This is a genomic window from Kumtagia ephedrae, from assembly GCF_003012745.1.
In the GTDB taxonomy this organism is placed as follows: Bacteria; Pseudomonadota; Alphaproteobacteria; order Rhizobiales; family Rhizobiaceae; genus Kumtagia; species Kumtagia ephedrae.
This window is the reverse complement of record NZ_PXYK01000010.1, coordinates 55,243-111,589: the sequence shown is the minus strand read 5'-3', so window position 1 is coordinate 111,589 and position 56,347 is coordinate 55,243. Positions and strand designations below refer to the sequence as shown.

General features: G+C 65.1%; 53 protein-coding genes and 1 tRNA gene (1 of these 54 cut by a window edge). 35 read left to right on the top strand and 19 right to left on the bottom strand.

Features of this window, described 5'->3' with window-relative positions; all coding sequences use genetic code 11:
• Positions 1–61: 61 nt before the first annotated feature.
• From C7I84_RS12305 to C7I84_RS12250, 12 genes are all read left to right on the top strand, one after another.
• On the top strand, positions 62–451 hold the full coding sequence (locus C7I84_RS12305; protein ID WP_245428415.1) for a hypothetical protein: 390 nt from the start codon (positions 62–64) through the stop codon (positions 449–451).
• Positions 452–512: 61 nt separating this feature from the next.
• The gene (locus C7I84_RS12300; RefSeq protein WP_106772485.1) at positions 513–818 is read left to right on the top strand and encodes a hypothetical protein; all 306 of its coding nucleotides are present in this window, start codon (positions 513–515) and stop codon (positions 816–818) included.
• A 232-nt stretch (positions 819–1,050) separates the two neighbouring features.
• Positions 1,051–1,884, top strand: a complete 834-nt coding sequence (kdsA, locus tag C7I84_RS12295) for a 3-deoxy-8-phosphooctulonate synthase (protein ID WP_106772484.1) — start codon at positions 1,051–1,053, stop codon at positions 1,882–1,884.
• Between the two features lie 109 nt (positions 1,885–1,993).
• Positions 1,994–2,359 (top strand): PRC-barrel domain-containing protein, encoded by a 366-nt coding sequence (locus C7I84_RS12290; RefSeq protein WP_106772483.1) that lies wholly within the window; start codon positions 1,994–1,996, stop codon positions 2,357–2,359.
• 273 nt (positions 2,360–2,632) lie between these two features.
• Complete coding sequence (locus tag C7I84_RS12285) at positions 2,633–3,862, top strand: septal ring lytic transglycosylase RlpA family protein (protein WP_106772482.1); 1,230 nt, start codon at positions 2,633–2,635, stop codon at positions 3,860–3,862.
• Positions 3,863–3,989: 127 nt separating this feature from the next.
• The gene (locus C7I84_RS12280) at positions 3,990–5,147 is read left to right on the top strand and encodes a D-alanyl-D-alanine carboxypeptidase family protein (protein ID WP_106772481.1); all 1,158 of its coding nucleotides are present in this window, start codon (positions 3,990–3,992) and stop codon (positions 5,145–5,147) included.
• Positions 5,148–5,224: 77 nt separating this feature from the next.
• Entirely contained in the window at positions 5,225–5,896 is a 672-nt protein-coding gene (gene tmk, locus C7I84_RS12275; protein ID WP_165816055.1) for a dTMP kinase, read from the top strand.
• Positions 5,893–6,948, top strand: a complete 1,056-nt coding sequence (locus tag C7I84_RS12270; protein ID WP_106772479.1) for a DNA polymerase III subunit delta' — start codon at positions 5,893–5,895, stop codon at positions 6,946–6,948. Before tmk ends, C7I84_RS12270 begins: the two co-directional genes overlap by 4 nt.
• Positions 6,949–7,034: 86 nt before the next feature.
• Positions 7,035–8,582, top strand: a complete 1,548-nt coding sequence (metG, locus tag C7I84_RS12265) for a methionine--tRNA ligase (RefSeq protein WP_106772478.1) — start codon at positions 7,035–7,037, stop codon at positions 8,580–8,582.
• Between the two features lie 4 nt (positions 8,583–8,586).
• Positions 8,587–9,381: a TatD family hydrolase gene (locus C7I84_RS12260; RefSeq protein ID WP_106772477.1), complete on the top strand. Its 795-nt coding sequence runs from the start codon at positions 8,587–8,589 to the stop codon at positions 9,379–9,381.
• Between the two features lie 3 nt (positions 9,382–9,384).
• On the top strand, positions 9,385–10,203 hold the full coding sequence (locus tag C7I84_RS12255; RefSeq protein ID WP_106772476.1) for an MBL fold metallo-hydrolase: 819 nt from the start codon (positions 9,385–9,387) through the stop codon (positions 10,201–10,203).
• A gap of 276 nt (positions 10,204–10,479) precedes the next feature.
• Entirely contained in the window at positions 10,480–10,917 is a 438-nt protein-coding gene (locus tag C7I84_RS12250; protein WP_106772475.1) for a VOC family protein, read from the top strand.
• Positions 10,918–10,997: 80 nt separating this feature from the next.
• Here the strand turns inward: C7I84_RS12250 and C7I84_RS12245 are convergent, their stop codons facing one another.
• Complete coding sequence (locus C7I84_RS12245) at positions 10,998–11,486, bottom strand: RidA family protein (RefSeq protein ID WP_106772474.1); 489 nt, start codon at positions 11,484–11,486, stop codon at positions 10,998–11,000.
• A 203-nt stretch (positions 11,487–11,689) separates the two neighbouring features.
• On the opposite strand from C7I84_RS12245, the gene C7I84_RS12240 reads away from it, so the two are divergent.
• Complete coding sequence (locus C7I84_RS12240) at positions 11,690–12,391, top strand: TetR/AcrR family transcriptional regulator (protein ID WP_106772473.1); 702 nt, start codon at positions 11,690–11,692, stop codon at positions 12,389–12,391.
• Positions 12,392–12,452: 61 nt separating this feature from the next.
• Here C7I84_RS12240 and C7I84_RS12235 read toward each other — a convergent pair whose 3' ends face one another.
• The 3 genes from C7I84_RS12235 to C7I84_RS12225 are packed head-to-tail and all read right to left on the bottom strand — an operon-like array spanning position 12,453 to position 15,384.
• Positions 12,453–13,961, bottom strand: coding sequence for a winged helix-turn-helix domain-containing tetratricopeptide repeat protein (locus tag C7I84_RS12235; RefSeq protein ID WP_106772472.1), 1,509 nt, complete (start codon positions 13,959–13,961; stop codon positions 12,453–12,455).
• Between the two features lie 25 nt (positions 13,962–13,986).
• Positions 13,987–14,472: an L-2-amino-thiazoline-4-carboxylic acid hydrolase gene (locus C7I84_RS12230; protein WP_106772471.1), complete on the bottom strand. Its 486-nt coding sequence runs from the start codon at positions 14,470–14,472 to the stop codon at positions 13,987–13,989.
• Positions 14,473–15,384, bottom strand: coding sequence for an agmatinase (locus tag C7I84_RS12225; protein WP_106772470.1), 912 nt, complete (start codon positions 15,382–15,384; stop codon positions 14,473–14,475).
• A 168-nt stretch (positions 15,385–15,552) separates the two neighbouring features.
• On the opposite strand from C7I84_RS12225, the gene C7I84_RS12220 reads away from it, so the two are divergent.
• From C7I84_RS12220 to C7I84_RS12205, 4 genes are all read left to right on the top strand, one after another.
• Positions 15,553–15,798 carry a DUF1127 domain-containing protein gene (locus tag C7I84_RS12220; RefSeq protein ID WP_106772469.1) on the top strand — a complete coding sequence of 82 codons (246 nt, stop codon included), beginning with the start codon at positions 15,553–15,555 and terminating at the stop codon, positions 15,796–15,798.
• An 11-nt stretch (positions 15,799–15,809) separates the two neighbouring features.
• A complete protein-coding gene (locus C7I84_RS12215) occupies positions 15,810–16,976 on the top strand; it encodes an MFS transporter (protein WP_106772468.1) in 1,167 nt (388 codons plus the stop codon).
• Positions 16,977–17,084: 108 nt separating this feature from the next.
• Positions 17,085–18,560, top strand: a complete 1,476-nt coding sequence (locus tag C7I84_RS12210) for an FAD-dependent oxidoreductase (RefSeq protein ID WP_106772467.1) — start codon at positions 17,085–17,087, stop codon at positions 18,558–18,560.
• Between the two features lie 249 nt (positions 18,561–18,809).
• Complete coding sequence (locus tag C7I84_RS12205) at positions 18,810–18,995, top strand: DUF1127 domain-containing protein (RefSeq protein ID WP_106772466.1); 186 nt, start codon at positions 18,810–18,812, stop codon at positions 18,993–18,995.
• 27 nt (positions 18,996–19,022) lie between these two features.
• Here C7I84_RS12205 and C7I84_RS12200 read toward each other — a convergent pair whose 3' ends face one another.
• Positions 19,023–19,922 carry a LysR substrate-binding domain-containing protein gene (locus C7I84_RS12200; protein WP_106772465.1) on the bottom strand — a complete coding sequence of 300 codons (900 nt, stop codon included), beginning with the start codon at positions 19,920–19,922 and terminating at the stop codon, positions 19,023–19,025.
• Between the two features lie 86 nt (positions 19,923–20,008).
• On the opposite strand from C7I84_RS12200, the gene C7I84_RS31030 reads away from it, so the two are divergent.
• The 4 genes from C7I84_RS31030 (at position 20,009) to C7I84_RS12185 (ending at position 23,326) form a co-directional block, all read left to right on the top strand.
• Positions 20,009–20,335, top strand: coding sequence for a hypothetical protein (locus C7I84_RS31030; protein WP_425351331.1), 327 nt, complete (start codon positions 20,009–20,011; stop codon positions 20,333–20,335).
• Between the two features lie 326 nt (positions 20,336–20,661).
• Complete coding sequence (locus C7I84_RS30015; protein ID WP_165816054.1) at positions 20,662–20,802, top strand: hypothetical protein; 141 nt, start codon at positions 20,662–20,664, stop codon at positions 20,800–20,802.
• A 331-nt stretch (positions 20,803–21,133) separates the two neighbouring features.
• Positions 21,134–22,072: a GlxA family transcriptional regulator gene (locus C7I84_RS12190; RefSeq protein WP_425351335.1), complete on the top strand. Its 939-nt coding sequence runs from the start codon at positions 21,134–21,136 to the stop codon at positions 22,070–22,072.
• A gap of 69 nt (positions 22,073–22,141) precedes the next feature.
• Entirely contained in the window at positions 22,142–23,326 is a 1,185-nt protein-coding gene (locus C7I84_RS12185) for a Gfo/Idh/MocA family protein (RefSeq protein WP_106772463.1), read from the top strand.
• On the opposite strand, the gene C7I84_RS12180 is transcribed toward C7I84_RS12185, so the two are convergent.
• From C7I84_RS12180 to C7I84_RS12170, 3 genes are all read right to left on the bottom strand, one after another.
• Positions 23,286–24,380, bottom strand: coding sequence for a Gfo/Idh/MocA family protein (locus C7I84_RS12180; RefSeq protein WP_245428414.1), 1,095 nt, complete (start codon positions 24,378–24,380; stop codon positions 23,286–23,288). The two genes, C7I84_RS12185 and C7I84_RS12180, sit on opposite strands and share 41 nt — an antisense overlap.
• Before the next feature lie 75 nt (positions 24,381–24,455).
• The gene (locus C7I84_RS12175) at positions 24,456–25,289 is read right to left on the bottom strand and encodes a DUF1194 domain-containing protein (protein WP_106772462.1); all 834 of its coding nucleotides are present in this window, start codon (positions 25,287–25,289) and stop codon (positions 24,456–24,458) included.
• Positions 25,290–25,393: 104 nt separating this feature from the next.
• The gene (locus tag C7I84_RS12170) at positions 25,394–27,955 is read right to left on the bottom strand and encodes a GcvT family protein (RefSeq protein WP_106772461.1); all 2,562 of its coding nucleotides are present in this window, start codon (positions 27,953–27,955) and stop codon (positions 25,394–25,396) included.
• Between the two features lie 246 nt (positions 27,956–28,201).
• Here C7I84_RS12170 and C7I84_RS12165 point away from each other — a divergent pair, with 246 nt between their 5' ends.
• Positions 28,202–28,465 (top strand): type II toxin-antitoxin system TacA family antitoxin, encoded by a 264-nt coding sequence (locus tag C7I84_RS12165; RefSeq protein WP_245428413.1) that lies wholly within the window; start codon positions 28,202–28,204, stop codon positions 28,463–28,465.
• Positions 28,440–28,964 carry a GNAT family N-acetyltransferase gene (locus C7I84_RS12160; RefSeq protein ID WP_106772460.1) on the top strand — a complete coding sequence of 175 codons (525 nt, stop codon included), beginning with the start codon at positions 28,440–28,442 and terminating at the stop codon, positions 28,962–28,964. Before C7I84_RS12165 ends, C7I84_RS12160 begins: the two co-directional genes overlap by 26 nt.
• 22 nt (positions 28,965–28,986) lie before the next feature.
• Here C7I84_RS12160 and C7I84_RS12155 read toward each other — a convergent pair whose 3' ends face one another.
• From C7I84_RS12155 to C7I84_RS12125, 7 genes are all read right to left on the bottom strand, one after another.
• On the bottom strand, positions 28,987–29,715 hold the full coding sequence (locus tag C7I84_RS12155) for an FkbM family methyltransferase (protein WP_106772551.1): 729 nt from the start codon (positions 29,713–29,715) through the stop codon (positions 28,987–28,989).
• Between the two features lie 44 nt (positions 29,716–29,759).
• The gene (locus C7I84_RS12150; RefSeq protein ID WP_106772459.1) at positions 29,760–30,950 is read right to left on the bottom strand and encodes a hypothetical protein; all 1,191 of its coding nucleotides are present in this window, start codon (positions 30,948–30,950) and stop codon (positions 29,760–29,762) included.
• A gap of 39 nt (positions 30,951–30,989) precedes the next feature.
• Entirely contained in the window at positions 30,990–32,450 is a 1,461-nt protein-coding gene (locus tag C7I84_RS12145) for an aspartate aminotransferase family protein (RefSeq protein WP_425351334.1), read from the bottom strand.
• Between the two features lie 20 nt (positions 32,451–32,470).
• Positions 32,471–33,478 carry an NAD-dependent epimerase/dehydratase family protein gene (locus C7I84_RS12140; RefSeq protein WP_106772457.1) on the bottom strand — a complete coding sequence of 336 codons (1,008 nt, stop codon included), beginning with the start codon at positions 33,476–33,478 and terminating at the stop codon, positions 32,471–32,473.
• Positions 33,475–33,909 carry an EamA family transporter gene (locus C7I84_RS12135; protein WP_106772456.1) on the bottom strand — a complete coding sequence of 145 codons (435 nt, stop codon included), beginning with the start codon at positions 33,907–33,909 and terminating at the stop codon, positions 33,475–33,477. Before C7I84_RS12135 ends, C7I84_RS12140 begins: the two co-directional genes overlap by 4 nt.
• Before the next feature lie 102 nt (positions 33,910–34,011).
• The gene (locus tag C7I84_RS12130) at positions 34,012–35,364 is read right to left on the bottom strand and encodes an FAD-binding oxidoreductase (protein WP_106772455.1); all 1,353 of its coding nucleotides are present in this window, start codon (positions 35,362–35,364) and stop codon (positions 34,012–34,014) included.
• Positions 35,361–36,800 carry a UbiA family prenyltransferase gene (locus tag C7I84_RS12125; protein WP_106772454.1) on the bottom strand — a complete coding sequence of 480 codons (1,440 nt, stop codon included), beginning with the start codon at positions 36,798–36,800 and terminating at the stop codon, positions 35,361–35,363. Before C7I84_RS12125 ends, C7I84_RS12130 begins: the two co-directional genes overlap by 4 nt.
• A 335-nt stretch (positions 36,801–37,135) precedes the next feature.
• On the opposite strand from C7I84_RS12125, the gene C7I84_RS12120 reads away from it, so the two are divergent.
• The 8 genes from C7I84_RS12120 (at position 37,136) to C7I84_RS12080 (ending at position 45,810) form a co-directional block, all read left to right on the top strand.
• Positions 37,136–38,155 carry an integrase core domain-containing protein gene (locus tag C7I84_RS12120; protein ID WP_106772453.1) on the top strand — a complete coding sequence of 340 codons (1,020 nt, stop codon included), beginning with the start codon at positions 37,136–37,138 and terminating at the stop codon, positions 38,153–38,155.
• Between the two features lie 57 nt (positions 38,156–38,212).
• Positions 38,213–38,288: transfer RNA gene (locus C7I84_RS12115), tRNA-Val, on the top strand.
• Positions 38,289–38,372: 84 nt separating this feature from the next.
• Complete coding sequence (locus C7I84_RS12110; RefSeq protein ID WP_106772452.1) at positions 38,373–40,538, top strand: beta strand repeat-containing protein; 2,166 nt, start codon at positions 38,373–38,375, stop codon at positions 40,536–40,538.
• 254 nt (positions 40,539–40,792) lie between these two features.
• Positions 40,793–41,083, top strand: coding sequence for an acyl carrier protein (locus tag C7I84_RS12105; protein ID WP_207770998.1), 291 nt, complete (start codon positions 40,793–40,795; stop codon positions 41,081–41,083).
• A gap of 19 nt (positions 41,084–41,102) precedes the next feature.
• The gene (locus tag C7I84_RS12100) at positions 41,103–42,284 is read left to right on the top strand and encodes a beta-ketoacyl-ACP synthase (RefSeq protein ID WP_106772450.1); all 1,182 of its coding nucleotides are present in this window, start codon (positions 41,103–41,105) and stop codon (positions 42,282–42,284) included.
• 5 nt (positions 42,285–42,289) lie between these two features.
• Positions 42,290–43,555, top strand: a complete 1,266-nt coding sequence (locus tag C7I84_RS12095; protein WP_106772449.1) for a beta-ketoacyl-ACP synthase — start codon at positions 42,290–42,292, stop codon at positions 43,553–43,555.
• Positions 43,556–43,819: 264 nt separating this feature from the next.
• The gene (locus tag C7I84_RS12085; protein WP_106772447.1) at positions 43,820–44,848 is read left to right on the top strand and encodes a zinc-binding dehydrogenase; all 1,029 of its coding nucleotides are present in this window, start codon (positions 43,820–43,822) and stop codon (positions 44,846–44,848) included.
• A complete protein-coding gene (locus C7I84_RS12080; RefSeq protein ID WP_106772446.1) occupies positions 44,845–45,810 on the top strand; it encodes a lipid A biosynthesis lauroyl acyltransferase in 966 nt (321 codons plus the stop codon). The genes C7I84_RS12085 and C7I84_RS12080 overlap by 4 nt, the downstream gene beginning before the upstream one ends.
• 274 nt (positions 45,811–46,084) lie before the next feature.
• Here the strand turns inward: C7I84_RS12080 and C7I84_RS12075 are convergent, their stop codons facing one another.
• From C7I84_RS12075 to C7I84_RS12055, 4 genes are all read right to left on the bottom strand, one after another.
• Positions 46,085–47,011 (bottom strand): dimethyl sulfoxide reductase anchor subunit family protein, encoded by a 927-nt coding sequence (locus C7I84_RS12075; RefSeq protein WP_106772445.1) that lies wholly within the window; start codon positions 47,009–47,011, stop codon positions 46,085–46,087.
• 257 nt (positions 47,012–47,268) lie between these two features.
• Positions 47,269–48,033, bottom strand: a complete 765-nt coding sequence (locus C7I84_RS12065) for a 4Fe-4S dicluster domain-containing protein (RefSeq protein WP_106772444.1) — start codon at positions 48,031–48,033, stop codon at positions 47,269–47,271.
• Positions 48,034–48,163: 130 nt separating this feature from the next.
• Positions 48,164–51,013 (bottom strand): molybdopterin oxidoreductase family protein, encoded by a 2,850-nt coding sequence (locus C7I84_RS12060; RefSeq protein WP_106772550.1) that lies wholly within the window; start codon positions 51,011–51,013, stop codon positions 48,164–48,166.
• A 186-nt stretch (positions 51,014–51,199) separates the two neighbouring features.
• Entirely contained in the window at positions 51,200–51,631 is a 432-nt protein-coding gene (locus C7I84_RS12055; protein WP_106772443.1) for a L,D-transpeptidase, read from the bottom strand.
• Between the two features lie 198 nt (positions 51,632–51,829).
• Between C7I84_RS12055 and C7I84_RS12050 the strand changes: the two genes are divergently transcribed.
• From C7I84_RS12050 to C7I84_RS12035, 4 genes are all read left to right on the top strand, one after another.
• Entirely contained in the window at positions 51,830–53,104 is a 1,275-nt protein-coding gene (locus C7I84_RS12050; RefSeq protein WP_106772442.1) for an acetylornithine deacetylase/succinyl-diaminopimelate desuccinylase family protein, read from the top strand.
• 158 nt (positions 53,105–53,262) lie between these two features.
• On the top strand, positions 53,263–54,744 hold the full coding sequence (locus tag C7I84_RS12045; RefSeq protein ID WP_106772549.1) for an ABC transporter substrate-binding protein: 1,482 nt from the start codon (positions 53,263–53,265) through the stop codon (positions 54,742–54,744).
• A 172-nt stretch (positions 54,745–54,916) separates the two neighbouring features.
• Positions 54,917–55,861 carry an ABC transporter permease gene (locus C7I84_RS12040; protein ID WP_106772441.1) on the top strand — a complete coding sequence of 315 codons (945 nt, stop codon included), beginning with the start codon at positions 54,917–54,919 and terminating at the stop codon, positions 55,859–55,861.
• 64 nt (positions 55,862–55,925) lie between these two features.
• On the top strand, positions 55,926–56,347 hold the 5' portion of the coding sequence (locus C7I84_RS12035) for an ABC transporter permease (RefSeq protein WP_106772440.1). 454 nt of this gene lie beyond the right edge of the window; only the first 422 of its 876 coding nucleotides appear in the window; its start codon is at positions 55,926–55,928; its stop codon lies off the right edge, out of view.

Genomic DNA, 56,347 nt, shown 5'->3' with positions numbered 1-56,347 from the left:
AGACACGTTCCGGGAAGGGGCAAGCCATGCGCTTGATGACCTCATTTCGAAGGAATGCGTCATGCCCAAGACAGCCAAAGTCAACCAGAAATCGGCCCATGCACGGTCGCCCCGCGCTTCGTCCGCCCTCGTTGCTTTCTGGGTCATTGTCGGTTCCGGAGTTTTTGGTGCCGCGCCCGCCGGGGCGCACGATGCGTTGCCGACGGCCGCCCAGCCCAATGGCTGGAGCTATCCTTTCTCCTGTTGCTCGGGCTATGACTGCCGCGCGGTCCCGCAAACGGCGATTAGCGAACGCCCCGAAGGTTATGTGATTCAGGGAACAGGCGAGGTACTGCCTTACCGGGACGCCCGGCTGAAGGATTCTCCCGACGGGGAGTTTCATTGGTGTTCGGTTGCCGGAGCGAATGATTCCCGTACGATCTGCCTGTTCGTCCCGCCGCGCTCCTACTGAGTGCTACGTCTCGATCTCCAGGGGAACGTCACGGCGGCAGGTTCGTTAGGCGTTTCCTTCGATGGAGATCGACATGGTCAGGCTCGTGCTTATCGCCGCATTGCTGGGGGCGACACAGGTTCATGCGGCTTCGAGGTTTTCCGCGGCGGACATGAACTGCCGAAGCCTCCAGCAAGGCATAGCCGCGGCGGGCGTGGCGATCGTCCATTATTTGTCGTCCCGCGGCAACCTGCTCTACGGACGCTATGTCCGCAGCCAGCAGTTCTGCGGCAACGCGGAGGTCACGAGCACCAGCTACATCCGAACCGCGGACAGCCGGTCCTGCCCGGTCAAGACCTGCGTTCAATACGACTTCAAGCCGGACTGATCCCGCGCTATCGCAGCCATGCGGAGGCCTTCCCCGGCTGCCGCTCCGGATCGGCCGCGCTCGGCGTCGACCTCGGAACTGTGCCTGCAGAGCAGAGGCAGGCTGAAGGCGGAAAAAACGCGACCCTTGCAGTGCGCGGCGCAATCGGGCACACCGCGCCATCGAGAAGGCAGCCGATAGTCTCGCCCTTTGCCGTGCGACCTGTGCCTGCCTTCGCGCCCGAGGAGTTACCATGACCAGCCCCAACCCGATCGTCGCCGTTGGCAACGTCTCCTTCGACAACGCGGCGCCGCTGGCGCTGATTGCCGGACCCTGCCAGCTCGAAACCCGCCAGCACGCGATCGACATTGCCGGCCGTTTGAAGGAGATCTGCGCCGGGCTCGGGATCGGACTGGTCTACAAGACGAGCTTCGACAAGGCCAACCGTACGTCGCTCGGCGGCCGCCGCGGCGCCGGTCTTGAGGCTGCCCTGCCTGTATTTGACGAAATCCGCGAAAAGCTCGGTCTGCCGGTGCTGACCGACGTCCATACCGAGGAGCAGTGCGGCATCCTCGCCGCGCATGTCGACGTGCTGCAGATCCCGGCCTTCCTGTCGCGCCAGACCGATCTCCTGATCGCCGCGGCAAGGACGGGCAAGGTCGTGAACGTCAAGAAGGGCCAATTCCTCGCCCCCTGGGACATGAAGAACGTGGTGGCCAAGGTCACGGCTTCCGGCAATCCCAATGTGCTGGTTACCGAGCGGGGCGCCTCCTTCGGCTACAACACGCTGGTGTCGGACATGCGCGCCCTGCCGATCATGGCCGAGATCGGCGCGCCCGTCATCTTCGACGCCACCCATTCGGTGCAGCAGCCGGGCGGGCAGGGCGGTTCATCCGGCGGCGACCGCCGCTTCGTCGAAACCCTGGCCAGGGCGGCGGTCGCCGTCGGCGTCGCCGGTGTCTTCATCGAGACGCACGAGGATCCGGACAACGCGCCATCGGACGGGCCGAACATGGTGCCGCTGGACAAGCTGCCGGGGCTTCTGGAGCGGCTCGTCGCCTTCGACCGCGTCGCCAAGGGCCTGTAGCGACACGCAGGCGGGCGCTCTCCGTCGCAGGACCGCAAGACGTTCGTTTCGACGGAACCTCGACGGCGTCCGGTCATTCTCCTCCCATCACCAGATGAGGAGTTTTGCCATGACAACAGCTACCGGCCACACGGATGCCATCGCCGCCTCGCGCGTCATCGGGACGGCGGTCTACAACACGTCCGGCGAGAAAATCGGCACGATCCAGGACGTCATGCTCGAGAAGACGACGAACGGCATCATGTTCGCCGTCATAGGGTTCGGCGGCTTTCTCGGCATGGGCGAGAAATACCATGCGGTGCCCTGGTCGGTCCTCGACTACGACGAGGGCCAAGGCGGTTATGTCGTTCCTTTCACGAGAGAGCAGATCGAAGCCGCGCCGGCCGATTCCATCGACGCGCTGACCCGCGGCGACGGCGAAAAATCCCGCAACGCGGCCTACCAGTATTACGGCGTGGAGCCCTACTGGCACTGACCGGCCGTTTCGAACCAAGCGTGCGGCCCCGGGATGCCCGGGGCCGCATTCGTATCGGCCTATGGCAGTGGACAATTAGGCGGAACGAGCGTCTTTTGCGGGTTAGTTGGCGCTCGGCCATAATCCTGCCCGCTTCCCGACACAATCGATTAATGGCGTGATAACAGTTTCCCGTTTAGGAAGGGACGGGGACGATTTGTGGCTGCCTGTGTCGTTCGCGCAACGCGAGGACCAGGCGGACGGCACGCAAACGAAGGTGTTGGGGACTTCCGTATGGCTCTTTCGGCGCGCTCGCGTCTCCGCCGCGCAAGCTCAATCACGGTGATCGCGCTTTGTGCCGGCTTCCTTGCCGCATGCGCCGGTCCGCAGCCTCAGCAGGCCGCCAAGAAGACCCGCTCGAAGGAATATTTCCCCGAATCCGTATGGGGCGTTAAGGCCAGCCCGCGCGTCAGCGACAAGAAATCGAACCTGCCGCGCGGCGGCGGCCGCGACCAGACCGGCAAGCCCTATCAGGTGCGCGGCAAGATGTATTATCCGAAGGAAGAGAAGAACTACAAGAAGGTCGGCTATGCCTCCTGGTACGGCGACGCCTTCCACGGCCGTCTCACCGCCAATGGCGAGATCTACGACCAGACCCATCTGACCGCCGCGCATCCGACCATGCCGCTGCCGAGCTATGCGCGCGTCACCAACGTAAAGAACGGCAGTTCGGTGATCGTCCGCGTCAATGACCGCGGGCCTTATTCGAACGGCCGGGTGATCGACCTGTCCAGGCGTGCGGCCGAGATGCTCGATTATACGCACCACGGCACGGCCCAGGTGCAGGTCGAATATGTCGGCCGGGCGCCGCTGGACGGCCGTGACGACCAGTATCTCATCGCGTCCTACCGGCCCGGCAACGTGGCGCCCGATCCGTCCGACGGTCTGCCGACCGGCGTGATGATCGCCATGAACGGCTCGACTCCGAGCAACCCGCAGGTGGGGCAGCCCGCCGCCGCCTTTCCTGGCACGCTCACCGACGCAACGCCGGCGCAGCGCGCCGAGACGGTGCTGACGGCCAATGTGCCCGGCGAACTGGTGCTGCCGGCCTTCGGACCGATCGCCCCGGAACGGCCGTCCGTCGGCGAGACCCGGATGGCGCTGGCAAGCATGTCCTATGCGCCGCAGGAGAACGTACCGGCTGCGCAAGCCTTCGACGTGCTCGTGGGCAGCGCCAAGGCGCCGAGCGGGGAGGGGCAGGCGGACCGGATTCTGGTCGAGCAGGCTGGCGCCGCGAATCCTACGGCTTTCGTCATGGCGGGCACCTTTGCCGCTCGAGCCGACGCCGAGCGAGTCCGCCAGGATCTGGCGCCGTTCGGTCGTGCCGTGCTGGAAACCGCCCGCATCGACGGCGTGGAAATGGTTTCGGTCAATCTCTACGAGGACGGCCGCAACTCCCTCGACGACATGCTGGTCGCCGCCTGGCGGAACGGAGCGCCGGACGCGATCGCGGTGCGCGACTGATTTTTCTGGTGCCGTCGCCATCCGGTGCCATCCTGTTTCGCCGACGGTTGGAGTCGGCCGCTCCATCGGGAAAGCGCAGAGTTCTTGAACCTCGTCGCTGGCGGTCTTTCCAGAAAGGCTGGGCAGGATGCGCCTGACATTTCCGGCCATTGCCGCGGCGATCGCGTTGCTGCTGGTGGTTGCGCCGGCGCAAGCGCAGGAACCGTTCGAGACAAAGGCGTCGGAGGCGTTGCTGATCGATGCGGAAACCGGCGCGGTGCTGTTCGCCAGGAACCCCGACAGGCCGGTCCCGCCGGCGGCTCTCGCCAAGCTGATGACGATGGAGGTGGTCTTCCACGCCATCGAGGAAGGCAGGGTCAATCTCGACGACAGTTTTGTCGTCAGCGAGAACGCCTGGCGCTGGGGCGGTGCGCCGTCCGGCGGCTCGACCATGTTCGCCGCGCTCAAATCGTCGATCCGGCTGGAGGATCTTGTCCAGGGGGTCATCGTGCAGTCGGCCAATGACGGCTGCATCATCATCGCCGAAGGCATGGCGGGCGACGAGGAAAAGTTCGCAGCACTCATGAATGAGCGGGCGCAGGCGATCGGCCTGACCGCATCGACCTTCCGCAATTCCAGCGGGCTGCCGGCGGAGGGCCAGCTCGTCACCATGCGCGACCTGGTTCGGCTCGCCATGCATCTGTGGCGCGCATATCCGCAGTTCTACCGCTATTATGCCCAGCCCGAATTCACCTGGAACAAGATCCGCCAGCGCAACCGCAATCCGCTGCTGACGATGGGAATCGGCGCCGACGGTCTCGGCACCGGCTATACCGACGAATCCGGCTACGGGATCGTCGGCTCCGCCAGCGGCGGCGGCAGGCGGGTGTTTGTGGCGATGAGCGGCATGGAGAGCGACCGACAGCGCGCGGACGAGGCCCGCAAGCTGCTGGAGTGGGGTATGAAGGCCTTCAGCGAGGTCAGGCTGTTCGTGCCCGACGAGATCGTCGGCACCGCGGCCGTCTATGGCGGCGAAAAGGCGGCCGTGCCGCTTCGTGCCGACGGCGCGGTGAACGTGCTCGTGCCCGCCGCGGACCGCAGCCAGGTCGAAGCGCGCATCGTCTACGACGGGCCGGTCGCGGCGCCGGTGGAGCAGGGCGCCCGCATCGGCGTCCTGCAGGTCTGGCTTGGGGACACGCTGAGCCAGGAAGTGCCGCTCTACGCCGCCGAAACGGTGGCGCTCGGGGCGATCCACCAGCGCGCCATGGGCGCCGTCGCCGAACTGCTCACCGGTTGGATGCGATGAGGTCGATGTCCTTGCCGATGGACCTTGCGGTCCGCCGGTTCTAAGAGGGGTTCGGAATTCGACACAGGCAGGCCGGTTTGGCGCGCGGATTGTTCATAACGTTCGAAGGCGGCGAGGGCGCCGGCAAGTCGACGCAGATCCGGCGGCTTGCCGAGAAGCTGCGCCGCAAGGGCTACGACACGCTGGTGACGCGCGAGCCCGGCGGTTCGCCGGGCGCGGAAGCGCTGCGCCACGTCATCCTGTCCGGAGCTGCGGAGCCTTTCGGCCCGCGGATGGAGGCGCTGCTGTTCGCCGCCGCCCGCTCGGATCATGTCGAGCAGGTGATCCGGCCGGCGATCGAGCGCGGCGCGATCGTGCTGTGCGACCGCTTCCTCGATTCCTCCCGCGTCTATCAGGGACTCGCGAACGACGACGACAGCGCCTTCGTTGCGATGCTCGAGCGCGTAGCGGTCAACGGCATGATGCCGGACATGACGCTGATCTTCGACATCGACGCCGAGATCGGGATGCGCCGCGCCGCGGCAAGGCGGGGCGCCGGCGAGGCCGACCGCTTCGAGAAGGAAACGCTGGAGACGCATCGGCGTCGCCGCGACGCCTTCCTAGCCATCGCCGAGAAGGAGCCGGAGCGCTGCATCGTCGTCGATGCCTCCGAGAGCGAGGACGAGGTAGAGCAATTGGTGACCGCGGCTGTTTTCGCCGCGCTCGAGGTGCGGACGGCTGCCGCCGGTGGCAAACGGGAGGCCGGATGATCTTCGAGCGCATAGCCCCCGAACAGCACGACACGCTGGAAGGCGTGGCCGAGCCTTCGGAAAACCCGGTCCTGGTCGGCCACGGCGACGCTGTGGCGATGATCGCGGGCGCATACGCCGCCGGCAAGCTGCCGCACGGCATCATGCTGGTCGGACCGCGCGGCATCGGCAAGGCGACGCTGGCGTTCCACATTGCCCACCACCTGCTTCGGCATCCGGTCGCGGAGGCGGCGCCGGACCGGCTTGCCGAGCCGGATCCGGCCTCGCCGCTATTCCGGCAGATCGCCACCGGTGCCCATCCTGCGGTGCTGCACCTAACCCGGCCGTTCAACGACAAGACCAGGAAATTCGCGACCCTGCTCACCGTCGACGAGATCCGCCGGGTCAACCGGTTCCTGTCGATGACCTCGCATGACGGCGGCTATCGCATCGTGATCGTCGACCCGGCCGACGACATGAACACCAACGCGGCCAACGCCCTGCTCAAGAACCTCGAGGAGCCGCCGGTCCGCACCGTCTTCCTGCTGACCGTCCATTCCGCCGGCAGCCTGCTGCCGACGATCCGCTCGCGCTGCCAAGTCGTCCGCCTGCATCCGCTGTCGGCCGAGGAGGTCGAGGCGACGCTGCGCCGTCTCGGCGTCGCCCTGCCCGAGAACGCGGCCGCGCGCCAGGCGCTACTGGAGCGGGCAGGGGGGAGCATGCGCAACGCCGTGCTGCTGACCGAATTCGGCGGGCTGGAGATCGCCGACACCGTCGATTCCCTTGTCGCGGCGGCGGACCTGGATCTTGCCCTGGCCTACCGGCTGGCCGATGCGGTCAGCGGGCGCGACCACGAGATCCGTTTCGATCTGATGAATGCCCACATGCTCGACCTGGTGGCGAATGCCGCCAGCGCCGCCGCCGTGGCCGGCCAAACGGCCCGCGCCGACGATTTTGCCGGCCTCTGGCAGGAATTGCGCATTGCGATCGGCGATACGGATACCTACAATCTGGATCGCAAACAACACGCGCTGAACATGATCCTGCGTCTGCACGACACGCTTCGAATGTGACGCTGCCCCCCCGCCGGGGTGGCGGCAGCCGTCCCCTTGCGCTATCTCACCCTCCGCTTTCTTCAAGGCTTGGCAACGGCACGCTCATGTCACGCGAAAAATTCTACATCACCACGGCGATTTCCTATCCTAACGGCAAGCCGCATATCGGCCACGCCTACGAGCTGCTTGCGACCGACGCGCTGGCGCGCTTCCAGCGGCTCGACGGCAAGGACGTCTATTTCCTGACCGGCACCGACGAGCACGGCATCAAGATGCTGCAGACGGCGAAGAGGGAAGGCCTGTCGCCGCGCGAACTCGCGGACCGCAACGCGCCGGAATTCAAGCGCATGGCCGAGGCGCTGAACGCCTCGAACGACGATTTCATTCGCACCACCGAGCCGCGCCACTATGCGTCGAGCCAGGCGATCTGGAAGGCGATGGCCGCCAATGGCGACATCTACAAGGGCGGCTATGCCGGCTGGTACTCGGTGCGCGACGAGGCCTATTACGGCGAGGAGGAGACCGAACTGCGCGACGACGGCGTCCGCTACGGCCCGCAGGGCACGCCGGTAGAATGGGTCGAGGAGGAAAGCTATTTCTTCCGCCTTTCCGCCTATCAGGACCGGCTGCTGGCTCACTACGAGGCCAATCCCGGCTTCATCGGGCCGGCCGAGCGGCGCAACGAGGTGGTGAGCTTCGTCAAATCGGGGCTGAAGGACCTGTCGATTTCGCGAACGACCTTCGATTGGGGCGTGCCGGTTCCGGGCGACGACAGGCACGTCATGTATGTCTGGGTCGACGCGCTGACCAACTACATCACCGGCGTCGGCTATCCCGACACGCAGGCGGAGAGCTGGCGCTACTGGCCGGCCGATGTCCACGTCATCGGCAAGGACATCGTGCGCTTTCACGCCGTCTACTGGCCGGCCTTCCTGATGTCGGCGGGGATCGACCTGCCGAAGCGTGTGTTCGGCCACGGCTTCCTGTTCAACCGAGGCGAGAAGATGTCGAAGTCCGTCGGCAACGTCGTCGACCCGTTCACGATGGTCGAGCATTACGGCGTCGACCAGGTGCGCTACTTCTTCCTGCGCGAGGTGCCGTTCGGGCAGGACGGCAGCTACAGCCACGAGGCGATCGTCAACCGCACCAACGCCGATCTCGCCAACGACCTCGGCAACCTCGCCCAGCGCTCGCTGTCGATGATCGCCAAGAACTGCGGCGGCGCGGTGCCCAGGCGCGGAACGCTGGCCGACGCCGACAGGGCGATCCTCGACCAGGCGGAGACGGCACTCGCCACCGCGCGCAAGGCGATGGCCGAGCAGGCGATCCACGTCGCCCTGGGGGCGATCTTCGGCGTCGTGGCCGAGGCCAACCGCTACTTCGCCGGCCAGGAGCCCTGGGCGCTGAAGAAGACGGATCCGGCGCGCATGGAGACGGTGCTGCATACGACGGCCGAGACGGTGCGGCGGGTGGCGGTCCTGTGCCAGCCCTTCATCCCGGCATCGGCGGCCAAGCTGCTCGACCTGCTGGCGGTGCCGGCGGATCAGCGCGACTTCGCCCATGTCGGCGATGCGCACGCGCTTGCCGAGGGCACGCCGCTGCCAGCGCCGCAAGGCGTCTTTCCGCGCTATGTCGAGAAGGGCGAAGGCTGAGCCGATGCTGGTCGACAGCCACTGCCATCTCGACTTTCCGGATTTTTCCGAGGAGCGCGCCGCCGTCGTGCGGCGCGCACTCGAAGCCGGCGTCGGCCGCATGGTCAGCATCTCGACGCGTGTCAGGCGATTTCCGGAACTTATCAAGATCGCTGAGGAATTCGAGGCCGTCTATTGCTCGGTCGGCACCCATCCGCATAATGCCGGCGAAGAAGCCGGAATCGCTGCCGAAGAGCTCGTCAGGCTGTCCGAGCACCCCAAGGTCGTAGCGATCGGCGAAGCCGGCCTCGACTACCACTACGACAAGGCGCCGCGTGACCTGCAGGCAGAAGGGTTCCGCACCCACATCGCGGCGTCGCGCCAGACAGGTCTGCCGCTCGTCATCCATGCACGCCAGGCCGACGACGACATCGCCGCGATCCTGCGCGAGGAAACGGGGAAGGGGGCCTTCCCCTTCGTCCTGCATTGCTTCTCTTCCGGCCGCGAACTGGCAAGGACCGGCGTCGAGCTCGGCGGCTACGTGTCGTTTTCCGGCATCCTGACCTTCAAGAATTCCGAGGAGCTGTGCGGCATCGCGCGCGAGCTGCCGCGCGACCGGTTGCTGGTCGAGACGGACGCACCTTACCTCGCGCCGGTGCCGCATCGCGGCAAGCGCAACGAGCCGGCCTATGTGGTGCGGACGGCGGCCGTCCTGGCGGAAACCATTGATGCCGGCGAAGCTGAAATCGCCGAGATCACCACCGACAATTTCTTTCGTCTTTTCAGTAAGATGCCGAGGCCGGCGGAAGTGGGTCGCTAAGCCGTGTCGGCGCGACTCAGACTGACGATCCTCGGCTGCGGCTCGTCGCCGGGAACGCCGCGCATCACCGGCGACTGGGGCAATTGCGATCCGTCCAACCCCAGGAACCGGCGGACGCGGCCGGCCGCCATGGTCGAGCGCATCGCCGGGAACGGCGGCGTCACGCGCGTCGTCATCGACACCGGCCCGGATTTCCGCGAGCAGATGCTGGCCGCCCAGGTGCAGCGCCTCGATGCGGTCATCTACACGCATCCGCATGCCGACCACATCCACGGCATCGACGATCTGCGCAGCTTCGTGCTCGAACAGCGCAAGCTGATGGACATTTTTGCCGACCAGCCGACGCTGGAGCGGCTGATGCAGGCCTTCGGCTACTGCTTCGAGACGCCGCCCGGCAGTTCGTATCCGCCGATCCTCAAGGCGCATCGCATCGACCATGCGGAGACTGTCATCGTCGAGGGCGACGGCGGCGCGCTTTGCTTCGAGCCGCTGCCGCAGATCCATGGCGACATCGTTTCGCTCGGCTTCCGCATCGGCCCGGTCGCATATTGTCCGGACGTGAGCAATTTTCCGCCGAGCACGGCCGAGCGGCTCGGCGGGCTCGACCTGCTGGTGATCGACGCGCTGCAGTACCGCACGCATCCCAGCCATTTCTCGCTGGCCGAATCGCTGGAGTGGATCGGCCGGCTGGCGCCGAAGAAAGCCGTGCTGACGCACATGCACGTGCCGCTGGATTACGCAACGGTGCTGGCCGAGACGCCCGATCACGTCGAGCCGGCCTATGACGGCATGCTGCTGGAATTTCTTTTAGAATCAGACTGAAGACATGCGTTCCTCAAGTATGGGTGGCGGTTTGGACGAGGTCCAGGGCGGCTGGCGGCGGCTGTGAAAGTTCCATAATATATCTTATGCGACTTAAGCATGCGCCCGATCGAGGAGGTATGACGGCGTTGCCTTTCGCCAAGCGCGATGGCCGCCTTGACGACGTTCTCTCGTTCCTGGTGGAGAATTCGGGCGAGCAGTCAGAAGCTTCACTGCCCCTGATGAACTCGGCAAAGGTCCGTTGTTGAATCCGACCACGCCTTGTAGATTGGGCACATGGCGCTCAAACGGATGGACAATGTAGGAATTGTCGTCGATGACCTCGACGGGACGATCGATTTCTTTCGCGAGCTCGGCCTCGAGCTCGAAGGGCGGGCCACGATCGAAGGAGAATGGGCCGGACGGGTCACCGGACTGGGCGATCAGCGCGTCGAGATAGCCATGATGCGCACGCCGGACGGCCACGGCCGGCTCGAGCTCTCCCGCTTCCTCACGCCGCCTGCCGTCGAGGATCACCGCAACGCCCCGGTCAACGCTCTTGGCTACCTGCGCGTCATGTTCGCCGTGGACGACGTCGACGAGACGCTTGAAAGGCTCCGCAAGCGCGGCGCGCAGCTCGTGGGTGAAGTCGTCGAGTATAAAGACGCTTATCGGCTCTGCTACATCCGCGGACCTGGAGGGCTTCTCATCGGACTCGCTCAAGAACTGAGCTGAGCGCACTTACTGGAACGCCCGACCGGCTTGCGCAACACGGGCGCCCGCCGAAGCCGGGCAATCGGCCGGACCCCTGCCCGCTAGTCGAGCACGACCACGGCCTCGACCTCGAAGAGCATGGGGTCGATTGCCAGCTTGGGAACGGGAACCAGCGTCTGCGCCGGCAGCGCCTCGCCGAACATCTCCTTGACGTTCCGGGTCAACACCTCGAGCCTGGACATATCATGATCGACCACGAAGACCGTGAGCTTGGCGACCTGAGCCGGCCTGGCACCGAGTGCGTCGAGGGCGGCGCGCAGATTTGCGTAGGCCTGCTCGACCTGGACGGCGAAGTCGGGCGACAAGCCTCCAGTGCCATCGTGGCCGCCCTGCCCTGAGATATAGGCCAGCCGGGCTCCGCGGGGCGTGATCACCGCCGTGCTGTAGCCGTTTGGCGACGGGTCGTAGAGGTTTTGCGGATTGACGATGGTCAAGCCGCGATCATTCTCATTCGCTGTCGTCGCGATTGGAATTCCCAGGGTCATGGTGCCGAGCCCTCCGATAAGCATATGCCTGATTGAGCGTGACATGATTTTCTCTTGATGCTGCTGCCGAGCAACACGCCCGCAGCCGGCATTCATCGACCTTCGATCCGTCGGTCCCATGACAACTCGTACGTAGTACCATACGGCATGCGAGTCATCGTATGGTACGATGTACGAGTCAACCGCTCGGCATCGACATTCCTGACGTTGCCTGCCAAAATCGCAGGTATGACCAGCGGGGAAGACGAATGGCAGGCAAACGCGGCGCCCGCAGCAAACGGACGCAACGGACAAGCGGGCCGCTCCCGCCCGTACGCAGTGAACCGCCTCTCTCCCGGCAACGCATCGTCGCCACCGCGATAGAGCTGCTGGACGCTCAGGGACTCGATGGATTGACCATGCGTCGGCTGGCCGATCGCCTCGGCTCGGGTGTAATGAGCCTGTATTGGCACGTCGACAGCAAGGAGGACGTCTTTGATCTGGCGCTCGATTCAGTGCTCGAATATCGCGGATCGCCGCACATCGCCCAGCTTCACGACTGGCGCGGAGAAATCATTCACGTACTCGAGGACTGGCGCGCCAGCATGCTGCGTCATCCCTGGTCGGCGTCGCTGTTGTCACGCCGGGCACTCGGCCCGAACACCCTCGGCCGGCTGGAGCTGCTGAGCAAGGCCCTGTCCAGGGCCGGTGTAGCTGCCGCGGATATGAACGTCGCGATATGGTCGCTCTGGAACTATGTGATGGGCGCCACCATCACCCGTGCGAGCTTCGAGCTTTCGGACGAGGACAGGGCAGCCGCGCAGCTGCGCCTGGCACGTCTCAGCGAACGCTACGCGGCGATCGAACGCTCCCGGCTGCTGCTGGATGACGATTGGGATGGCACGTTCCGGAGAGGCCTGGGCTTCCTGCTGGACGGCCTCGCACCAGGACAAAATTCGAGCGCGCCATGATGACACGACTGGGATGAGACAAGGGCTGCGGCTGGGGGAACTGACCACCGAAACTGGCGCGTCAGTCCGGCAGCCCTGCCTTTCTGAAGCCATCCACAAAATGCGCGAGCGTCGCGGCATCGCGGAACGGTTCCGTGGCTGCCCAGTGGTGGGTTGAAAACTGCGGGTTGGCGACGAGGAACAGTTCCGCCTCGGCGCGCGCCGCGTCGAGCCGGCCGAGCTGCGCGAGGCTTGCCGCCAGGAAACGGCGTGAGCTCGTCCGATACGTCTCGTCGCGGCGCAGCGTCTCGACAGCCGCCTCGTAGTCGCCGGCCGCATATTGCGCCTGGCCGAGCACCAGATAGTACCAGCTTGCCGGAAACGGGTTCAGCCGGAACGCCTTGCGAACATGCTCGAGCCCCTCCCCGATCCGCCCGGCGAGCACCGTGATGTCGGACAATGCCGCCCAGGCGTCGGCTTCGTTCGGGTCGAGTTCGATCGCTCTGGCGAATTCCGTATCCGCTTCGGCGAAGTTGCGGTCATAGGCCAGCAGATAGGCCAGCACCCAGCGGCAGCCGGCATCGTCGGGATCGAGCGCCACCGCCTTGCGCGCCAGCTCCAGAGCGTCGCCGCGGGCGGCCTCGCTCGGCCCGCCGGAATGCACCCAGCCCATCCACCGGTTCATGGCAAGCCAGCGATAGGCGTCGGCATAGCCCGGATCGAGCGAGACAGCGCGCGTCAGCATCAGATGCGTTTCCCGCGCTGCCTGCGGCGTGTCGTCCATCAGCCTGCGCGCCCGCACGCAGAGGTCGTAGGCCTCGACGCTTTTCGGCCGCTTGCGCGGCGGGGGTACGGCGAGCCGGCCGAGCAGTGCCTCGACGATCCTGGCCGTCACCTCGTCCTGAACGGCAAAAATGTCGTCGAGGCCGCGGTCGAAGCGTTCCGACCATAGATGGTCGCCGCTCGCCGCCTCGACGAGTTGCGCGTTGATGCGCACGCGACCCGCGGCGCGGCGTGCACTGCCGGTGAGCAGATAACGCACGCCAAGCTCCTCGGAGATCGCCCGCACGTCCATCGCCCTGCCCTTGTAGGCGAAGGCCGAGTTGCGCGCGATGACGAACAGGCCGGCGTTCCTTGAGAGATCGGTGATCAGGTCTTCGGTCAGTCCGTCGGCGAAGGCGACTTCGCCGGGATCGTTCCCGAAAGTGTCGAAGGGCAGCACGGCGATCGACGGCTTGTTGGGCAGCGGTAAGGGATTTCGCTTCGCGCCGAGCCGTTCGACGGCGCCGAGGAAGCGATAGCCGACGCGCGGCACCGTTGAAATCCACTCGCCACCCCCCTCCCCGGCTGGGCCGAGCAGCTTCCTGAGCTGCGCGATCTGGACGGTGAGGTTGCCTTCCTCGACGGCCATGCCGGGCCAGGCCGCGTCCATCAGCTCGGCCTTGCCCAAAATTTCGCCGGGCCGACCGACGAGTGCCGCAAGCAGCTTCAGCCCGCGATGGCTCGCGGCAACGGGCACATCGTCCCGGACGAGCGTTCCCGCGTCCGGATCGAGCACGAACGGGCCAAAGGCGAAGCGCAATCCCTGCATGCGGCGTATCGTCAGAGTGTCAGATTCACAGGTTGGTCTTCTCCGTGATCCGGGTCAGGCAGCAGCCCTCCTGTCCAGGGGACCAGAGTTCAATCTCATAGTCGAAGCCCGCGGCTTCCAGGGTCGCCTCGTCAAGCGCGGAGGCGCAGTAGAGCAAGGTGATGATTTCCGCTTCGCTGCACCCGGCTTCGACCCATGCGTCCTTGATCGGGCATGCCATCATCTTCACTTCGAGGCATGTGCTGTCGAGCCGCCTGATGTCCGGGCAGAACACGGACCCGTCATCCGGGGATTTCGCAAAACCTCTTGCCATGCACTGGAAATCCCTCGGGGCGCAGTCCGCGAGCGATCTGCCGATGTGAAGTCCGTGGGCGCGGCTTGCACTGCGCATGACGTCCTTGGCCTCATCTTCGCCATAGCGGGCCTTGAGTTCGCGAAAGACCATCAGGTAGGCCGTGCCCCGGTCCTTGATGGCGTCGTACAAGAGTTTGTTGGTTGGCTTGCCGGTCATTCAAGCCTGCCGGACGATGGCGTCGATCGCGTTGACGAGAAGGTGCGCGGCGGTCAGGGCCGTCAGGCCGTCGATGTCGGCGGGCGGATAGAGTTCGACAAGGTCGAAGCCGGCGATGTTCGCTCGCCGGCCGAGGCCCGCGATCAGGTCGATGGCCTGCGTGTAGGTGAGGCCGCCGGGCGTGCGCGCCGCCACGCCAGGCATGATGCCGGGGTCGAGGCCGTCGCAGTCGAGGGTGACGACCACCCGCGCGCCTTCCGGAATATGCCGCAGGGCGGCTTCGGCGCCCCTGGCATGAACCTCCCGGGCGGTGACGAAGCGGCTGCCGAAGTGCCGCGCCGCTTCGATTTCGGTGAGGCGCGCGCTGCCGACGCTGCGCAGGCCGACCTGCACGATGCCGGCGACATGCGGCATCTCGCTCGCCCGCCGCATCGGGCTCGAATAGCCGTAGCGTTCGCCATGCACCTCGTCGCGCCAGTCGATATGGGCGTCGATCTGCAGGATCCAGACCGGTCCGTGATCCGCAAAGCCGGCAAGGAAGGGAATGACCACGGAATCGTCGCCGCCGAGCAGGATCGGCACGGCGGGCAGCGCCAGCACCTCGCGGGTCTTTGCCTCGATGCGGGCCCGGTTGCCGGCGTTGTCATGCATGGTGGTCGCAATGTCGCCGGCGTCGACGCAGCAGATCGGCCCATCGCCGAACAGCGGACCGCCCAGATCGAAATCCCAGTGCCCGACGAGCGCCGCATCATCCTGGCTGGCAGCACGAATGGCGTTCGCGGCCAACGCATGGCCGCTGCTGTCCTTGCCCGGGTAGGTACTGCCGTGACCGGCCCCAAAAATTACCGCGCGCGGCACGCCCCCTTCGGCGAGGCGGTCGGGAAAGCCGAGAAAGGAAGGCAAAGCGGTCATTTTCTCGATGGTTTCGGTTGCGATTTTGCCGATTTCGGTGCGCGAGACTAGCCCGTTTGCAAGTTTTTGGAACTATTTGGGTGAGCTTAATTACGACGCTGCGCACATCCCGCAGAATTCAACCTCTTAGGATCGAGGGCCTCAGCCCTCAAACCACAAGAGGTTGCCATGGGCGGTACCCCTTCCCTGCATCGGACAGCGTGGCATGACGCGCCTGTCGGGTCGGCTGATGTCTCGTGTCGGCACGACGGACTGGCGGCCCTGCGAGGCATCATCGCGATCTGGGACGGACGGATACGCTTGCGCTGGAAGCTCGCGCAGATGTCGAGGGACGATCCCCGTTTGATCGACGACATCGGCCTGACGAGACGGCAGGTCGAGGCGGAGATCGCCAAGCGCTTCTGGCAAGCATAAGGCGGCCCCGCATGACCGCCGAAGGCACGATATCATCGCGCGAGGATCGCATCCCGTTGGCTGCGATGGCGGGCCTCATCGCGACCGTCACGTTGGGCGCCGTGGCGGCGGGGCTGACCTATCCGCTGCTCAGTTTCATCCTCGAGCGCCAGGGCACCGCGCCCGGCCTGATCGGCTTGTCGGCGGCGATGATGCCGCTGGGCTTCATCGTGTCCGCCTATCTGACACCGGCACTGACGCGGCGCCTGGGGGCGGCCCGGCTTGCAATCGCGTGTTCCCTCCTGGCGGCTGCCACATTGATCGCGATTGGCTGGACGCAGGACGTCTGGGCCTGGATGCCGCTGCGTTTCCTGCTCGGCTTCTTCAGCAAGCCGCCTTACGTGATCAGTGAAACCTGGCTGATCGCGATCACGCCGGCATCGCGCCGGGGCCGCATCATCGGGCTTTATTCGGCGATCGTTTCGGGCGGCTTCGCCATCGGCCCGCTGTCGCTCGGCCTGGTCGGCACCGAGGGCTGGCCGCCCTTCATCGTCGCCATCATAGCTCTGCTTCTCTGCGGCCTGATCGTGCTTGCGGTCGTTCCGCTCCTGCCCGAGATGCCGCACGACGGCGAGACGACTTCGGTCGGCGGCTTCTTCGCACTGGCGCCGCTGCTGTTGTTCGCGGTTTTCGCCGCGGCCGCTTTCGAGCAGACCCTGATTTCGCTGTTCGCGGTCTATGGCGCAGCACTCGGCAGCTCCGAAAGCCGCATCGCTGCGCTGATCGGCTGCTTCATAGCGGGCGATGCCGCGCTGCAGATATTGCTCGGGCGCATGGCCGACCGGTTCGGCTCTGCGCGGATCATGCTGTTCTGCGTGCTCGCCTCGCTGGCCGGCTGCTTTGTTCTGTCGCCGACCTTCGGCTCGTGGCTTGTCTGGCCGCTCGTCTTCGCCTGGGGCGGGGTTTCGTTCGGCATTTACACCATGACGCTGATCCAGCTCGGCGAGCGTTTCACGGGGCAAGCCCTGATCGCCGGCAATGCGGCCTTCGCATTCGTGTGGGGTGTCGGCGGCATCGTGGGATCGCCCGTCACGGGACTGGCGATGCAACTCATAGGACATCAGGGGCTGCCATTGTGCCTCGGCCTGCTGTGCGGGGCTCTGGCGGTGTTTCTGATGTCGGAGAAACGGTGCGTGTGATCCATGCCCCATCGACAATATGCCGAGGCACGGCGGAAACAAACACGCGCTCCGCGCGTTCGCAATCGGCGAACGGGCAGCAACGGGGAACCACGGAAAGGACTTTTTATGCCCGCCCTCCCCGGTCAACTCGGAAGCTGTTGGTCGTCGACCGCCGCGGCGACCCGTTATCCCCGCCTCGAGGGATCGATGCATGCTGACACCGTCGTCGTCGGAGGGGGCATAGTCGGCCTGACCACGGCACTACGCCTTTGCGAGCAAGGCCGTTCGGTCATCCTGCTGGAGGCGCTCAAGATCGGTGGACAGGTGACGGGCCGCTCGACGGCGAAGATCACGACGCAGCACGCCCTGATCTATCGATACCTTATGGAGACCCTCGGCCGCGAAGCAGCAAAAACCTATGCCGAGGCCAACGGCGCCGGCGCCTCCTGCATCAGGAATTGGATCGACGGCTATGGCATCTCGTGCGACTTCGAGGTCAAGACCGCCTATGCCTACACACATCAGTCGATGCGCCGGCACGAGATAGCGGCCGAAGCCGGGGCCGCGCGCGAGTTGGGGCTGAATGCGGAAATGCTCGGCCGCGCTCCCCTGCCCTTCGCCACCGCGGCAGCTCTGGCGTTTCCCGATCAGGCGCAGTTCAACCCGGCGCGCTATCTGGTCGGTCTCGCCGGGGCTGTCGCCGGCCGCGGGGGGCAGATTTTCGAGAACAGCCGGGCCAGGCTGATCGATGAGGCGAGCCGCTGGCGTGTCGTGACCGACGGTGGCACGGTGCATGCCGAACATGTGATCGTGGCCACGAACCTGCCCGTGAAGAGCCCGGTCGGCATGGCGAACCGGACGCAGCCGCGCAGTCATGTCGCGATGGCGTTCCGTACCGACGATCCAGTCATGGTCGACGGCATGTTCATCGGCATCGACGAGCCGACGCGGTCCATGCGGATGGGCCGCGACGCCGAAGGGCCGCTGCTCATCGTGCTCGGCCCGAAATTCGATACGGGGCAAGACGGTGACGTAGCGCGCCGCTTCGTCGAAGTCGAACTGTGGGTCAGGCAGCACTTTCCCGTCGGCGAGACGGCTTGGCGTTGGTGCAACGAGGACTACGACACGGCCGACCGGGTACCTTTCGCGGGAACGCCTGATCCCGAAAAGGCACCGGGCTTCCACATCGCCACCGGCTTCAACGGCTGGGGCATCAGCAACGGAACGGCAGCCGGCATGCTGATCGCAGACCTTGTCGCGGACAAGGCGAACTCCTGGAAAAACCTCTATAATCCGACGCGGCCTTTTCCGAAGGATTTTCACCGGAACGGCGAAAGCCAGTCGATCGTCGCCAGCGCCGAGGACATCGCGCCCGGCGGAGCAGGCGTCCTCCTGCGAGGCGACGAGAAGATCGCCGCCTGGCGTGACGAGGACGGCAGGCTGCATGCGACTTCGGCGACCTGTACCCACAAGGGCTGCACCGTCACATGGAACAATGCGGAGCGCACCTGGGACTGTCCATGTCATGGTTCCATCTTCGCGGCGGACGGATCGGTGATCCATGGGCCGGCGAGAAAACCGCTTCCACCGGCTCAACTGTAGCGAGCCGTCACTCCGGCGCAGTCGCCGGGGCTTCGCCAATTTCCTGCCTTCACGAAGAAATCGGGACGTCGGATCTCCCGAGATGTTCCCGTTCCTTTTCTTCCCCCGAGTTGTGGCGAGTGCGCTATGTATCTCTTCCGTAACTGTTAAGTATCGTTTTTGAAACAGTGGAAAACTATGCGCTATAATGCCGAAACAAAGCTCCTTTATTAATGATCATATCGATTATTTTGACAAAGGACTTGGGAAATGTCGATTCTCGACGATATAGGCCATTTCGGTACCGCGTTGCGCGCAGCACGCCGCAACAGGCGGACCTTTCGTGAGATCAACGCGCTGCCGCCGGAGCTCCAGAAAGACATAGGCTGGCCGATGGTGAATGACTCGCCGGCCGATCTGGGGGCTGTCAACTCGCTCTGGCGTACGATGCGCTGATCGCGGGACGCCGGGCCGCGCTTCGCGTCAAAACCTGCCGGTCTCCCGAAACACCTCGAAGGTGGCGCGGATATGGTCGGCGACAGCCTTCACCGGCGCGCTGGCGTCCGGCGCGACGATCATGGCAAGGCTGTAATTGCCGATCTCCGGCATGCCGTCCTTGGGCGTGAGCTCGACCATGTCGCTGCCGAGGAAGGATCTCGGCAGCGGCGCCACGGCGAGGTCGGCCTGGATGGCGGCGCGCTGTCCGGCCGTGTGCGCGCTCATATAGGCGACGCGATAGTTGCGGCCCTCACGGCCGAGCGCCTCGAGAGCCCCTGCCCGCCAGACGCAGCCCTCCTCCCACAGCGACACCGGCAAGGGCTCGCGCATATGGGCGCAGCCGCCCTTGGAGCCGGCCCAGACGATCGGCTCGGTGAGCAGCACCTCTGCGCCGATCGCGCTGGTCTTATAGGAGTTGGTGAGCAGCGTAATGTCGAGCGCGCGGTCGTCCATGCGCCGGCGCAGGTTGATCGACTGGTCGATGGTGACGTCCACCGCGATCGACGGGTGCGACTGGGCGAAACGCTTCAGCACGTGCGGCAGCACGCGCTCGCCATAGTCGTCCGGTGAGCCGAGCCGGACCACCCCGATAATATCCGGCACGATGAATTTAGACACCGCCTCGCGGTTAATGGCGAGCAGCCGCCGCGCGTAGCCGAGCAGCATCTCGCCGTCCGTGGTCAGCGATACCGAGCGGGCGTCGCGGGTGAACACCGAGCGGCCGAGAATGTCCTCCAGCTTCTTGATCTGCATGGAGACTGCCGACGGCGTGCGGAATACGGCGGTCGCGGCGACGGTGAAGCTGCCGGTCTCGGCGATCGCCACGAAGGTGCGCAGCACATCGAGGTCGAGCAGCGGCAGCGGATGATTGAGCGGCGCGTTCATCGGTGTCGTTCCATTCAAAAAATCTGATCGGAGCAATCACTTCATTTCGTTTGATTGAACCGTAGAAGAGAGCGATAGTCAACATCGTGGACGGCGACAATCTTGTCATCCTGACAATCGCCGCCAATGCGAAGACCGAAATCGAAGTCGAACGGATCGCGGACCGACCGGCCCGCGTCAGCGACCCGGCTTGTCCGGGTCAACCGAAGGAGGACGTCATGTCTGTCATTTCTGCTCTCGGTCGCATCGCCGCGGAATATCAGGCGGCCCGCAACCGCTATCTCACCGAGCGCCAGGTTCATGCCCTGCCTTACGAGATCCAGAAGGATATCGGCTGGCCGGACCTGTACCAGCGCCGGCCGTCGCATCTGCCGCTCGGCACATGGGCGGGGGACGCCGACCGTGTGCACTGAGCCGTGAGCCCCGCCGCCGAAGCGCGACGGCGGGGCCTGTCTCTACCCTGCCCGATTTCCGCGCAGCCATGCTTGCCGTGCATGCCGCATCCCGGGCAAACACATGGCTGGACCGAAACAACGGCAACAGGTTGATTTTCTTGTTCTTTGCCGATCTGGTCGATGTCGTTCCCGCGCGGGCATGTCGTTTTTCAAGCGGAGCACTTCGCTTTCCCTGCTTCGACAACAACAAACAATGCCTATATCCGCGCCAGCAAACGAGATGCCCCACTCCTAACAGACCTAGCGAAGGCACCCCGTGTAACTCGACTGCATGGAGCCGTGTCATGACGTTCTTCTCCCGCCTGTTCTCGCGCAATCGCGACGTCAACCTGACCACCGCCCTGGAGCGCCAGCGGCTCGACCGCACCATGCCCGGCCAGTCGGGCGCGCTTGCCGCTGCCCGCCTCGGCTTCCTGGTCCGCTAAAGCCGTAGCGCCGTTCTTCTCCTCCCGCGTTTTCGGGAGGAAGAAGCTGGGCGTGCCGCTGAAGGCGGCGAACGCGGCAAGCGGCCTGGCGCGGCACCGTCCCTTGCCCACGCGATACGTGCCTTCCTAGGCGGCGCGCCGGATCATGGGATGTCGCAAATTTTGCTGTCACGCAGCGTGCGCATCCATTGACAGTCAAGGGTTTTCCTGATGACGCTGTGCTGATCGCGACATCGGCGTCGCGTCGTCAGGCTCGCGCGAGGAACCCTTGAACGCCGTCAAACATCCGATCAAACGATCGCTTGTCTTCTTCCTGGTCCCCGATTTCACCATGATTGCGTTCGCGACGGCGCTGGAGCCGTTGCGTTCGGCCAACCGCATGCTCGGCTATGACGCCTATCGCTGGCGGCTGGCGAGCTACGACGGCAGGCCGGTGCATGCCTCGAACGGGGTCGAATGCGCGGTCAATACGTCGCTTGATGAGGAGCGGCGCAAGATGGCCGGACCGGATCGGCCGTCCATGGTGGTGGTGTGCAGCGGCATCAATGTCGAGAGCTATTCCAACCGGTCGGCCTTCGCCTGGCTGCGAGAGGAGTACAATCGCGGCGTGGCGATCGGCGGACTGTGCACCGGCGCGCATATTCTGGCCGCCGCCGGGCTGCTGGCGGGCAAACGCTGCGCCATCCATTGGGAAAACCTGCCGGGGTTTTCGGAAGCCTTCCCCAAGGCGAATGTCTTCGCCGACCTGTTCGAGGTGGACCAGAACATCTATACCTGCGCCGGCGGCACCGCGGCGCTCGACATGATGCTCAAGCTGATCGGCGACGACTTCGACGACAACCTAGTCAACCGCGTCTGCGAGCAAGTCCTCACCGACCGCGTGCGCAGCCCGACCGACCGGCAGCGACTACCGCTGCGTGCCCGCCTCGGCGTGCAGAACTCAAAAGTTCTCTCCATCATCGAACTGATGGAGGCGAACCTGTCCGAGCCGCTGTCGCTGATCGAGATCGCCGACCATGTCGGCCTGTCGCGACGCCAGATCGAGCGGCTGTTCCGCACCGAGATGGGCCGTTCGCCGGCACGTTACTATCTGGAGATCCGGCTCGACCGGGCCCGTCACCTGCTGCTGCAGTCGTCGCTGCCGGTGGTCGAGGTCGCCGTCGCCTGCGGTTTCGTCTCAGCCTCGCATTTCTCCAAATGCTACCGCGAGCTCTATTCGCGCTCGCCGCAGCAGGAGCGCGTCGACCGCAAGCAGTTGATCGCGGCGTAGCGGCGCCTACGTTCACCAAGCGGAAAGCCAAAGACCTGTATCCGTGGACGTCCTGCCACGGAGATAGCGATGACGGGCATTGCGTTTGTCGGCACAGGCTTCGTCGCCGACTATTACATGACGACGCTGGTCAACCATCCCGGGCTGCGGCTGGCGGGCGTGTTCGACCGCGCGCCGGCTGAGCTGCGGCGCTTTGCCTCCTTCTACAAGGTATCCGCCTATCCGTCGCTGGACGCGCTGCTCGACGATCCGGCGGTGGAGATCGTCGCCAACCTCACCAATCCGGAAAGCCACTATGAAGTCTCAAGGCGTGCGCTGGAGAAAGGAAAGCATGTCTATTCGGAGAAGCCGCTGGCCATGCGCCGCGACGAGGCGGAACGACTGGTGCGCTTGGCCGCGCAAAAGGGCCTGAGCGTCGCCGCAGCCCCGGCCAACGGGCTGAGCGCCGCCCATGCGGCCGTCGCCAGCGCGATCGCCGCGGGCGAGATCGGAACGCCGCGCCTCGCCTATGCCGAGATGGAGGACGGCGCGGTGTTTCGCGACAAATGGCAGAGCTGGCGGTCGCGCTCCGGCGCCAAATGGCCGGGCCTGCACGAGTTCGAGATCGGCTGTACGCTGGAGCATGCCGGCTATGCGCTCACCTGGCTGGTCTCGCTGCTCGGCCCGGTCGCAAGCCTCACCGCCTTCTCCACCCTCGCCTTTGCCGACAAGGGCGTCGGCACGCAAGGCCACGCCATGGGGCCGGATTTTTCCGTGGGCTGCCTGCGCTTCGCGTCGGGCGCCGCCGCCCGGCTGACCTGCGGCCTGGCAGCGCCACGCGACCGCTCGCTCACCATCCTCGGCGACGGCGGCACGATCTTGGTGCGCGACCTGTGGGACCATCATTCGCCGGTCTATCTGGAAAAGGCCGGCGCGCCGCGCAGCCTCGCCGACAAGGTGCTCGGCCGCATCGAACGCCGGCTGGCGACCGCCCTACCCCTGAAGCCGCGGCCGGGAAAGCGGCTCAGCCTTCCCCTTGAGGCGCGGCGGCCTGTTCTACCTGCATTCCCGTCGCAGATCGATTTCTGCCGCGGCATCGCCGCCCAGGCGGAGGCGGTCGCGCGCGGCGGCGCGCCGTTCTTCTCCGGCGACGTGGCGCTGCACATCACCGAGCTCGCGCTGGCGCTTTCTGGGGCCGGCGAGAGGGCGCAGCCCTACGAGGTCCGATCGAGCTTCACGCCGGCTGCGGCGGCTGGCCGAGCACCGTCTCGATGATCTCCAGCACGGCGACGCTGTCGCCGAGCGGCATCCGGGGAGACTGCCGCTCGCCGCGCCCCATGGCATCGATCGCCGCGGCGGTTTCGAACTGAAGACCGTGGCCGGGGAAGCGGAAATTTTTCACCTGACGACCTGGTAGCGGCAGCCGCGACAGGATCCTTGCCGCCGGTCCGGATGTCGCCCCGCGCGCGCCAACCAGCGGCCAGTCGCAAATCGTCTGGCCAAAGAGCGTCACCTGCTGCGCCTTCAGGAACGGCGCCTCGATGCGGATCGCGCCGCGACTGCCGAGGATCGTGAAGGTGTTACGGCCATCGCGGTCGAAGCAGCAGGAAAGCATCGCCGTGACGCCAGCGAAGGAAAGCTGGAAATCGGTCCTGCGGTCGACACCGGTTCCTGCCGCCCACCAGCGGCCGGACGTTTTTTCAGGGCGGCCGAACAGATCGAGTGCCAGCGACAGCGGGTAGACTCCAAGGTCGAGCGCCGCGCCGCCTCCCATGGCAGGGTCGAAGAAGCGCCCGCCCTTTTCTTCCTTGCGGTAAGCAAGTTCGGCTTCGACATGCCGGACTTCGCCAATCGCGCCGGCTGCAAGCATGCCTCGCACCGCCTCCACCGCCGGCAGGAAGCGCGTCCACAGGGCCTCCATCGCGAACCGATCCGCGTGGGCCGCCGCTTCAACGACGCGTGCCGCGTCGCGGCTCGACGTCGCCAGCGGCTTTTCGACCAGCACCGGCTTGCCCGCCGCCAGCGCTTCCCGCGTCTGACCCGCATGCAAGTGATTGGGCGTCGCGATGTAGATCGCGTCGATAGTCTCGTCGGCCAGCAGCTCGGGCAATGTGGCGCAGTATCTTCGGATACCGGCTGCCGCCATGAATGCCTGCGCCGACTCCTCGCTGCGCGAGCACACCGCTCCTATCCGCGCCCCGGCGACATGCGCCAGATCGGCAGCGAACTGGTGCGCGATCGTACCCGCGCCGACGACGCCCCAAGTAACGGGGCGGGCCGCGACCGTCGCCGCCTTGTAAATGTCCTGATCCTGCATGGCGAACAGCATAAGGCTGTGCGCCTAAGAGAGGATTGACGGGATGAGCAGGTTTTTGGGTCGTGCGTCAGCGGTGCATCGAAGCACTTACCGCGATTCCCACAGATAGGAGCGGTCGCGCCACATCTTCTCGCCGACCTGGCAATCATAGCCCTTGGTCTCCTGCGCAAGCACGACCGGCAACGCATCGTCTTCGTGCACCGGCCTATTGTCGGCCAGCTCCAGCACCAGCTTGCGCCGGATGGCTTCCGGGAACTGCGACCAGTCGTTGACCGGAATCATGAAGGCGCCGGGGCCGCCGATGACGCAGTCGGTATAGTAGCGGTCGAGATCCTTCACGTCGTAGACGCTGGTGAAGCCGCCATTGGTCATCAGCGGCAGGCCGTTGATGACGATGCCCTGCTCGAGGACACGGTCGCGGACCAGATCCACCGGCGCGCCCTGGTTGTTCGGTCCGTCACCGGAGATGTCGATCACCCGCTTCATGCCGCGGAAATGGCTCTCCGCGAAAAGGTCGGCGCCGAACTCGAGCGCTCCGGAGATCGAGGTGCGCCGGGCGCTGTTCGGCGGATTGGCGGAAAGCTGCGCCACCACCCGCTCGGCGTCGGCGCGCGACGCGATCACCGTCCATGGCACGATCAGGTGCTGTGTGGTCGAGCCGGCCCATTCGAAATAGGTCACGGCGATCTTGCCGTAGGCGCCGTCGGCGATCGCCTGCAGAACCTCGTCGTCGGTCAGCGCGGTCGCATAGCCGCGGCGCTGGATCTCCAGTTCCTGCGGTGACATGGAAAGCGAAACGTCGACCGCCAGAACCAGCTCGACATCGACGGCTTCCTGGGATTGTGCGACCTCGAAGGGCAGCAGGCCGAAGGCCAAAGCGACGGCTGCGAAGTAATGTCCGGTGCGCGAGGAACGAGACATTTTGGAAAGGTGGCCCGAATCGGCCGGTTTGAAAAGAAAGCGTCGGAAAAGCCCCGGCGCTTTCCCTTCACAATTTCGCGACCGGGGTGTGCTGCCCGTGCCGATTAGCTTCGCGGCTTGAGATTCTCCGGATCGTAAAGCGGCTTGTAGCCCACGCCCGCCACCTCGACCGGAAACGCCTCGCCAAAATACTCGACCGTCAGCTTGCGACCTTCCTGGCACCAGGCCCACGGAAGATAGGCGAGCGCGATGTTCTTGCCGATGGTCGGACCGTAGGCGACCGAGGTGGTGAAGGAACGGCGGCCAAGCTCGTCGACCAGCGTCTCGCCGGTTCCGGGGTCGAGCACCGGCATGCTGCCGACGGGATAGCGCGGCACGCCTTTCGAATCGCGATTGTCGGTCATCACCAGCGTGCACAGCATCGCCGGCTGATTTTTCCGCGCGCGATGCTCCAGATGCTTCTGCTTGCCGCGGAAGTCCGCCTCCTTGACCTTCGGGCGTTGCAGATCCGACTCGATCAGGTTGTATTCGGTCAAGAGATCGGCGTTCTGCAGGCGCAGGCTCTTCTCCATGCGGCGCGAGTTGGCATAGGTCTCGACGCCGAAGGCCATGACGCCGGTCGAGCGCAGCGCATCCCATACAGCCAGGCCGTTCTCGTAGCGCATGTGCAGTTCCCAGCCCTGCTCGCCGACATAGGAGATGCGGAAGGCGGTGACGTCCTTGCCGGCGATCTTCATCGGCTTGATCGCCGCGAACGGGAAATTTTCCGGCAGAAGTCCAGCGGGATCTTCCACCACTTTCTGCAGCGTCGCCCGCGCGTTCGGTCCCCAGATGCCGATCGTCACGAACTTTTCCGAAACATCGGTGACCGTCACGTCGAACCCTTTGTCCTCGGCGACGCGTTTCACATAGTGGAAATCGCGCGGGCCGGCGTCGGCGCCGTCGACCACGCGGCAGCGGTCTGCCATGCGGATAACGGTGAGATCGGCGCGCACCATGCCCTCGTCGTCGAGGAAATGCGTATAGATGCCTTTTCCGATATTGGCATCGCCACCAATCTTTGCCGCGCACAGCCATTCCATCAGTTCGACGTGATCAGGGCCTTCGACGTCGAACATGTAGAAATGCGACAGGTTGACGATGCCGCAGTCCTCGCTCATGGCGAGATGCTCGGCATTCGACACGCGCCAGAAGTGTCTGGCGTCCCATTCGTTCTCGCGCACCGGCACGCGGTTGCCGTATTTTTCCAGGAGATGCTCGTTGGCCGCATAGCCATGGGCACGCTCCCAGCCGCCGAGCTCCATGAAATAGCCGCCAAGCTCCTTCTCGCGCTCGTAGAAGGGCGAGCGCTTGACGTTGCGCCCGGTCGCATAGGGCTCGCGCGGATGGACGGCGGGATTGTAGATCTTCTGCGCCGCCTCGCCGCAACGTCCCTCGACGAATTTCTCGTCCATCTGGTGGGGATAGAAGCGGGAGTAATCGATCCTGGCGTGATCGATGGAGGTGCGGCCGTCCGTCATCCAGTCGGCGACGAGCTTGCCGAAGCCGGGACCGTCCTTCACCCAGATGGCCACGGCATACCACAGCCCCCTCACCGTCTGGCTCTCGCCGACAGACGGACCACCGTCCGCCGTCACCTGCAGCAGGCCGTTGAAGGAGCGCCGCTCGTCATAACCGAGCTCGGCAAGGATCGGGGTCAGCTCGATGGCGCGCTCCAGCGGCTCCAGAATCTGCTCCATGTCGAGGTCGCGCTGTGAGGGAGACAGCCGTGCCTGGTCCTTTTCCAGCAGGTCGCGCGGATGGCAGAGCCGCGGATTGGTCTCCTCGTAATACCCCCATTCGATCATGCCGCCTTCCGACGTGGTCGGGTCGCCGGTGTCGCGCATATAGGCGGAATTGCCCTGGTCGCGCAGCAGTGGATAGCCGATGTCCTTGCCGGTGCCGGCGAACTCGGTATAGGGGCCGAAGAAGGTGAGCGGATGGTCGACCGGCATGACCGGCAGGTCCTCGCCGGCCATCTCGGCGATCAGCCTGCCCCACAGGCCGGCGCAGACGACGACATGGTCGGCATGGATGGTGCCGCGGTCGGTGACGACGCCCCTGATGCGCCCGTTCTCGATGACGAGCGACTTCGCGGGCGTATTGGCGAAAGCCTTGAGCTTGCCGGACTTTTCGCCCCTGTCGACCAGCTTGCCGGCGACGGTCTGGCTGCGCGGGATGACGAGGCCCGCATCGGGATCCCAGAGACCGCCCTGCACCATCGACTCCTCGATCAGCGGGAATTTTTCCTTGATCTCGGCCGGGTCGATCAGCCGCGCGCGCGTCCCGAACGCCTTGCCGGACGAGACCTTGCGCCGGATCTCCTCCATGCGGGCGTCGTCGCCGACACGCGCCACTTCCAAGCCGCCTATGCGGTCGTAATGGCCGAGCTTGTCGTAGAAATCGATGGAATAGAGCGATGTCCAGCAGGACAGGAAGTCATGGCTGGTCATGTAGCAGAAGTCGGAGGCATGCGCGGTCGAGCCGATGTCTGTCGGGATGCCCGACTTGTCGATGCCGACGATGTCGTCCCAGCCGCGCTCGATGAGGTGATGCGCCACCGAGGCGCCCACGATGCCGCCCAGGCCGATGATGACGACCCTCGCCTTAGTCGGAAACTCTGCCATTGCCCGTGCTCCGAGATGTTCTGCAGGCAGACTTATAGGGCCGTGCGGCGCCAAGCGCGCAGCCTGTTTGCGACATTGCTCCGAAGCGGCGCGACTTGGGTGCCGCATCTTGCCGCTACGCGGTCTCGGCGAGCGGCATCAGCGTTTTCGTATTCTCGGCACCGGCCTTCAACTTGAAATATACGGCAATTTGCCGTATTTACGCCGATAATGGAGGCATACGACATGGGTGAGTCCACTATGGAGATGGCGCGGCTCGAGGCGCGCATTCCCGTCGAAACCTATCAGCAGATGCAGCGCGCCGCCAAGCTGCGCGGCATGACGCTGACGGGCTATCTTCTGGCGACCGCCGGGGAGGACGCGCGGCGCGTGATCGAAGAAGCCGAGATCATGCGGCTGAGCCGCGAGGACCAGATCAGGTTCGCCGAAGCCTTGATCACCCCCCCGAAACCCACCGCCAAGTTGGTGCGCGCGGCTGAACGTCATGCCAAGCTCTTCAGGAACCGATGAGCCGCAGTTCCTTATCGAGTCTCTGGGGAAGGAGCATGATCGTTCGCGGTTCGCCTGCGGCAACGAGCGCATCGACGCCTATTTTCGCCAGGCCGTTTCGCAAGACATAAAGCGCCAATACGCCACATGCTTTGTAGCCCGCCCGGCAGATAGCAGCAGGGTGGCCGCCTTTTACACGCTCTCGGCCAGCTCCGTACCGGTCACCGAGGTGCCGGAGCCGCTTGCTCGGAAATTGCCGCGCTATCCGACAGTTCCCGCTATCTTGATTGGCTGGCTGGCCCGCGATCTTGACTATTCCGGGTTCGGCCTTGGGGAAGCGATGCTGTTCGACGCCATACGAACGGTCGCGAGCGCACCCATCGGTGCGCATGCGGTGTTCGCCGATGCGATTGACGATCGCGCGAGTGCCTTTTACCGGTCATATGGGTTCACGCCGCTCACTTCACGGTCTGCGACGTTTTATCTGCCGCTTGCCGCCGCCAAGACGTTGGTGCGATGACCTCTGGCGAGCTCATCGCCATTCACGCAAACGCCCAGACATCCTCGGCATAGAGGCCGACCTTGTAACCGGCGGTCTTCAGCTTGACGACCACCTGGCCGATCTCGTCGGCTGGCAGCGCCCCGACCTCGACCTTGACCATGCCCGGCCGGTAACGCTTGAGATCGAGCTGCTCGAACACCATCCAGTCGGCGCCCTCGCAGTCGACCAGGAAGGCGTCGATGTGCTCGACCCGGTTGCGGTCGAGCACATCCTGCAGCGTATCGCCCGGTACGTCGATGTCCTTGAGATAGGGCGCGAATTTCTCGAAGTTGCCGTCCGCCTCGCCCCAGGCGTTCTTGCCCGACATCAGGTTGGTGTCGGTGATGGAGGAGCAGCCGACGAACTCGATCGGCAACCGACCGTCCTCGAGGGCGGCGGCGTCGAACGTCTTCACCCGGATCGCGCCCTTGGTCCTGGTCACCGCCACGGGCTCGATGACGAAGCGCTGGGCGTCCGGATAGTTGGCGCGCAGCCGCTGCTGGTTGTACGGAATGGGCTCCACCAGGACGGCCCGCGATCCGGGAATGCGGTTCAGCCATGGCGTCACGTCGTCGAACAGGACGCCGTCGCATGCGCCGACATTGACCATCTGGAACGGACGGCTGTTTCCGAAGCGGGCTCCGAGCGCGGCCTGGGCGAGGAAGCGCGTCCCGCGCAGCGGCGCGCCGCGGTCCAGAATCCCGACGGGGACGGCGAAGGCCGCCATCATGCGCAGGAATTCCAGGAAGATCGAGACTTCGCCGCCGTCCATGACTATGTCCTTATGCGTGCCGTATCGAAACGCGGCTTCCAGATCGCCACCAGCAGGACCGCCATGCCGATGATGAAGACATGGTAGAAGCGGTCGTCGGGCAGCGGGAAGCTCGCGAATTTTCCGAGCGCGCCGATCGCCAGAGCGAACAGCATGCCGTTCTGTCGGCTGGTGATCGCCCTGCCGAAGCGGTTGAGCAGCGCCCAGCCGGCCGTGAACAGGGCCAGTAGTGCCGGCCAGTCGCTATGCACCAGCGAGACCACGACGCCGCGCGCATAGCCCTTTGCCATCGCCGCCAACGACAAGTCCGGATGGAAGCCGATCATCGACTTCTGGATCTGCACGCAGGAGAAGTAAAAATGCGCCCACCATCCCGGATGCCCGCCATATCTGGAGATCAGCGCGCAGGCGGCGAAGCTCGCCACGAAGGTCGCCAGCAGCGGCAGGATGCGCCAGCCGAACACCACGGCGGTGACGAGCATCGCAAAGATCAGGATGATGTTGTCCGGGCGGACGAAGACGCTGGCGAACAGCAGCACGCAGGCGAGCGTGTCGCGTCCCCGCACGAAAGCATAGATGGCGGCCAGCGACACCAGTGACAGCAGCATGTCCGGCACCACCGCCGTGGTCATCTGCGCCTGGTCGGCCAGCATCAGCAGCGGCGCCAGCACGAAGGCGCCCTGCAGTGCGTTCTCGCGTGCCAGCCAGTAGAGCGCCAGCGCGCCGACCAGCAGCGACGGGATCACCGAAAGCAGGATGGAGGCATTGGCCAGCCCGACCACCGGCTCCATCAGCCGCATCAGCCAGATGTAGCCGACCTTCACCCGGTACATGGAGAGCTGCGACTGGAAGTCGGCCGGGTTCTCCCACTGGTGCTTGTTGTACGGGTTGCCGTACTGGATCTCGTAGAGCTGCGATTCCCGCGCGCCCTCCGAGATGACCGCCCAGGTCGCGGCATGCAGCTCGGCCGGATCCTGGTAGCGGTCCTCCAGCGCGGTCGCCACATAGGCGACCATGTCCCAGTTGTAGTCCGGCTTGATCACCCCGTAGAGGGCGATGGCCACGCAGACGCAGGCGAAGAAGGCGACCGCCAGCCGGTCGAGCAGCGTCCTGTTCTCCGCAACCTGGGCGAGGTTTTTGCCAAGCCCTGTGTCCAGCGCCCAGATGATCGGCGCCCGCTCGCTCTTTATCATTGCCCCCTGCCTCCCCTGCCCGACGGTTTCTCCCCCGCCTCAGTTCATCTGGCTCTTCACGAAATCCTTGACGATCGAAACGATGCCGCGCGACAGCAGGCTGTCCAGCGCCTCGACGAAGCGGTCGACATGCTCCCTGCCGCAGATGAGCGGCGGCTCCAGGCGGATGACGTTGCGGTTGTATTCGGTGAAGGCAACCAGCACGTCGTAGTCGCGCAGCAGCAGCGACCCGACGAAACCCGACAGCGAGCCCTTCAGCTTGTCGTCAAGCACGCTCACCACCGGCCGCAGCACCATCGGCAGCGTCTGCGAGAAGTCGTGGAACTCCAGGCCGATCATGAAACCCTTGCCGCGCACGTCCTTGATGATCTTGGGGTGCTTGGCCTGCACGGCCTTGAGCCGTTCCAGCAGATAGGCGCCTGTATCGGCGGAATTGTCGATCAGGTGTTCGTCATAGAGCACGTTGAGGCCTTCGATGGCGGTGACGCAGGCCTCGCCAATGCCGCCGAAGGTCGCCATGGCATGGATCATCGCCGTCTTCGGCGTGCCGTAGGCCTTCATGTAGACGTCGCGCCGCGCGATCATGGCGCCCACCGCCGCCTTGCCAGCGCCCAGCGACTTCGCCAGCGCGGTGACATCCGGCACTACGCCATAGTGCTCGAAAGCGTAGAAGCGGCCGGTCCGGCCATAGCCGCACTGCACCTCGTCGGCGACCCACAACACGCCGTACCGATCGCAAAGCGCGCGGAGCTTCTGCCAGAATTCCGCCGGCGCCTGTATGATGCCGCCGCCGCCCTGGACCGTCTCCAGCACGATAACACCGATCTCCGGATCGCTGCGGAACGCCCGCTCGATCGCATCGATGTCGCCGAAGGGCACGCGCACGGTGTTGTCGGCCATCTTGAACTCGGCGCGGTAGAGCGAGCCGTCGGTGATGGCCAGCACGCCCTTGGTCTTGCCGTGGAAGGAGTTCTCCGCATAGACAATCTTCGGGCGCTTCGGCCCGGCGGCGCGCTCGGCGACCTTCACCGCCGCCTCCATCGCCTCGGAGCCGGAGGAGCCGAGGAAGACCATGTCGAGATCGCCCGGCGAGCACTGGGCGATGTTGTAGGCTAACGCCGTCGCATATTGCGACATGAAGGCGATGGCGATCTCCTGCCGCTTCTCCTCCTGGAATTTCTTGCGCGCCTCGAGGATGCGGGGATGGTTGTGGCCGAAAGCGAGCGAGCCGAAGCCGCCGAAGAAATCGAGGATCTTCCGGCCGTTCTGGTCGACGTAATACATGCCCTCGGCGCGCTCGATCTTAATCTTGTGGAAGCCGAGCAGCTTCATGAAATGCAGCTGGCCGGGATTGAGGTGGGCCTTGAACAGGTCGGTCAGCCGGGCGACGTCCATCGCCTTGGCCTGCTCGACCGTCATCAGCGCCGGCTTGGGGATGCCGCCGGGCACCAGTGCCGGGGCTGCGATAGTCGGGCGGGCTGCCGTGTCCGGCTTGGTCATGACGTTCATGAAGGAAACTCCTATTCGGCCGGGACGTGGGTTGCGGCGGGCGCGCGGCCCTCTTTCTTGGCGCGATATTCCGTGTAGGCGGCGATCAGCATGTCCTCGTCGCGGAACTGGGGCACCCAGCCGAGCTGGCGCTCGCCCTTGGAGACGTCGAGCACGCATTCCTCGTCGGCGATCAGATACTGCTCGGGGTCCATGATCGGCATGTTCACAAGGTCGAGCAGGTCGAGCGTGCGCTTCACCGCCCAGCCCGGCGTCGGGACCAGGATCGACTTCGAGCCGGCATGGCGGATGAGGTCGCCCAGCAGCTTGCGCACCGGCGGCGGGTTGAGCGAGCCGAGGTTGTAGGCTTCGTTGGGCACGCCCGCCTTGAAAGCGGCGCGGGCGGCCTCGGCGCAGTCGAACACCGAGATGAACTGGTAGGGGTTCTTGCCCGATCCGATCATCGGGACGGGAAGATTGAAATCGATCAGCTTGAACAGCTTTTCGAGGATGCCGAGCCGGCCGGGGCCGATAATCAGGCGGGGCCGGAACAGCGAGATCGACATGCCCTTCCCGCGCCACACGGCGGCGAGCTTCTCGGTCTCCCATTTCGACATGCCGTACTCGCCGAGCGGCGCGACCGGATGCTCCTCCGTCATCGGATAGGTGACGGTGTGGCCGTAGATCATGTCGGTGGTGAAGTGCACCAGTTTTGGCGCGCCGGCCTTGTCCATGGCGCGGATGATGTTCTCCGTGCCGTGGTAGTTGACCGGGTAGAAGAAGTCGTGGCGCTTGGCCCGCACCTGGATCGGCGACAGCATCTTGGCCGACAAGTTGTAGACCATGTCGTCGGCCTTCATGCCGACGGCGGCGACCGACGCCGGGTCGGTGACGTCGCAATGGACGAAGGACGCGTGGCGATAGTGCGAAAGATCGCTCTTGACGATGTCGGCGACGACGACCTCGTGGCCGTCGGCGAGGAGCTTGGGGGCGAGGTGGCGGCCGACGAAGCCGTCGCCGCCGAAGATGACGTGTCTCATTTTGAGATCTCACTGGTTTTCAAAGGAGCAGCAGCAAGCTTCGTGCCATCCTCATGGCCGGAACGGTCGCTCTGGGCGATGAGCACCGTGCCGACGCAGATGAGGGCGATACCGGCGATGCGCCAGGCGTTCAGGTCCTCGCGGAAGACGAAATAGGCGAACACCGCAACCGCGACATAGGCGAGGCTGAGGAAGGGATAGGCGAAGGAAAGCTCGACCTTCGACAGCACGTAGAGATGGGAGGCCATCGAGATGACGAAGATGCACAGCCCGAGGAAGACCCACGGGCTGAAGACGATCTGCAGGACCTTGATGGCCGGGTTGACGCCCTCGAAAGAGAGCGGCCCAAGGCTCATCATGCCATGCTTCAGCATCAATTGAGCGGCGGCATTGGTCAGCACGGTGAAAAGGATGAAAGGCAGGAATTTCATGTCGTTCGCTCTCTTTGTTCGATCCCTACCAGAGACCTGGAAACATCCCGTGAAATCAGTCGCGGCATTCGACTAGAATTGTCCGCATCTTGGGCTGAACCGTTATTCCGCTGCCCGCGCCAGTCCCTGGTCGCGGTTGCCGAGCCGCATCGCTGTCCTTGCCCAGAATCGGGACAGGAAGGCCGGATCGCGCATGGCCTCCATCTGCCGCCATGCCGGGAACGAAGCCGCGAACGTCTCCGCCGACATGCGCGCGTCCTTGTATGGGTTGACCGCGCCGCCGGCCGCGACCGTGATGGCGTCGAGTTCACCAAGCAGCGCCAGCGTGCGCGCGCCGCGGTTGGGAAAGTCGAGCGTCAGCGTATAGCCGGGGCGCGGAAACGACAGCAGGCCGGGCGAGGCGATCGCCCCGAACCGTTTCAGGACAGTCAGGAAGGAACCCTGCCCCGCCATGCGTGCAGCCTCGAGCATGGCCGGGATGGTTTCGGCAGCTGCCTCGAACGGGATCACGCTCTGGTGCTGGAACAGGCCCTTCGGGCCATAGAGCCTGTTCCAGTTCGTTACGCCGTCGAGCGGAAAGAAGAAGCCCTGATAACCGGTCCTATGCGCGCTGAGATCGCGACCGCGACGCCATCGGTAGGCGGCATTGAACGCGGTGAGGAATGGCCGGTTGAGCACGTTGAGCGGCGGCTGAAACGGCACGGACAGCCGCCTTCCGGCCGTGTCGGCCTGCCTCGCGCCTTGCTTCGCGTGATTGCCGCTGATCAGCAGGCCGCGCCCGGCGCGGCGGCCGGCGGCGAGCTGGTCGATCCAGGCGACGGCGTATTCATTCTCCCTGTCCGCCGTTTCCGCCTGCTCGAAATACTGGGCAAGGCTGTCGAACGGCACCGTCTTCTCGATGATGTCGAGGGATGGCACTCGCATCAGCCGCAGCGAGGCGGACAGGATGATGCCGGTCAGCCCCATGCCGCCGATGGTCGCGGAATAGAGTCCCGTGTTGGTCGCAGGAGTGCAGAGATGCGTCTCGCCGTCCGACGTGAGGAGTTCGATCCGCTCGACATGGCAGCCGAAGGTGCCGCGGCGATGATGGTTCTTGCCGTGCACGTTGTTCGCGATCGCGCCGCCGAGCGTCACGAACTGCGTGCCGGGAACGACCGGTGGGAAGAAGCCATGCGGGGCGGCGTGGGCGATGATGTCCGAAAGCAGCACGCCGGCCTCGGCCGTGATGACGCCGGTCGCTGCATCGAAATCGAGGATGCGGTTCAGCGAGCGCATGTCGACCAGCGTGCCATCCTCGACCTGGCAGGTGTCGCCATAGGAACGGCCGTTGCCGTAAGGCAGGATGATGTCCGTACTGTCTTTCTCGCTCCGCAGCGCGGCGATCGCTTCCGCGGCGGTGACGACGCGCGGCGACGGCCGCGTGACCCGTCCGAAGCTCGTGCAGGCTGCGGTCATCGGACGAGACCCGCCGCGACCAGCATGACCGCGCCGAGCAGCACCACGATCTGGCTGCGCCAGTCGCGCACGATGAATACCACCGGATCGTCGTGCAGTTCGTCGCGCCGCGCCAGGATCCAGATGCGCATGGCAAGGTAGAGCACGATCGGCGCCAGTGGCCACACCATCCAGGGATGCGAGTAGAGCTCGCGCACGGCGGCGCTGTCGATGTAGAGCGCCAGCACCAGCGCGGCGGAGAAGGCCGAGGCTATGCCTGCCTGGGCGACGATCTCCTGATCCTCGGCCCGATAGCCGCGGCCGGCGATGCGCTCGCCGGGCACCAGCATCGAGGATCGCAGCTCGACATAGCGTTTCACCAGCGCCAGCGACAGGAAGAAGAAGGTCGAGAAGGCGAGCAGCCAGAACGACACGCCGATATTGGTGGCCGCCGCGCCGGCGAGGATGCGCATCGTGTAGAGGCCGGCCAGCATCAGCACGTCGAGCAGCAGCATGCGCTTGACCGACAGCGAATAGGCGGTGGTGGCGACGAGATAGGCCGCGAGCACGGCAAGAAACAGAACCGGCAGCAGCGCTGCCGTGGCAAAGCTCACCGCCAGCAGCACGACGATGGAGGCCATGCCGAAGCGCATCGACAGGAGCCCGCAGGCGAAGGGCCGGTTGCGCTTGGTCGGATGGCGGCGGTCCAGCGCCAGGTCGAAGCAGTCGTTGAGGATGTAGATGGCCGACGCCGCCGTGCTGAAGGAGATGAAGGCGAGCAGGCAGGACAGCACCATGCCGGGGTTGAAATATTCGTGCGACAGCACGACCGGCACGGCGATCAGGCCGTTCTTCAGCCATTGGTGCACGCGCAGCATCTTCAGGATGGTCTTGAAGGTCGGCTTGGGCGTAGCGATCAGCTCGCAGCCATGCTTGGCCTGCCAGCGCGCCGCGCTGCGGTCCGGCGCCACCACGGCCGCCTGGCGCGCCGCGTCGAAGATTTCAAGGTCGTGCCGGCTGTTGCCATAATAATCGAAGCCGGCATCGCCATAGGCGGCGACAAGGGCGGCGCGCTTGCGGTGCGAGGTCAGGTTTTCCGCCCCGTCGGTCGCCAGCACGGCATCGAAGATGCCGAGATGCGCGGCGATCTGCTCGGCAAACTTGCGCGGCGTGCCGGTGGCCAGGACGAGCTTGCGGCCGGCGGCATGCGCGGCCTGCAGACGCTCCATCACCTCCTTGCGATAGGGCAGCGAGGCCGCATCGATGTCGATGCGCCTGGCTATCTCCAGCTTCAGCGTGGCGGGGCCCCGGGCGAGCCAGAACGGCACCAGGAACAGGTAGAGCGGGTTCTTGCGCAAGAGCAGGAACAGCCCCTCCCACAACAGATCGGTCGCGATCAGCGTCCCATCGAGATCAACCGCCAGGGGAACTGCATTCTTGTCGGACCGGGCGTCCATCGGGTCATTTCCGCAAGAGGGGGAAGCGCCATTCCCGGCGCCTTAGGGAGCGGCTATAGAGAAGCGAGCATTAGGGACGGTTAATTCCGGCCGGGCCGGCAGCCGGCGTCGGCGCACTTCGTCGCTCAGGGTTAAGGCACGGAAACCGGAACCGTTAAAAGGCGAGATATCCCGCCGGCGTGGATCGCAGCCGGCGATTGGCGCGCTTGCCGCCCAGCCGGCGGAACGGTCATCCACGGGTGCCCTGACCGCGCTCAGACAGATATGAGATTCTTGCATTGAGTGAGGGGTTCTCCGTAACTCGGGTTGCGAAGCTCGAATCCCAGGAGAACCCCATGCAGGTTTTTGGCCTGCCCGGCCATGTTATACGCAATGCTGGCCGGGCGTCGCGTCTTCTCGGCGCGCAGACCTCAACTATCGAAGCGACGAGAAGACGCGACGCGGTGGCGCGATGGCGGCGCGCGATGAAGGATGGGCTGAGCGCCGATCAGGCGGCGCATGCGGTGGGCGTGCCGCGCTCGACGCTGTATCGCTGGGAGGCGCAACCGGCGCCGAAGAGCCGGCGGCCGCACCGGATGCGCGCCAACGGCTGGAGCCGGGAACTGCGCGCCGAGGTCGAGCGGCTGAGATGCGATTTTCCGTTCTGGGGCAAGGACAAGCTCGGTCCGCTGTTGCGCAAGGCAGGCCAGGTCGTCTCCAACGCCACGGTCGGCCGCATCCTCAAGAGCCTGGTCGAGCGCGGCCGGGTCACGCCGGTTCCGCAGCTGATCCGTAAGATCGGCCGCAAATGCGCTGCCAAAGCCCGGCCCCACGCCGTCCGCAAGCCGAAGGACGTGGTCTTCGAAAGACCCGGCGACATCGTCCAGATCGACACGCTGACGGTGTCGCTGGCCCCCAATCTCGCCGTCAAGCACTTCGACGCCTATGACGTCCATGCCAAGTGGACCGTCGCCAAGCCCTATCGCAGCGCCACCGCCAAGAACGCCGCCGACTTCCTCGACAAGGTAACCGCCGAGATGCCCTGGCCCGTCAAGGCCATCCAGATCGACGGCGGCTCCGAGTTCATGGCCGAGTTCGAGACTGCCTGCGCCGCCAAAGCCATCCCCCTCTATGTCCTGCCGCCGAGATCGCCAAAACTCAACGGCGCCGTCGAACGATGCAACGGCGCATGGCGATACGAGTTCTACGCAACCGTCGACCTGCCGACCAACATCGACAGCATCGCCGAGCACGTCGATGCCTTCCAGCATCTCTACAACCATCACCGACCCCACGGCGCTCTCGACGGACTAACTCCAAACGAGTATCTCAAAATCTGCCGAGACCGGATCACCCACCCGTCTCATATGTCCTGAGCGCGGACATGCCCTTGCGTTGCCGCGGCGAACGTCTTAAACGTCCGCCACGCCCGGGGGCGATTAGCTCAGTTGGTAGAGCGCTTCGTTTACACCGAAGATGTCGGCGGTTCGAGCCCGTCATCGCCCACCATTCCCGGTGTACTTCAAGAAATACACGGTCATTCTCCCGTGCACCCCGCTGTGCTATGTCTCAAAACTTGCACGGGAGGGTTTTATGCTTGTCAGTCAGTTCGCCTCGGGGGTTTCGCCGGAATTTTCGCTGGTCCGCGTCGGCAATCAGGTGGTCGCCACGCTCTACTACGGCCTGGAAGGCACCTCCACCTGGAACGGAGACATCACCGCCAGTATCGGCACGTATCAGGCGTCGGCCACTCAGAAAAGCGCGCCGCCGCTTGATCTTGAGTTCTACGCGACGTTGGCCACGGGAATAACCACCGACGGCGCCTTCATGCTGCACGACAACAATGCAGGGATCGAGCTGACCAGGGAATTCACGGTTACGCGCTACACCGTCGCGGGGTCGTTCACCGGGACGAACAAGGCCGACTATGTTTTCGGTTCGACTTATGGCGACACGTTCCAATCCCTTGGTGCCGGTGATGTCTTTGAAGGCGGCATGGGCGACGACCTCTACCGGGTCTACAGCGCCGACGTGCGGATCATCGAGGACGCCGGACAAGGGACGAACGACCGCGTCGCAGCGGGCGTGTCCTATACGCTGGCTGCTGGCGTGGAAATCGAGCAACTGACGACCAACGGGGCGGCCGGAACGGCGGCGATAAACCTGACCGGTAATCTGCTGGCGCAGTCGATAACCGGAAACGCCGGCGCGAACATCCTGAGCAGCGGCGGCGGGCAAGCCGACAGGCTGAGCGGGCTCGCGGGCAACGACACCTACAGGGTCTACAACGCCGCCGACGTCGTTGTCGAAGCCGCCGGAAACGGAACGGCCGACCGCGTCATGGCGGCAGTGAGCTACAAACTGGCGGCCGGCGCGGAGATCGAATTGCTCACCACGAACGGCGTTACCGGCACCGCCAAGATCAACCTGACCGGCAACGAATTCGGCCAGACGATCATCGGCAACGCGGCGAACAATCTCCTGGAAGGCGGCGGCGGCGACGACACGCTTTCCGGCGGCGGCGGAAACGATACCCTCAGAGGAGGAACCGGTAACGACACCTACCTCGTCGACAGTTCTGACCAGATCGGCGAAGGCGGGGTCGGCAATGATCGCGTTATCGCCTCATCGAGCTTCGATATCGGTTCGGACAATGGGATCGAGTGGATGATGACCAGCGATGCAAAGGGCACCGGCGCCATCAACCTCTACGGCAGCAACTCTTCCCAGACCATCATCGGCAACGCAGGCGCGAACATGCTGTTCGGCAGAGGAGGTGATGACATCCTGATCGGTGGAGCAGGTGCCGACAGGCTGGAGGGCGATGTTTACCCCGGCGGCTACGGAAACGATACAGCTAGTTATGAGACAGCGTCCGAAGCGGTCACAGTCGATGTCTCCGACATGGCCGCCAACACCGGCGACGCAGCTGGCGACGTCTTTGTATCGATAGAGAAAATTATCGGCACGTCGTTCGACGACACCCTGAAAGGTGCAGGCCACATGGAGGCCATCTACGGAGGCGCCGGTTCCGACACGATCGACGCGGGAAAGGTGGGGGCAAACAACCCGAATTTGGATGGCGGTGCCGGATATGATTATATCTATGGCAGCAGATTTAATGATCGTATTCGTCTGAACGCCGACGGCGGCTATGCCGCCGGCGGCCTGGGCAACGATTTCTACCACGTCACCGGAGCGGCGAACGAGGACATAGTCGAGGTAGCCGGCCAGGGCACCAAGGATGTGGTGGCCACGTCGTCCAGCTATGTACTGTCCGCAGATCTCGACATCGAAGTCATGCAGACGACCAACCGCAACGGCACCACGGCCATAAACCTGACCGGCAACCAACTGCGGCAGAGCCAGATCCTCGGAAATGCCGGATCGAACGTGCTCGACGGAAAGGGCGGTTCGGACGTTCTCGACGGAGCCGCCGGCAAGGACTTTTTCGCCTTCACCACCGCCTTGGCCGCGGACAACGTCGACACGATCCTGAATTTCAGTGCCGTCGATGACACGATTCGTCTGGAGAACGCGATCTTCACGGCGCTGACGGCGACCGGACCATTGGCCGCGTCCGCATTCCGCGCCGATACCACGGGTCTCGCGCAGGATGCCGACGACCGCATCATTTACGAGACCACCACCGGCCGGCTGTTCTACGACGAAGACGGCGTGGGCGGCGCGAGCGCAATCCAGTTCGCCGTTCTTAGCGGCACGCCGACGATCACCAACGCGGACTTCCAGGTAATCTGATCCTCCTTGGCCGGCGCCGATCGCATACGCATGATGCGGGTGGCTACGGCCGCCCGCGCATGCCAGCGCCTCCAGCCTGAGAAGAGTCTTCAGGCAACGGGATGGTCTCAGGCGTTTCGGGAAACCAACGAAGCGGTACGGGCGCCGAAACTGCCCGGACAAATGCGCCCCTTTTCCTTACGGCCAAAACCGACTAGATAGCGCCAAACTTGCGCGTGGCGGCAGGCTGCGCGACTCTGCACTCTTTCTAAGGAATCGCCGTGTCCACGACATTCGACAAGGTCGCTAACATCATCGCCGAGACGAGCGAGATCGACCGCGAGAAGATCACGCCAGAAAGCCACACCATCGACGATCTCGGCATCGACAGCCTCGATTTCCTCGACATCGTCTTTGCCATCGACAAGGAGTTCGGCATCAAGGTGCCGCTCGAGAAGTGGACGCAGGAAGTCAACGACGGCAAGGTTTCCACCGACGAATATTTCGTCATGAAGAACCTTTGCGCCAAGATCGACGGGCTGGTGGCCGCCAAGGCCGCCGCCTGATCGGCGCCCTGCCCCGACCATGAGCGCGCACGACGTCGTCATCACCGGCATCGGCCTGGTTTCGTCGCTCGGCGAGGGAGCGGAGGCCCATTGGACCGCCCTTTCCGCCGGACCGCCCGCGCCTGTCGTCGATTCGGAGCGCTTTGCGCCGTTCTCCTTCCACCCGCTGCCGGAAATCGACTGGAGCAGGCAGATCGCCAAGCGCGGCGACCAGCGCCAGATGGAAACCTGGCAGCGGCTCGGCACCTACACGGCCGGCCTGGCGCTCGACGAGGCGGGCATGAAGGGGGACGAGGCGCTCGTCGGCTCGATGGACATGGTGATCGCGGCCGGCGGCGGCGAGCGCGACGCGGCGGTGGACGCAGCCATCCTCGCCGCTTCGCAGACGCGGGCCGACCGCGAGGTGCTGCTCAACGAGAAGCTGACCACCGAGCTGCGTCCGACCCTCTTCCTGGCGCAGCTCTCCAACCTGCTTGCCGGCAACATCTCCATCGTCCACAAGGTCACCGGCTCCTCGCGCACCTTCATGGGCGAAGAAGGTGCGGCCGTCTCGGCCGTCGACACGGCCTTCGCCCGCATCCGCTCCGGCCAGGCGACGCATGTGCTGGTGGGCGGCGCCTTCCAGTCGGAGCATCCCGACATGCTGCTCGGCTATGAGCTTGGCGGCTACCTGCATCGCGGACCGCATGCGCCCGTATGGCAGCGCCAGGGCATGCCCGGCGGCGGTATCGTCAGCGGCTCCGGCTCGGCCTTCCTCGTGCTGGAGCAGCGCGAGCATGCCGAAAAGCGCGGCCGCAAGGCCTATGCCGAGCTGCTCGCCGTGACGCCGGGCCGGTCGAAACGCGACGCCGGCTACGAGGACGCGCTGGCGTCGATCTATGCGCGGACGGCGAAGGATGCCGAAAACCTGCTCGTCGTCTCGGGTGCCTCGGGGGCCCATGCCGCTACGGCCGCCGAGCAGGCGGTGCTCGCGCGCCGCGGCGCCGTGGTGCGCGGCTACTCCTCGCTGATCGGCCACGTGAAGGAGGCGCAGTTCTTCGTAGCGGTGGCGCTGGCAGCGCTCGCCGTCGGCAAGGGCAAGGCCTTTTCGCCGTTCGACGGCTCGGAAAAGCCATTCTCCGGGCCGCTCACCGGAGCGCTGGCAACGACGGTCGGCTATCACTATTTCGAGGGCATGGCGCTGGTCGCCGCCGCAGAGTAAGCGCCATGACGAAATACACGGATCATCTCGGGCGGCCGGTGGTGGCGGTGACCGGCATCGGCGTCGTCACCTCGCTCGGCGTCGGCAAGCAGGAAAACTGGGCGGCGCTGACGTCTGGCCGCTCCGGCATCCATCCGATCACCCGCTTTCCGGTCGACCTCCTCAACACGCGTATCGCCGGCACGGTCGATTTCCTCGGCTCCAGTAATCAGGGCGCGACCGCGCTGACTTACGAGCTCGCCGAGACGGCCGCCGCTGAGGCGATCGGCCAGTCCGGCCTCGCCGGCGCCTTCGACGGCCCGCTGTTTCTCGCCTCGCCGCCGGTCGAGCTCTCGTGGCATTCGCGCTTCGCCATGTACGGCCAGTCCGACGAGCAGGAAGGCTACGCCCGGCTGCTGGCGACCGCCAGCAAGCAGAATGGCGACGTTTTCGATTCGGTGATGTTCGGCGCCGTTGCCGATCGCCTCGCCGACCGGTTCGGCGCCACCGGCCTGCCGATCACGCTGTCGACCGCCTGCGCGTCGGGCGCCACGGCCATCCAGCTCGGCGTCGAGGCGATCCGCCGCGGTGAGAGCGACCGGGCGCTGTCGATCGGTGCGGACGGTTCGGCCACCGCCGAAGCGCTGATCCGCTTCTCGCTGCTGTCGGCCCTGTCGACGCAGAACGACGTGCCCGAGAAGGCGTCGAAACCGTTCTCGAAGGACCGCGACGGTTTTGTCCTCGCCGAGGGCTCCGCCGCGCTCGTGCTGGAATCGCTGGAGAGCGCGCTGGCGCGCGGCGCGAAAGTGCTCGGCGTGCTGGCCGGCTGCGGCGAGCGCGCCGACGATTTCCACCGCACCCGCTCGAAGCCCGACGGCTCGCCGGCCATCGCCGCGGTGCGGGCGGCACTTGCCGATTCCGGGCTCGGCGAGGATCGGATCGACTACATCAACGCCCACGGCACATCGACGCCCGAGAACGACAAGATGGAGCACATGTCGCTGTCGACCGTTTTCGGCGAGCGCATGCGCAGGCTGCCGATCTCCTCCAACAAGTCGATGATCGGACACACGCTGTCGGCCGCCGGCGCCATCGAGGCGGCGTTCTCGCTGATGACCATGCTGGAAGGCGTCATCCCGCCGACCATCAACTACGACAATCCCGACCCTGCGATCGAGCTCGACGTGGTGCCCAACGCCAAGCGGCAGGCCGACGTCTCGGCGGTGCTCTCCAATTCCTTCGGCTTCGGCGGCCAGAACACCTGCCTTGTCATGGCGCGGGAACCCGTTTAGGCGGAACGCTCACTGTCTGTTTTCCGAGCGGTTGCCGTTGCGTTCCTTCGCACCCCCCTCTGTCCTGCCGGACATCTCCCCCGCAAGGGGGGAGATTGGCAGTGTCGCCATCCGCGCCCCGCGTGCCACGCTGGCGATTGGCGAAGCCCATGCGGCCGATACAATCTCCCCCCTTGCGGGGGAGATGTCCGGCAGGACAGAGGGGGGTGCGAAGGAGCGCAAACTTGCGAACCGGCGGACGCCGGCCCAAAGGACGATCCCCTAATGCGCGCACTGCAGCTCATCGAAGATCGCCGGCTGGAGCAGGTCGACATCCCTGCCCCGCCTCCGCCCGCCATTGGCGAGGTGACGGTGCGCATCAAGGCGGTGGCGCTTAACCACATCGACGTCTGGGGCTGGCGGGGCATGGCGTTTGCCAAGCGCAAGCTGCCGCTGACCATCGGCGCGGAAGCTTCAGGCGAGGTGGAAGAAATCGGCCCAGGGGTCGCCGGCCTCGTCCCCGGCCAACTGGTTTCGATCTACGGCGCGCGCACCTGCGGCCTGTGCAAGGCCTGCCGGACCGGCCGCGACAATCTGTGCGAGCACGTCGGCGGGGTACACGGTTTCCACCTGGATGGTTTTGCACAAGAGAAAATAAACCTGCCGGCGCGCCTGCTGGTCCCTGCCCCGCCGGGCGTCGACGCGGTCGGCGCGGCCGTCGCCCCGGTCACCTTCGGCACGGTCGAGCACATGCTGTTCGACAACGCAAAACTCGAGCCTGGCGAGACCATTCTCGTTCATGCCGGCGGCTCCGGCATCGGTTCGGCGGCGATTCAGCTCGCCAAGCGCATGGGCTGCACGGTGATCACCACGGTCGGGTCGGCCGACAAGATGGCGAAGGCGACGGCACTGGGGGCCGACCACGTCATCAACTATCGCGAGGACCGTTTTGAGGGCGTGGTGCGCAAGCTGACGAAGAAGAAGGGCGTCGACGTGGTGTTCGAGCATGTCGGCGCCGATACCTGGGCGGGTTCCATGCTGTCGCTGAAGCGCGGCGGCCGCATCGTCACCTGCGGCTCGACCTCGGGCGTGTCGACCCAGATGAACCTGATGCAGCTCTTCCAGCAGCAGATAAAAATCTTCGGCTCGTTCGGTTGCCGGATGGAGAACATGGCCGACGCCATGCAGAAGATGGCCGCCGGTATCGTGAAGCCCGTTATCGACACCGAGGTGGACTTCGCCTCGATCGGCGAAGCGCTGAAGCGCATGGAAGGCCGGGACGTTTTCGGCAAGATCATCCTGCGCGTGGGATGAACCGGCGCGACCGCCTCTACCGTTGGTCGCGCTTATCGCGGCAGGCTGGCCACTGGCTGACCGCGCAGGTGGCGCTCGCCATCATGCGCGTGCTCAGGCTGTTTCCCGCCGACAAGGCGATCAACTTTGCCGACCGCGCCGCGCGCCGGCTCGGGCCGCTGGTCGGCCGCCACCAGGTGGCCCTCGACAATCTACGTAAGGCTTACTCGGACAAGAGCGAGGCGGAGATCCGCGAGATCGCCGTCGACATGTGGGGCAACATGGCGCGGCTCGCCGCCGAATATGTCTTTCTGGACAGCCTGTTCGACTTCGACGTTCATGCGACGTCGCAAGGTCGTGTCGAAGTGGAAGGCATCCCGTTCTTCGAGAAGATCGCCGTCGAGGACAAGCCCCACATCCTGTTCACCGGCCATCTCGGCAATTTCGAGCTCTTGCCGATCGCCGGCGCCGCCTACGGCATGAAGGTCACGTCGCTGTTCCGGCCGCCGAACAACCCCTACATCGCCGATTTCATCCACTCGACCCGCCGCTCGACCATGGGCGGCCTGATCGCCTCGCGCGCCGGCGTCTCCTTCACGCTGGCGCGCATCCTCGACGAGAACGGCACGATCGGCGTGCTGGTCGACCAGAAATTCGTCAACGGCCTGCCCACCACCTTCTTCGGCCGGCCCTGCGAGACCAGCCCGCTGCTGCCCAAGCTGGCGCGGCAGTATGACTGCGACGTCTATCCGGCGCGCTGCGTCCGGCTTCCCGGCAACCGTTTCCGCCTCGTGATCGAGCCGAAGCTCGAACTGCCGCGCACCGAACGTGGCCGCGTCGACATCCACGCCACCGCGCAACTGCTGAACGACGTGGTCGAGCGCTGGGTGCGCGAGGACCCCGGCCAGTGGATGTGGTTCCACAAGCGCTGGAAGCTCACCAAGGCCAGTCGCCGGCGGGCCCGCGGCGCGGCATCGGCCTGAGCGAATCGCGGCACGACGGAACAACCGCGCAAAGCGTCCGTTCTTCTTGCGAAGCGCCCGCCAAGAGAAGGCCGGCGCGGAAACGGATAGACGGATGAACAAGGAAGCGATGATCGAACGCCTCAGGCCGCGGCGGAAATCTTCCGCCCCGACGATGTGGACACCTTGGGGTCCGCAAAATACCTCCGAGCGCGATGCGCAGGTGGCAGCGACGCGCCGTCTCGTGCGCAAGGTCGAGAAGATACGGCCGGCGAGGCCGTCCCGCCACTGACCCTCAGGCGCCGTAGTAGTTCATCACGGCATGCCGCGCCTCGGCGAAGAACAGCCAGCGCTCGACGAAGATCCCGACCAGGTGAGACGCAGTCGCGAGGCCCAGGAGCACGGCCGCGGCTGAAGGCGCCCCGGCCACGGCTGCCATGGCGAGCAATAGAAAAGCGACGGTAAGCGCTGCCCCGGCCATGAAGGACAGCCGCGCCAGCTTCGCTGCATGCTTGCGGGCGATCTTGAACCCCATCTCCCGCGTAAGGTAGTTTTCCGTCATATGCGGCCGTTCGAACAGGCGCACCCGCCCGATGGTGCCGAGGCCGGTAGCCGTCTCGGGTGTGGAGAGCGACGGCATCGCCAGCATGCGCCTGCGCCATGCCGTCTTCGCGGTCCAGGCGGCGAGCGTGGCGGCGAGCGCGCAAAGCGTCAGCACCAGCGTGTTTCCTCCACCCGCGGCCCCGGCCAGCGCGCCCAGGATCGAGCCGCCGGCCAGCGCCAACAGAAGAAAGCAGGCCGGCGTCAGCGGCGTATGCCACGCCTGCACGGATTTCAGCGACGCATAGATCATGCCGGTGCAGTAGACAGTGATTGCCGCGCCCAGAACACCCAGCAGGGCTGGCAGCGGCAGGTAGCGGTCCTCCACGACTGTTCCCCAGGCCGACCACAGCAGCGGCGGAAAAGTCACCAGCGCCATCACGCCCTCGCGCGACAGCCAACTCGACCGCCACTGCGACAGCGCCCGCCAGGCGCGCTGCGGATTTCCCAGATGGAGCGTGGACGAGATCAGCCCGGCGCCGATGAAAACGAGCGTGGCAACGTGAGCCACCTTGGTGGCGATGGCCGAGGGGTCGAGCAGGCCGAGGCCGAGTATGGCGGCAAGCCCGTAGCCGAGCCCGGATAGGGCGGTGAAGACGATGATGGAGAAGGCGGGTTGCATGGCTATGCCACGTGCTGCCTGGCATGTATCGGCGGCGTTGGGCGTTCTTTCGCACCCCCCTCTGTCCTACCGGACATCTCCCCCGCAAGGGGGGAGATTGGCCGGCCGCCTTGGTTTCGCCAATCGTCACCGTAGCAGGACGCGCGGTGTTGCTGAAGCTGCCAATCTCCCCCCTTGCGGGGGAGATGTCCGGTAGGACAGAGGGGGGTGCGAAAGAACGCCCCGCGTCGTCGATACGCACGCAGATAGACACCCATTCAGATCCGGTCCAGCATGCCGTCGAGCCAGGCGAAGAAGCCGGTGGCGCCGGTGGTGTTTTCGGCAAGCAGCGCGCCGGCGCTGGCGGCGAGCGGCTTTCGCGGGCGCGGCGGCAGGTATTTGTTGACCGGGCGCGTGCCCTGCTCCGGCATCAGATCGATGCCGCCGCGCTCGGCAACCATGACCGACACCGCCGAGGACGGATCGGCAAGATCGCCGAAATGACGGGCGTTGGCCGGGCAGGTGCGCACGCAGGACGGCACGCGGTCGACCTCCTGGAGCGTCTCGTTGTAGATGCGGTCGACGCAGAGCGTGCATTTCTTCATGACGCCGGCGGCGAGATCCATCTCGCGCGCGCCATAGGGGCAAGCCCAGGCGCACAGGCCGCAGCCGATGCACTTGTCCTCTTCGACCAGCACGATGCCGTCCTCGCCGCGCTTGTAGGAGGCGCCGGTCGGGCAAACGGCGACGCATGGCGCGTCGTCGCAATGCAGGCAGCTTTTCGGGAAATGCACGATGCGGGCTTCGTCCGCCTCGCCGATCACCTCGCCGCCTTGCGGAACCACCTCGAAGGTGTGGATGCGGTTGAGGAATGCGCCGGAAACGTCCGGACCATAAGGGTTCTGGTCGGACAGCGCTGACCCATAGCCGCCGGTGTTCCACTCCTTGCACGAAACCACGCAGGCATGACAGCCGACGCAGACGTCGAGGTCGATGACCAGGCCGAGCTTTTTGCCGGAGCGTTCGGTGGGGAGGCTGGTCATGACAACCCCTTGCCCTTTGGACGGTTCGGGAAGCGTTTCTTCGCACCCCCCTCTGTCCTGCCGGACAGTCCGGCAGGACAGAGGGGGGTGCGAAGAAGCACCGGCCTCACGAAAGCGGCCTTCCGTGCGCTCACTTCACCCACTCCTGGCCGTAGCGCAGTTCCGCCGGCACCTCGTCCTTCCGGCGCAATCCGGGGACGGCGGGAAAATGCGGCTGGCTCTCGACACCGGCCTCCGCCTTCTCGATACGCACCCTCAGGTCGTACCAGGCCGCCTGCCCCGTGATCGGGTCGGAATTCGACCAGCGCAGCCCGTCGCCCTTGGGCGGCAGCAGTTCGTTGATCAAATGATTCATCAGAAAGCCCTTGGTCGCCTCTGGCGAGTTCGGGTCGAGCGCCCAGGCGCCGCCGCGCTTGCCGATGGCGTTCCAGGTCCAGATCGTCGAGGAATTCACCGCTTCCATCCGCGCCACCTCGACCTTGATGCGGCCGTGGTTGGAGATCACCCACACCCAGTCGTCGTCGCGCAATCCATGCTCGTCGCAGATCGGGCCAGGAACATAGAGCGGGTTGCGGGTGTGAATCTGCCTGAGCCAGGCGTTCATCGAGCCCCAGGAATGGTACATCGCCGCCGGCCGCTGGGTGATCGCGTGGTAGGGGAATTCTTCCCGGTCGACAGCCGCCTCCTCGAAGGGCCGGTACCACATCGGCAGCGGGTCGAAGGTTTCGAGGATGCGCGCGCGGTGCGTTTCCGGCGCGACCGGCTCGCGCACGCCTTCGGCGGAAAGCCGGAACTTCTGCAGCGATTCCTGGTAGAGCTGGAACGTCACCGGCTGCGGCTGGTCGAAAAACCCCATGCGCACGGCAAAATCCTGGTAGGCCTTGTTCGCGTGCTTGAAGAACTGCGCCTCCAGCGGGATATGCGCGGAGAAGAACGAGCCGTTTTCGATGTAGCGCTTGAGCTGGTCCGGATTGCTGGCGCCGCGCCCGGTGCGGTCGCCGTCGCGGCCGCGAAAGCCGGCCAGCGGGCCGATTCCCGGCCGGCGTTCGTGCCGCACGATATAGTCGGCATAGTTTTCGTAGATCGGCTTGCCGCGATTGTCGACGAAGGCCGGCAATTTCAGCCGTGCGCCGAGGTCGAGCAGCACGGACTGGAAACCGCGCACGTCGCGATCGGGTTCGACCACCGGCCAGCGGATGGCATCCTGCACCGCGTCGGGCTCCGAGATCGGCCGGTCGAGCATGGAGATGCAGTCGTGGCGCTCCAGATAGGTCGTATCCGGCAGCACAAGGTCGGCATAGGCGACCATCTCGGAGGCATAGGCATCGGAATAGATGATCTTGGGGATGCGGTATTCGCCGGAAGCTTCGTCCTTGTCCTCCAGCATCTTGATGACGCCGGCCGTGTTCATCGACGAGTTCCACGCCATGTTGGCCATATAGAGGAACAGCAGGTCGATGGGGTACGGATCGCCGGCATGGGCGTTGGCGATCACCATGTGCATCAGCCCGTGCGCCGAGAACGGCGCGTCCCAGGAAAACGCCTTGTCGATGCGGGTCGGGTTGCCATCCTTGTCGATCAGCATGTCCTCGGGCCCGCGCGGAAAGCCGAGATGCGGGCCCGACAACGGCTTGTTGGAGCCGAAATGTTCCGCCTTGCCGTGCGGTGTCGGATGGGCTTCCACCGGCTTCGGGTAAGGCGGCTCGAAGCGGAAGCCGCCGGGGCAATCGATCGCGCCGATCAGCACCTGCAGGAGATGCAGGGCGCGGGCTGTCTGGAAGCCGTTGGAATGGGCCGAGATGCCTCGCATCGCGTGGAAGGATACGGGCCGTCCGACGAAACCGTCATGGCGGTTGCCGTTCAAGTCCGTCCAAGGCTGGTCGAGGAAGATAGCCTCGTCGAAGGCAACCCGCGCGATCTCGGCAGCAAGCCCGCGGATCACCTCGGCGGCGACGCCAGTCTCGGCGGCGACCGCTTCCGGCGCGTATTGCGCGTCGAGGTATTTTTCGGCGAGAAGTTGGAACGCCGGCACGGCGCGGCGACCGTCCGACAGTTCGATTCGACCAGAGAGCGCGGCGCGTGCGCCCTGCGTGCCGAGCGGCACTGCCCGCTCGGTGACGCTCTCGAACACCAGCGGCTTTCCATCCGCGTCGCGCGCGAACAGTCCGTGGTCGGCAGCGCCCGGTTGGTCGATCACCAGCCAGGTGGCGTTGGTGTAGCGGACGATGTAGTCGACATCGATCTTTCGCGCCTTCAGCAGTTCGTGGATCACCGAGAGGATCAGCAGCCCGTCGGTGCCTGGGCGGATGCCGATCCAGTTGTCTGCGATCGCCGAATAGCCGGTGCGCACCGGATTGACCGAGACGAAGCGCGCACCGTTCTGCTTCAGCTTCGACAGTCCGATCTTGATCGGGTTGGAATCGTGGTCCTCGGCCACGCCGAACAGCACGAAAAGCTTCGTGCGGTCCCAGTCCGGCTGACCGAACTCCCAAAAGGCGCCGCCGATGGTCATGATGCCGGCCGCCGCCATGTTGACGGAGCAGAAGCCGCCATGCGCGGCATAGTTGGGCGTGCCGTACATCTGCGCCCAGTAGCCGGTCAGCGACTGCGACTGGTCGCGGCCGGTGAAGAAGGCGAGTTTTTTCGGGTCTTTTTCCCGCACCTCACCGAGCCAGCGCGTCGCGGTCTCCAGCGCCTCGTCCCAGGAGATTTCCTGAAACTGTCCGGAGCCGCGCGGGCCGACGCGCTTCAGCGGCGCGCGCAGCCTGGCCGGTGCGTAATGCTGCATGATACCGGCCGAACCCTTTGCGCACAGCACGCCGCGATTGACCGGATGGTCGCGGTTGCCTTCGATGTAACGGATCTTGCCGTCCTTGATGTGCACGTCGATGCCGCAGCGGCAGGCGCACATATAGCAGGTGGTCTTGCGAACCTCGTCCGAGACGGGTTCCGAAAGCGCGACCCTTGGCTTAGCCGGCATTCCCTGTCCCTCGGCCTGGCTGGTCATCCCGACCACGTGCCCGACCATCTCTAACGGGCGAGCCCAGGGAAGAAAATGCTCGAAAGCGTCAATTCATAGCAAATTTTGTATAGACAAATGGCGCACCGTGCAACGGTCGGCACGCCATTCCCCTGGAACGCGAAATTCGAAGATCCGCCATGGCAATCAGTTCGTCACGATGATGCGCGTATTGCCAGGCCCGAACTGCTTGACCAGCTGATAGAAATGCGCGGCATTGCCGGTGGCGAGGCGCACGCAGCCATGCGAGGCCGGGCGGCCAAGCCTGCCGACCGCGCTGGTCCCATGGATCGCATAGCCGCCATAATAAAAGACCGAATAAGGCATCGGTGAATTGTCGTATTTTCGCGAACGCCACATCTTGTGCAGTCGAGTCGGCCGCCAGCTTCCACGCGGAGTAATGTAACCCTTCCGCGCCGTCGACACCTTCCAGACATGGACGACCTTGCCGTATTTGCTGATGGTCATGGTCTGGTTGCCGACGTCGACCTTCGCCACGAGACTTGCCGCGGCGCTCGTTGCCATGCCTGCGGCAAGAAATGCGAGACATATGCTCGCCGCCAATGCAATCCTCTTCATGCGACAACCCCCTGCGCACCGCTTCCGTTCGCACATCTTCTGCACGCTTCCATGCAACCTTGACAAGAAATCTCCAATCAATTTGTCACCACAGATGGATTCGGCCGATCGATTTCCTGCGAGCAGGCACTACCGAAATCCGTCGACAGCGCTGCAGCCGGCTTGCCAAGCCCCCGCTTCGCCTGCTGAAATCGCATCATGACCGACAGTCTGCTTGATGCGGTGGCAGCACGCCGCGACGACCTCGTTTCGCTCACCATAGACCTCGTTCGTTTTCCGACGGTAAACCCGCCAGGCGAAGCGTACCGGCCCTGCGCTGAGTATCTCGGCGAGCGGCTGCGCAGGCGCGGCTTCGTGGTGGAATATCTGCGCGGCGAGGGTACGCCCGGCGACACCGACCGCTACCCGCGCACCAATGTCGTCGCCCGCATCGAGGGGCGCTCGCCGGGCAAGACCGTGCATTTCAACGGCCACATCGACGTGGTCGAACCCGGTCACGACTGGACGGTCGATCCGTTCGCCGGCGTCGTGAAGGACGGGCGCGTCTACGGCCGCGGCACCTGCGACATGAAGGGCGGGCTGGCGGCGGCGATCGTCGCCGCGGAAACCTATATCGACCTCAACCCGGATTTTCCCGGCGCCATCGAGATTTCCGGCACGGTCGACGAAGAATCGGGCGGCTTCGGCGGCGTCGCCTATCTGGCGCAGAAAGGCTATTTCTCGAAACCGCGCGTCGACCATGTCATCATCCCGGAGCCGCTCAACAAGGACCGCATCTGCCTCGGTCATCGCGGCGTCTGGTGGGCGGAGATCGAGACCAAGGGCGAGATCGCGCATGGCTCCATGCCGTTCCTCGGCGACTGCGCGGTGCGCCATATGAGCGCCGTTCTCGCCGCCTTCGAGGCCGAGCTATTCCCGCTGCTCGACACCAAGCGCACGCGCATGCCGGTGGTGCCGGAGGGGGCGCGCCGCTCGACGCTCAACTTGAACTCGATCCATGGCGGCCAGACCGACGACTTCAAGCCGGGTCTGCCCTCCCCCAACGTGCCCGATTCCTGCCGCCTCACCATCGACCGGCGCTTCCTTCTGGAAGAGAGCCTCGAAGAGGTGAAGGGCGAGGTCGTCGCCATCCTGGAGCGGCTGAAGCGCGAGCGGCAGAAATTCGACTACGAGATCCGCGACGTCATGGAGGTGCGGCCGATCATGAGTGAGCGCGACGCGCCGGTGCCCACCGCGCTGGCGCAGGGCATTCGCGCCGTGTTCGACCGCGAGCCGGACTATGTGATCTCGCCCGGAACCTACGACCAGAAGCATGTCGCACGCATCGGCCACATCTATGATTGCGTGGCGTATGGGCCAGGCATCCTCGACCTCGCCCACCGGCCGGACGAATGGGTCGGCATCGACGACATGGTGCAGTCCGCGCAGGTCATGGCGATCGGGCTCGATCTGCTGCTGCGTGGCAAGGTCTGAGATCGGCGAGCCGGCGGGCGCGACCGGCAGACTACCGCCGCGTGAAAAGCGGGAAACCGAATTCCCGCACACCCGCCTTGTCGAACCGAAAGCCGATTTACTCGCGTGGAAAATCACGCTTCTATCCGCAGGCAATGCTTCAGGAGGGAGCCCGGCCGATGAAAGCGTGGACGATTCTTGCCGCCGCAGCAACGCTGACGCTGTTCGGCACAAGCACCGGGCTGGCAGCGCGTACCGATCTCGTGCTGGGCATGCAGCTCGAGCCGCCGCATCTCGATCCGACAGCCGGCGCGGCCGCGGCGATCGACGAAGTGCTCTATGCCAATGTCTTCGAGGGCCTGACCCGAATCGGCCCGTCCGGCGAGGTCCTGCCGGCGCTCGCCGACAGTTGGGCGATCTCCGACGACGGCAGGACCTATACCTTCAAGCTGCGCTCGACCGTAAAATTCCATGACGGCACCGATTTCGATGCCGAGGATGTGAAGTTTTCGCTCGATCGGGCCCGCGCCGCCGATTCCACCAACGCGCAGAAGGCGCTGTTCGCGGCGATCGATACGGTCGAGGTGGTCGATCCCGTAACCGTCAAGGTGACGCTGAAGCAGCCGCAGGGCTCCTTCCTCTATAATCTCGGCTGGGGCGACGCCGTCGTCGTCGCGCCGGAAAGTGCCCCCACCAACAAGGAAAAGCCGGTAGGCACGGGGCCGTTCAAGTTCGACAACTGGGCGAAGGGCTCGGCGATCACCATCGTCAGGAATCCCGACTACTGGGGCGAGCCGGTGGCGCTCGATCGTGCCGAGTTCCGTATCGTGCCGGACGCCGCCTCCCAGGTCCCGGCGCTGCTCTCGGGCGACATCCAGGCCATCCCCAATGCCAGCATCGGCGACGCCCTGCCGCAGATGCAGTCCGACCCGCGCTTCAAGGTGGTGCTCGGCTCCACCGAGGGCGAGACGATCCTGTCCACCAACAACAAGAAGCCGCCCTTCGACAAGCTCGAGGTGCGCCAGGCGATCGCCCACGCCATCGACCGCAAGGCGATCATCGACGGTGCCTCCTCAGGCATCGGCACGCCGATCGGTTCGCATTTTTCGCCGGCCAACAAGGCCTACGTCGACCTGACCGGCACCTACCCGCACGACCTCGCCAAGGCTAAGGAACTGCTCAAGCAGGCCGGCCTGGAGAACGGCTTTTCGGCGACTCTGAAGCTGCCGCCGGTGCCCTATGCCCGCGACGGCGGCCAGATCATCGCCTCGCAGCTGCGCGACGTCGGTATCGATCTGCAGATCATCCCGGTCGAATGGGCCGATTGGCTGAAGCAGGTCTTCACCGACAAGGACTACGACCTGTCGATCGTCTCGCACACCGAGCCCAACGACATCGATATCTACTCGCGCAAGGACTACTACTTCAACTACGACAACCCGGCCTTCGACAAGGTGATCGAGGAACTGAACCTCACCTCCGACGAGGCTAAGCGCACCGAGCTCTACAAGCAGGCGCAAAAAATTCTGGCCGACGATGCCGTCAACGGTTTTCTGTTCGAACTGCCGAAGATCGGCATCTGGGATGCCAAGCTGGAGGGGCTTTGGGAGAACTCGCCGATCCAGGCGAACGATCTGACGAAAGTCAAATGGCTCGACTAGCTCCGGCGTCTCCCTCCCTCTCGAAGGGAGGGTGGCGAGCGAAGCGAGCCGGGAGGGGTCGCCGCGGCCGGGCTCGACGGCCCTTCTTTGCGCCCCATGCTTCCGCACCGACCCCACCCCGGCGCTTCGCGCCGACCCTCCCCTCAAGGGGGAGGGAAGCGTCGGCGCCCTTATGATCGCCTACCTGGCTCAACGCCTGCTGGTCGCCGCGGCGACCCTGCTGGCGGCCTCGCTCGTCGTCTTCGCCATGCTGGAAGTGATCCCGGGCGATCCGGCCAGGCTGATGCTCGGCATGAACGCCACGCCGGACGCGCTCGAGGCGCTTCGCAACGAGATGGGCCTGAACGACCCCCTGCCCGTTCGCTATCTCGACTGGGTGGCCGGCATGGCGGCGCTCGATTTCGGCCGCTCCTACACCTACTCCGTCCCCGTCATCGATCTGATCGTCGAGCGCATCGTCGTGTCGCTGCCGCTGGCGCTGATATCGCTGGCGCTCTCGGTGGTGATCGCCATCCCCGCCGGCGCCTTCGCTGCGCAGCGGCGCGGCCGCGCCGGCGATGCCCTCAGCATGGGTGCGGCGCAGCTCGGCGTGGCGATCCCGAATTTCTGGTTCGCGCTGCTGCTCATCTACCTTTTCGCGGTATGGCTCAGGCTGGTGCCGGCCGGCGGCTTTCCCGGCTGGAGCGCCGGGATATGGCCGGCCTTGAAGGCGCTGCTGCTGCCGGCGGTCGCGCTGGCCCTGCCGCAGGCGGCGATTCTGGCGCGCGTCACCCGCTCGGCGCTGATCGAGACGCTCGGCGAGGATTATGTCCGCACCGCCCGCGCCAAGGGCCTGCCTTTCGGCACCGTGCTATGGCGGCATGCGCTGCGCAATGCGCTCATTCCGGTGCTCACCATCGTCGGCCTGCAGTTCTCCTTCCTGCTCGCCGGCACCATCATCATCGAGAACGTCTTCTATCTCCCCGGCCTCGGCCGCCTGGTCTTCCAGGCCATCACCCAGCGCGACCTGATCGTGGTCGAGGGGGTGGTGATGCTGCTGGTGGCGACCGTGGTCGCCGTCAATTTTCTGGTCGACATCTCCTATGCGGTCGTCGATCCAAGGCTGAGGGCGCGGTGATGGGTGTTGTCATTTTCTCGCGAACAGCTCGCGCTCCTTCGCACCCCCCTCCCAAGGAGGGTCGATGACCTATCTCCCTTCCGCCTTCATCCCCCGCGACGGCCTTTCCGCCTTCCTCGCCCGTGCGCTGGCCAGCCGTTCGTTCATCGCCGGCTTCATCGTCACCGCGCTGATCGCGCTGATGGCCCTCGTCTCCTTCTTTTGGACGCCCGACGACGTGACGAAGCTCGTCGTCGGCGACCGCATGCTGGCGCCTTCGGCCGCCCATTGGTTCGGCACCGATCATTTCGGCCGCGACGTGCTCTCCATGATCATGGTCGGCTCGCGCAACTCGATCGCCGTGGCGCTGGTCGCGGTAGGCATCGGCATGGGGCTCGGCGTGCCGCTCGGCTGCCTGGCGGCGGCGCGCGGCGGCTGGCTCGACGATTTTGTGATGCGCTTCAACGACGTCGTCTTCGCCTTTCCGGCGCTGCTGTCGGCGGTGAT

Excerpts from the sequence above, each read along its gene's own strand:
- C7I84_RS12305 (WP_245428415.1), top strand. The coding sequence starts at position 62 with ATGCCCAAGACAGCCAAAGTCAACCAGAAATCGGCCCATGCACGGTCG.
- C7I84_RS12300 (WP_106772485.1), top strand. The coding sequence starts at position 513 with ATGGAGATCGACATGGTCAGGCTCGTGCTTATCGCCGCATTGCTGGGG.
- kdsA (WP_106772484.1), top strand. The coding sequence starts at position 1,051 with ATGACCAGCCCCAACCCGATCGTCGCCGTTGGCAACGTCTCCTTCGAC.
- C7I84_RS12290 (WP_106772483.1), top strand. The coding sequence starts at position 1,994 with ATGACAACAGCTACCGGCCACACGGATGCCATCGCCGCCTCGCGCGTC.
- C7I84_RS12285 (WP_106772482.1), top strand. The coding sequence starts at position 2,633 with ATGGCTCTTTCGGCGCGCTCGCGTCTCCGCCGCGCAAGCTCAATCACG.
- C7I84_RS12280 (WP_106772481.1), top strand. The coding sequence starts at position 3,990 with ATGCGCCTGACATTTCCGGCCATTGCCGCGGCGATCGCGTTGCTGCTG.
- C7I84_RS12270 (WP_106772479.1), top strand. The coding sequence starts at position 5,893 with ATGATCTTCGAGCGCATAGCCCCCGAACAGCACGACACGCTGGAAGGC.
- metG (WP_106772478.1), top strand. The coding sequence starts at position 7,035 with ATGTCACGCGAAAAATTCTACATCACCACGGCGATTTCCTATCCTAAC.
- C7I84_RS12260 (WP_106772477.1), top strand. The coding sequence starts at position 8,587 with ATGCTGGTCGACAGCCACTGCCATCTCGACTTTCCGGATTTTTCCGAG.
- C7I84_RS12250 (WP_106772475.1), top strand. The coding sequence starts at position 10,480 with ATGGCGCTCAAACGGATGGACAATGTAGGAATTGTCGTCGATGACCTC.
- C7I84_RS12245 (WP_106772474.1), bottom strand. The coding sequence starts at position 11,486 with ATGTCACGCTCAATCAGGCATATGCTTATCGGAGGGCTCGGCACCATG.
- C7I84_RS12240 (WP_106772473.1), top strand. The coding sequence starts at position 11,690 with ATGGCAGGCAAACGCGGCGCCCGCAGCAAACGGACGCAACGGACAAGC.
- C7I84_RS12235 (WP_106772472.1), bottom strand. The coding sequence starts at position 13,961 with ATGCAGGGATTGCGCTTCGCCTTTGGCCCGTTCGTGCTCGATCCGGAC.
- C7I84_RS12230 (WP_106772471.1), bottom strand. The coding sequence starts at position 14,472 with ATGACCGGCAAGCCAACCAACAAACTCTTGTACGACGCCATCAAGGAC.
- C7I84_RS12225 (WP_106772470.1), bottom strand. The coding sequence starts at position 15,384 with ATGACCGCTTTGCCTTCCTTTCTCGGCTTTCCCGACCGCCTCGCCGAA.
- C7I84_RS12220 (WP_106772469.1), top strand. The coding sequence starts at position 15,553 with ATGGGCGGTACCCCTTCCCTGCATCGGACAGCGTGGCATGACGCGCCT.
- C7I84_RS12215 (WP_106772468.1), top strand. The coding sequence starts at position 15,810 with ATGACCGCCGAAGGCACGATATCATCGCGCGAGGATCGCATCCCGTTG.
- C7I84_RS12210 (WP_106772467.1), top strand. The coding sequence starts at position 17,085 with ATGCCCGCCCTCCCCGGTCAACTCGGAAGCTGTTGGTCGTCGACCGCC.
- C7I84_RS12205 (WP_106772466.1), top strand. The coding sequence starts at position 18,810 with ATGTCGATTCTCGACGATATAGGCCATTTCGGTACCGCGTTGCGCGCA.
- C7I84_RS12200 (WP_106772465.1), bottom strand. The coding sequence starts at position 19,922 with ATGAACGCGCCGCTCAATCATCCGCTGCCGCTGCTCGACCTCGATGTG.
- C7I84_RS30015 (WP_165816054.1), top strand. The coding sequence starts at position 20,662 with ATGACGTTCTTCTCCCGCCTGTTCTCGCGCAATCGCGACGTCAACCTG.
- C7I84_RS12190 (WP_425351335.1), top strand. The coding sequence starts at position 21,134 with ATGATTGCGTTCGCGACGGCGCTGGAGCCGTTGCGTTCGGCCAACCGC.
- C7I84_RS12185 (WP_106772463.1), top strand. The coding sequence starts at position 22,142 with ATGACGGGCATTGCGTTTGTCGGCACAGGCTTCGTCGCCGACTATTAC.
- C7I84_RS12180 (WP_245428414.1), bottom strand. The coding sequence starts at position 24,380 with ATGCTGTTCGCCATGCAGGATCAGGACATTTACAAGGCGGCGACGGTC.
- C7I84_RS12175 (WP_106772462.1), bottom strand. The coding sequence starts at position 25,289 with ATGTCTCGTTCCTCGCGCACCGGACATTACTTCGCAGCCGTCGCTTTG.
- C7I84_RS12170 (WP_106772461.1), bottom strand. The coding sequence starts at position 27,955 with ATGGCAGAGTTTCCGACTAAGGCGAGGGTCGTCATCATCGGCCTGGGC.
- C7I84_RS12165 (WP_245428413.1), top strand. The coding sequence starts at position 28,202 with ATGGCGCGGCTCGAGGCGCGCATTCCCGTCGAAACCTATCAGCAGATG.
- C7I84_RS12160 (WP_106772460.1), top strand. The coding sequence starts at position 28,440 with ATGCCAAGCTCTTCAGGAACCGATGAGCCGCAGTTCCTTATCGAGTCT.
- C7I84_RS12155 (WP_106772551.1), bottom strand. The coding sequence starts at position 29,715 with ATGATGGCGGCCTTCGCCGTCCCCGTCGGGATTCTGGACCGCGGCGCG.
- C7I84_RS12150 (WP_106772459.1), bottom strand. The coding sequence starts at position 30,950 with ATGATAAAGAGCGAGCGGGCGCCGATCATCTGGGCGCTGGACACAGGG.
- C7I84_RS12145 (WP_425351334.1), bottom strand. The coding sequence starts at position 32,450 with ATGACCAAGCCGGACACGGCAGCCCGCCCGACTATCGCAGCCCCGGCA.
- C7I84_RS12140 (WP_106772457.1), bottom strand. The coding sequence starts at position 33,478 with ATGAGACACGTCATCTTCGGCGGCGACGGCTTCGTCGGCCGCCACCTC.
- C7I84_RS12135 (WP_106772456.1), bottom strand. The coding sequence starts at position 33,909 with ATGAAATTCCTGCCTTTCATCCTTTTCACCGTGCTGACCAATGCCGCC.
- C7I84_RS12130 (WP_106772455.1), bottom strand. The coding sequence starts at position 35,364 with ATGACCGCAGCCTGCACGAGCTTCGGACGGGTCACGCGGCCGTCGCCG.
- C7I84_RS12125 (WP_106772454.1), bottom strand. The coding sequence starts at position 36,800 with ATGGACGCCCGGTCCGACAAGAATGCAGTTCCCCTGGCGGTTGATCTC.
- C7I84_RS12120 (WP_106772453.1), top strand. The coding sequence starts at position 37,136 with ATGCAGGTTTTTGGCCTGCCCGGCCATGTTATACGCAATGCTGGCCGG.
- C7I84_RS12110 (WP_106772452.1), top strand. The coding sequence starts at position 38,373 with ATGCTTGTCAGTCAGTTCGCCTCGGGGGTTTCGCCGGAATTTTCGCTG.
- C7I84_RS12100 (WP_106772450.1), top strand. The coding sequence starts at position 41,103 with ATGAGCGCGCACGACGTCGTCATCACCGGCATCGGCCTGGTTTCGTCG.
- C7I84_RS12095 (WP_106772449.1), top strand. The coding sequence starts at position 42,290 with ATGACGAAATACACGGATCATCTCGGGCGGCCGGTGGTGGCGGTGACC.
- C7I84_RS12085 (WP_106772447.1), top strand. The coding sequence starts at position 43,820 with ATGCGCGCACTGCAGCTCATCGAAGATCGCCGGCTGGAGCAGGTCGAC.
- C7I84_RS12080 (WP_106772446.1), top strand. The coding sequence starts at position 44,845 with ATGAACCGGCGCGACCGCCTCTACCGTTGGTCGCGCTTATCGCGGCAG.
- C7I84_RS12075 (WP_106772445.1), bottom strand. The coding sequence starts at position 47,011 with ATGCAACCCGCCTTCTCCATCATCGTCTTCACCGCCCTATCCGGGCTC.
- C7I84_RS12065 (WP_106772444.1), bottom strand. The coding sequence starts at position 48,033 with ATGACCAGCCTCCCCACCGAACGCTCCGGCAAAAAGCTCGGCCTGGTC.
- C7I84_RS12060 (WP_106772550.1), bottom strand. The coding sequence starts at position 51,013 with ATGCCGGCTAAGCCAAGGGTCGCGCTTTCGGAACCCGTCTCGGACGAG.
- C7I84_RS12055 (WP_106772443.1), bottom strand. The coding sequence starts at position 51,631 with ATGAAGAGGATTGCATTGGCGGCGAGCATATGTCTCGCATTTCTTGCC.
- C7I84_RS12050 (WP_106772442.1), top strand. The coding sequence starts at position 51,830 with ATGACCGACAGTCTGCTTGATGCGGTGGCAGCACGCCGCGACGACCTC.
- C7I84_RS12045 (WP_106772549.1), top strand. The coding sequence starts at position 53,263 with ATGAAAGCGTGGACGATTCTTGCCGCCGCAGCAACGCTGACGCTGTTC.
- C7I84_RS12040 (WP_106772441.1), top strand. The coding sequence starts at position 54,917 with ATGATCGCCTACCTGGCTCAACGCCTGCTGGTCGCCGCGGCGACCCTG.